This window comes from Peribacillus sp. NPDC096447 (genome assembly GCF_044762725.1).
Lineage (GTDB): Bacteria > Bacillota > Bacilli > Bacillales > DSM-1321 > Peribacillus.
In genome coordinates, this window is the sequence record NZ_JBIWEV010000011.1 from 1 (window position 1) to 57,671 (window position 57,671).

Annotated in this window: 49 protein-coding genes, 9 tRNA genes, 1 rRNA gene and 1 pseudogene (1 of these 60 running past the window's edge); 44 read left to right on the forward strand and 16 right to left on the reverse strand. The window is 41.7% G+C overall.

Annotated features, from left to right (window positions below; genetic code table 11):
* The first annotated feature begins 109 nt into the window (after positions 1 to 109).
* From rrf to rocF, 11 genes are all read left to right on the forward strand, one after another.
* Positions 110 to 225, forward strand: a 5S ribosomal RNA gene (rrf, locus tag ACIQZD_RS23860).
* A 45-nt stretch (positions 226 to 270) separates the two neighbouring features.
* Positions 271 to 345: transfer RNA gene (locus ACIQZD_RS23865), tRNA-Asn, on the forward strand.
* Between the two features lie 3 nt (positions 346 to 348).
* Positions 349 to 421 (forward strand) — tRNA-Thr (locus ACIQZD_RS23870).
* Between the two features lie 31 nt (positions 422 to 452).
* A tRNA-Glu gene (locus tag ACIQZD_RS23875) sits at positions 453 to 527 on the forward strand.
* Between the two features lie 17 nt (positions 528 to 544).
* A tRNA-Val gene (locus ACIQZD_RS23880) sits at positions 545 to 620 on the forward strand.
* Between the two features lie 16 nt (positions 621 to 636).
* Positions 637 to 712: transfer RNA gene (locus tag ACIQZD_RS23885), tRNA-Thr, on the forward strand.
* 18 nt (positions 713 to 730) lie between these two features.
* Positions 731 to 814: transfer RNA gene (locus ACIQZD_RS23890), tRNA-Tyr, on the forward strand.
* 104 nt (positions 815 to 918) lie between these two features.
* A tRNA-Gln gene (locus ACIQZD_RS23895) sits at positions 919 to 993 on the forward strand.
* Positions 994 to 996: 3 nt separating this feature from the next.
* Positions 997 to 1,068, forward strand: a tRNA-Gly gene (locus ACIQZD_RS23900).
* 21 nt (positions 1,069 to 1,089) lie between these two features.
* A tRNA-Ala gene (locus ACIQZD_RS23905) sits at positions 1,090 to 1,165 on the forward strand.
* A 208-nt stretch (positions 1,166 to 1,373) separates the two neighbouring features.
* Positions 1,374 to 2,276 carry an arginase gene (gene rocF, locus ACIQZD_RS23910; protein ID WP_402907009.1) on the forward strand — a complete coding sequence of 301 codons (903 nt, stop codon included), beginning with the start codon at positions 1,374 to 1,376 and terminating at the stop codon, positions 2,274 to 2,276.
* A gap of 137 nt (positions 2,277 to 2,413) precedes the next feature.
* Here the strand turns inward: rocF and ACIQZD_RS23915 are convergent, their stop codons facing one another.
* Positions 2,414 to 2,599 carry a Spo0E family sporulation regulatory protein-aspartic acid phosphatase gene (locus ACIQZD_RS23915; RefSeq protein WP_402907011.1) on the reverse strand — a complete coding sequence of 62 codons (186 nt, stop codon included), beginning with the start codon at positions 2,597 to 2,599 and terminating at the stop codon, positions 2,414 to 2,416.
* A gap of 170 nt (positions 2,600 to 2,769) precedes the next feature.
* Between ACIQZD_RS23915 and sigW the strand changes: the two genes are divergently transcribed.
* From sigW to ACIQZD_RS23950, 7 genes are all read left to right on the forward strand, one after another.
* Complete coding sequence (gene sigW, locus ACIQZD_RS23920) at positions 2,770 to 3,333, forward strand: RNA polymerase sigma factor SigW (RefSeq protein ID WP_402907013.1); 564 nt, start codon at positions 2,770 to 2,772, stop codon at positions 3,331 to 3,333.
* Positions 3,334 to 3,349: 16 nt separating this feature from the next.
* Positions 3,350 to 3,973 (forward strand): anti-sigma factor family protein, encoded by a 624-nt coding sequence (locus ACIQZD_RS23925; RefSeq protein ID WP_402907015.1) that lies wholly within the window; start codon positions 3,350 to 3,352, stop codon positions 3,971 to 3,973.
* Positions 3,974 to 4,192: 219 nt separating this feature from the next.
* Positions 4,193 to 5,017, forward strand: a complete 825-nt coding sequence (gene cdaA / locus ACIQZD_RS23930; RefSeq protein WP_137020543.1) for a diadenylate cyclase CdaA — start codon at positions 4,193 to 4,195, stop codon at positions 5,015 to 5,017.
* Positions 5,010 to 6,374 (forward strand): CdaR family protein, encoded by a 1,365-nt coding sequence (locus ACIQZD_RS23935; protein WP_402907018.1) that lies wholly within the window; start codon positions 5,010 to 5,012, stop codon positions 6,372 to 6,374. Before cdaA ends, ACIQZD_RS23935 begins: the two co-directional genes overlap by 8 nt.
* A gap of 55 nt (positions 6,375 to 6,429) precedes the next feature.
* Positions 6,430 to 7,779, forward strand: coding sequence for a phosphoglucosamine mutase (gene glmM / locus ACIQZD_RS23940; RefSeq protein ID WP_402907020.1), 1,350 nt, complete (start codon positions 6,430 to 6,432; stop codon positions 7,777 to 7,779).
* Between the two features lie 464 nt (positions 7,780 to 8,243).
* Positions 8,244 to 10,046, forward strand: coding sequence for a glutamine--fructose-6-phosphate transaminase (isomerizing) (gene glmS, locus ACIQZD_RS23945; RefSeq protein ID WP_402907022.1), 1,803 nt, complete (start codon positions 8,244 to 8,246; stop codon positions 10,044 to 10,046).
* 323 nt (positions 10,047 to 10,369) lie between these two features.
* Complete coding sequence (locus ACIQZD_RS23950; RefSeq protein ID WP_402907024.1) at positions 10,370 to 10,741, forward strand: iron chaperone; 372 nt, start codon at positions 10,370 to 10,372, stop codon at positions 10,739 to 10,741.
* A gap of 245 nt (positions 10,742 to 10,986) precedes the next feature.
* Here ACIQZD_RS23950 and ACIQZD_RS23955 read toward each other — a convergent pair whose 3' ends face one another.
* The 3 genes and pseudogenes from ACIQZD_RS23955 to ACIQZD_RS23965 all read right to left on the reverse strand — a co-directional run bounded on the left by ACIQZD_RS23955 (position 10,987) and on the right by ACIQZD_RS23965 (position 13,755).
* A complete protein-coding gene (locus ACIQZD_RS23955; protein WP_402907026.1) occupies positions 10,987 to 11,340 on the reverse strand; it encodes a HAMP domain-containing protein in 354 nt (117 codons plus the stop codon).
* A pseudogene (locus ACIQZD_RS23960) lies at positions 11,337 to 11,956 on the reverse strand (winged helix-turn-helix domain-containing protein). The gene ACIQZD_RS23955 and the pseudogene ACIQZD_RS23960 overlap by 4 nt, the downstream one beginning before the upstream one ends.
* A 23-nt stretch (positions 11,957 to 11,979) precedes the next feature.
* The gene (locus ACIQZD_RS23965) at positions 11,980 to 13,755 is read right to left on the reverse strand and encodes an ABC transporter ATP-binding protein (RefSeq protein ID WP_402907028.1); all 1,776 of its coding nucleotides are present in this window, start codon (positions 13,753 to 13,755) and stop codon (positions 11,980 to 11,982) included.
* Between the two features lie 337 nt (positions 13,756 to 14,092).
* Here ACIQZD_RS23965 and ACIQZD_RS23970 point away from each other — a divergent pair, with 337 nt between their 5' ends.
* The 12 genes from ACIQZD_RS23970 to ACIQZD_RS24025 all read left to right on the forward strand — a co-directional run bounded on the left by ACIQZD_RS23970 (position 14,093) and on the right by ACIQZD_RS24025 (position 30,377).
* Positions 14,093 to 15,262 carry an ATP-grasp domain-containing protein gene (locus ACIQZD_RS23970; protein ID WP_402907030.1) on the forward strand — a complete coding sequence of 390 codons (1,170 nt, stop codon included), beginning with the start codon at positions 14,093 to 14,095 and terminating at the stop codon, positions 15,260 to 15,262.
* Positions 15,263 to 15,274: 12 nt separating this feature from the next.
* A complete protein-coding gene (locus tag ACIQZD_RS23975; protein WP_402907032.1) occupies positions 15,275 to 16,969 on the forward strand; it encodes a methyl-accepting chemotaxis protein in 1,695 nt (564 codons plus the stop codon).
* A 321-nt stretch (positions 16,970 to 17,290) separates the two neighbouring features.
* Positions 17,291 to 17,491, forward strand: coding sequence for a cold-shock protein (locus ACIQZD_RS23980; RefSeq protein WP_034304915.1), 201 nt, complete (start codon positions 17,291 to 17,293; stop codon positions 17,489 to 17,491).
* A 486-nt stretch (positions 17,492 to 17,977) separates the two neighbouring features.
* On the forward strand, positions 17,978 to 18,349 hold the full coding sequence (locus tag ACIQZD_RS23985) for an ArsR/SmtB family transcription factor (protein WP_402907034.1): 372 nt from the start codon (positions 17,978 to 17,980) through the stop codon (positions 18,347 to 18,349).
* The gene (locus tag ACIQZD_RS23990) at positions 18,342 to 20,465 is read left to right on the forward strand and encodes a heavy metal translocating P-type ATPase (protein ID WP_402907036.1); all 2,124 of its coding nucleotides are present in this window, start codon (positions 18,342 to 18,344) and stop codon (positions 20,463 to 20,465) included. Before ACIQZD_RS23985 ends, ACIQZD_RS23990 begins: the two co-directional genes overlap by 8 nt.
* Before the next feature lie 283 nt (positions 20,466 to 20,748).
* Positions 20,749 to 22,014 (forward strand): GTPase HflX, encoded by a 1,266-nt coding sequence (gene hflX, locus ACIQZD_RS23995; RefSeq protein WP_402907038.1) that lies wholly within the window; start codon positions 20,749 to 20,751, stop codon positions 22,012 to 22,014.
* A 704-nt stretch (positions 22,015 to 22,718) separates the two neighbouring features.
* Positions 22,719 to 24,077 carry an NAD(P)-dependent oxidoreductase gene (locus ACIQZD_RS24000; protein WP_402907105.1) on the forward strand — a complete coding sequence of 453 codons (1,359 nt, stop codon included), beginning with the start codon at positions 22,719 to 22,721 and terminating at the stop codon, positions 24,075 to 24,077.
* Positions 24,078 to 24,103: 26 nt separating this feature from the next.
* Complete coding sequence (gene preA / locus ACIQZD_RS24005; protein WP_402907040.1) at positions 24,104 to 25,390, forward strand: NAD-dependent dihydropyrimidine dehydrogenase subunit PreA; 1,287 nt, start codon at positions 24,104 to 24,106, stop codon at positions 25,388 to 25,390.
* 14 nt (positions 25,391 to 25,404) lie between these two features.
* Entirely contained in the window at positions 25,405 to 26,823 is a 1,419-nt protein-coding gene (gene hydA, locus ACIQZD_RS24010; RefSeq protein ID WP_402907043.1) for a dihydropyrimidinase, read from the forward strand.
* Positions 26,824 to 26,865: 42 nt separating this feature from the next.
* Entirely contained in the window at positions 26,866 to 28,350 is a 1,485-nt protein-coding gene (locus tag ACIQZD_RS24015; protein WP_402907045.1) for an NCS1 family transporter, read from the forward strand.
* Positions 28,351 to 28,366: 16 nt separating this feature from the next.
* Positions 28,367 to 28,585, forward strand: coding sequence for a hypothetical protein (locus tag ACIQZD_RS24020; protein ID WP_101225679.1), 219 nt, complete (start codon positions 28,367 to 28,369; stop codon positions 28,583 to 28,585).
* 157 nt (positions 28,586 to 28,742) lie between these two features.
* A complete protein-coding gene (locus ACIQZD_RS24025; RefSeq protein WP_402907047.1) occupies positions 28,743 to 30,377 on the forward strand; it encodes a PucR family transcriptional regulator in 1,635 nt (544 codons plus the stop codon).
* 126 nt (positions 30,378 to 30,503) lie between these two features.
* On the opposite strand, the gene yhfH (ACIQZD_RS24030) is transcribed toward ACIQZD_RS24025, so the two are convergent.
* From yhfH (ACIQZD_RS24030) to yhfH (ACIQZD_RS24050), 5 genes are read right to left on the reverse strand one after another with little or no spacing between them, the layout of a single operon-like run.
* Positions 30,504 to 30,644: a protein YhfH gene (yhfH, locus tag ACIQZD_RS24030; protein WP_072274044.1), complete on the reverse strand. Its 141-nt coding sequence runs from the start codon at positions 30,642 to 30,644 to the stop codon at positions 30,504 to 30,506.
* Between the two features lie 28 nt (positions 30,645 to 30,672).
* Positions 30,673 to 30,810 carry a protein YhfH gene (gene yhfH, locus ACIQZD_RS24035; RefSeq protein ID WP_134784280.1) on the reverse strand — a complete coding sequence of 46 codons (138 nt, stop codon included), beginning with the start codon at positions 30,808 to 30,810 and terminating at the stop codon, positions 30,673 to 30,675.
* Between the two features lie 29 nt (positions 30,811 to 30,839).
* A complete protein-coding gene (yhfH, locus tag ACIQZD_RS24040) occupies positions 30,840 to 30,977 on the reverse strand; it encodes a protein YhfH (RefSeq protein ID WP_082196596.1) in 138 nt (45 codons plus the stop codon).
* A gap of 29 nt (positions 30,978 to 31,006) precedes the next feature.
* A complete protein-coding gene (gene yhfH / locus ACIQZD_RS24045) occupies positions 31,007 to 31,144 on the reverse strand; it encodes a protein YhfH (protein ID WP_082162914.1) in 138 nt (45 codons plus the stop codon).
* A gap of 43 nt (positions 31,145 to 31,187) precedes the next feature.
* Positions 31,188 to 31,322, reverse strand: coding sequence for a protein YhfH (yhfH, locus tag ACIQZD_RS24050; RefSeq protein WP_402907050.1), 135 nt, complete (start codon positions 31,320 to 31,322; stop codon positions 31,188 to 31,190).
* Positions 31,323 to 31,802: 480 nt separating this feature from the next.
* Here yhfH (ACIQZD_RS24050) and ACIQZD_RS24055 point away from each other — a divergent pair, with 480 nt between their 5' ends.
* The 10 genes from ACIQZD_RS24055 (at position 31,803) to ACIQZD_RS24100 (ending at position 43,453) form a co-directional block, all read left to right on the forward strand.
* Entirely contained in the window at positions 31,803 to 32,693 is an 891-nt protein-coding gene (locus ACIQZD_RS24055; protein ID WP_402907052.1) for a diacylglycerol/lipid kinase family protein, read from the forward strand.
* A gap of 257 nt (positions 32,694 to 32,950) precedes the next feature.
* Complete coding sequence (locus tag ACIQZD_RS24060; protein ID WP_402907054.1) at positions 32,951 to 34,984, forward strand: Na+/H+ antiporter; 2,034 nt, start codon at positions 32,951 to 32,953, stop codon at positions 34,982 to 34,984.
* Between the two features lie 119 nt (positions 34,985 to 35,103).
* The gene (locus ACIQZD_RS24065) at positions 35,104 to 35,616 is read left to right on the forward strand and encodes a GNAT family N-acetyltransferase (protein WP_402907056.1); all 513 of its coding nucleotides are present in this window, start codon (positions 35,104 to 35,106) and stop codon (positions 35,614 to 35,616) included.
* Between the two features lie 171 nt (positions 35,617 to 35,787).
* Complete coding sequence (locus ACIQZD_RS24070) at positions 35,788 to 37,173, forward strand: protoporphyrinogen oxidase (protein ID WP_402907058.1); 1,386 nt, start codon at positions 35,788 to 35,790, stop codon at positions 37,171 to 37,173.
* 704 nt (positions 37,174 to 37,877) lie between these two features.
* The gene (locus ACIQZD_RS24075; protein ID WP_402907107.1) at positions 37,878 to 38,420 is read left to right on the forward strand and encodes a helix-turn-helix domain-containing protein; all 543 of its coding nucleotides are present in this window, start codon (positions 37,878 to 37,880) and stop codon (positions 38,418 to 38,420) included.
* A 62-nt stretch (positions 38,421 to 38,482) separates the two neighbouring features.
* Positions 38,483 to 39,592 (forward strand): ABC transporter ATP-binding protein, encoded by a 1,110-nt coding sequence (locus ACIQZD_RS24080; RefSeq protein WP_137017540.1) that lies wholly within the window; start codon positions 38,483 to 38,485, stop codon positions 39,590 to 39,592.
* On the forward strand, positions 39,582 to 40,385 hold the full coding sequence (locus tag ACIQZD_RS24085) for an ABC transporter permease (RefSeq protein WP_402907060.1): 804 nt from the start codon (positions 39,582 to 39,584) through the stop codon (positions 40,383 to 40,385). Before ACIQZD_RS24080 ends, ACIQZD_RS24085 begins: the two co-directional genes overlap by 11 nt.
* Position 40,386: 1 nt before the next feature.
* A complete protein-coding gene (locus ACIQZD_RS24090) occupies positions 40,387 to 41,190 on the forward strand; it encodes an ABC transporter permease (RefSeq protein ID WP_402907062.1) in 804 nt (267 codons plus the stop codon).
* A complete protein-coding gene (locus ACIQZD_RS24095; protein ID WP_402907064.1) occupies positions 41,187 to 42,260 on the forward strand; it encodes an ABC transporter substrate-binding protein in 1,074 nt (357 codons plus the stop codon). Before ACIQZD_RS24090 ends, ACIQZD_RS24095 begins: the two co-directional genes overlap by 4 nt.
* Positions 42,261 to 42,562: 302 nt before the next feature.
* Positions 42,563 to 43,453, forward strand: coding sequence for a peptidylprolyl isomerase (locus ACIQZD_RS24100; RefSeq protein ID WP_402907066.1), 891 nt, complete (start codon positions 42,563 to 42,565; stop codon positions 43,451 to 43,453).
* A gap of 96 nt (positions 43,454 to 43,549) precedes the next feature.
* Here ACIQZD_RS24100 and ACIQZD_RS24105 read toward each other — a convergent pair whose 3' ends face one another.
* On the reverse strand, positions 43,550 to 44,110 hold the full coding sequence (locus ACIQZD_RS24105) for a YtxH domain-containing protein (protein WP_402907068.1): 561 nt from the start codon (positions 44,108 to 44,110) through the stop codon (positions 43,550 to 43,552).
* A 169-nt stretch (positions 44,111 to 44,279) separates the two neighbouring features.
* Between ACIQZD_RS24105 and ACIQZD_RS24110 the strand changes: the two genes are divergently transcribed.
* Positions 44,280 to 44,744 carry a MarR family winged helix-turn-helix transcriptional regulator gene (locus ACIQZD_RS24110; protein ID WP_402907070.1) on the forward strand — a complete coding sequence of 155 codons (465 nt, stop codon included), beginning with the start codon at positions 44,280 to 44,282 and terminating at the stop codon, positions 44,742 to 44,744.
* Positions 44,744 to 47,860, forward strand: a complete 3,117-nt coding sequence (locus ACIQZD_RS24115) for an MMPL family transporter (protein ID WP_402907072.1) — start codon at positions 44,744 to 44,746, stop codon at positions 47,858 to 47,860. Before ACIQZD_RS24110 ends, ACIQZD_RS24115 begins: the two co-directional genes overlap by 1 nt.
* A 496-nt stretch (positions 47,861 to 48,356) precedes the next feature.
* On the opposite strand, the gene ACIQZD_RS24120 is transcribed toward ACIQZD_RS24115, so the two are convergent.
* Genes ACIQZD_RS24120 through nagA form a run of 4 tightly spaced genes read right to left on the reverse strand, consistent with a single transcriptional unit; the run spans position 48,357 to position 51,764 of the window.
* On the reverse strand, positions 48,357 to 49,079 hold the full coding sequence (locus ACIQZD_RS24120; RefSeq protein ID WP_402907074.1) for an SIS domain-containing protein: 723 nt from the start codon (positions 49,077 to 49,079) through the stop codon (positions 48,357 to 48,359).
* 34 nt (positions 49,080 to 49,113) lie between these two features.
* Complete coding sequence (locus tag ACIQZD_RS24125; RefSeq protein ID WP_402907076.1) at positions 49,114 to 49,836, reverse strand: GntR family transcriptional regulator; 723 nt, start codon at positions 49,834 to 49,836, stop codon at positions 49,114 to 49,116.
* A gap of 15 nt (positions 49,837 to 49,851) precedes the next feature.
* Positions 49,852 to 50,586 (reverse strand): glucosamine-6-phosphate deaminase, encoded by a 735-nt coding sequence (nagB, locus tag ACIQZD_RS24130; protein ID WP_402907078.1) that lies wholly within the window; start codon positions 50,584 to 50,586, stop codon positions 49,852 to 49,854.
* On the reverse strand, positions 50,586 to 51,764 hold the full coding sequence (gene nagA, locus ACIQZD_RS24135) for an N-acetylglucosamine-6-phosphate deacetylase (protein ID WP_402907080.1): 1,179 nt from the start codon (positions 51,762 to 51,764) through the stop codon (positions 50,586 to 50,588). Before nagA ends, nagB begins: the two co-directional genes overlap by 1 nt.
* Before the next feature lie 301 nt (positions 51,765 to 52,065).
* On the opposite strand from nagA, the gene nagE reads away from it, so the two are divergent.
* On the forward strand, positions 52,066 to 53,976 hold the full coding sequence (gene nagE, locus ACIQZD_RS24140) for an N-acetylglucosamine-specific PTS transporter subunit IIBC (protein ID WP_402907082.1): 1,911 nt from the start codon (positions 52,066 to 52,068) through the stop codon (positions 53,974 to 53,976).
* A 664-nt stretch (positions 53,977 to 54,640) separates the two neighbouring features.
* On the opposite strand, the gene ACIQZD_RS24145 is transcribed toward nagE, so the two are convergent.
* Positions 54,641 to 56,374, reverse strand: coding sequence for an AAA family ATPase (locus ACIQZD_RS24145; RefSeq protein WP_402907084.1), 1,734 nt, complete (start codon positions 56,372 to 56,374; stop codon positions 54,641 to 54,643).
* A 249-nt stretch (positions 56,375 to 56,623) separates the two neighbouring features.
* Between ACIQZD_RS24145 and def the strand changes: the two genes are divergently transcribed.
* Positions 56,624 to 57,202: a peptide deformylase gene (gene def / locus ACIQZD_RS24150; protein ID WP_101225705.1), complete on the forward strand. Its 579-nt coding sequence runs from the start codon at positions 56,624 to 56,626 to the stop codon at positions 57,200 to 57,202.
* A 276-nt stretch (positions 57,203 to 57,478) separates the two neighbouring features.
* Here def and ACIQZD_RS24155 read toward each other — a convergent pair whose 3' ends face one another.
* Positions 57,479 to 57,671, reverse strand: partial view of an MDR family MFS transporter gene (locus ACIQZD_RS24155; RefSeq protein WP_402907086.1) — the 3' end only. It continues 1,322 nt past the right edge of the window; only the last 193 of its 1,515 coding nucleotides appear in the window; its start codon lies off the right edge, out of view; it ends in the stop codon at positions 57,479 to 57,481.

Genomic DNA, 57,671 nt, shown 5'->3' on the forward strand with positions numbered 1-57,671 from the left:
GCTGACTGATACTAATAGATCGAGGACTTAACCAACGCTTTAAAAAAATGAAATACCTTCTTATTATCTAGTTTTGAAGGAATGAAAATTTCTTCAAAAATGAATATAGTCTGGCAATGATGGCGAAGAGGTCACACCCGTTCCCATTCCGAACACGGAAGTTAAGTTCTTCAGCGCCGATGGTAGTTGGGGGTTTCCCCCTGTGAGAGTAGGACGTTGCCAGGCTGTTCATTTAAATCTTTAAATGGGTTTTAGGAAACATTATATTATTCCGCAGTAGCTCAGTGGTAGAGCATTCGGCTGTTAACCGAACGGTCGTAGGTTCGAGTCCTACCTGCGGAGCCATATGCTTCCATAGCTCAGTAGGTAGAGCACTTCCATGGTAAGGAAGAGGTCAGCGGTTCGAATCCGCTTGGGAGCTTCCCAATCTATCTATGAACACAAAACAGTTCGGCCCGTTGGTCAAGCGGTTAAGACACCGCCCTTTCACGGCGGTAACACGGGTTCGAATCCCGTACGGGTCACCATTTTAAATCATTAATCCGGAGGATTAGCTCAGCTGGGAGAGCATCTGCCTTACAAGCAGAGGGTCGGCGGTTCGATCCCGTCATCCTCCACCATTTTAATTCTTTACTTGCCGGTGTAGCTCAACTGGTAGAGCAACTGACTTGTAATCAGTAGGTTGGGGGTTCAAGTCCTCTTGCCGGCACCATTTACAACCATATATTGCGGAGGGGTAGCGAAGTGGCTAAACGCGGCGGACTGTAAATCCGCTCCTTCGGGTTCGGCAGTTCGAATCTGCCCCCCTCCACCATTTTAATAAAATCCTGTGGATCAGTTATATATTCTCTTTATTGGGGAATTATATGATTACCACCTTTTTATTTTGTTGAATATTAATTATTGCATATCATATATTGGGCTATAGCCAAGCGGTAAGGCAACGGATTTTGATTCCGTCATGCGAAGGTTCGATCCCTTCTAGCCCAGCCATTTGCGGAAGTAGTTCAGTGGTAGAATACAACCTTGCCAAGGTTGGGGTCGCGGGTTCGAATCCCGTCTTCCGCTTAATATATTTCATATCCCTTAGGGGCCTTAGCTCAGCTGGGAGAGCGCCTGCCTTGCACGCAGGAGGTCAGCGGTTCGATCCCGCTAGGCTCCACCATCAACTACATACACCAAAACTTACGTCTTAAGCCAAAAATGGTTTAAGACTTTTTTTTGTTTAAGGCATAGTTGGGTATACTAATCGCAAGAAAGATCTTTTTTCACCAAAAACATATGTGATAGGAAAACGTGCATCTTTATACATGGAAATGTCGAGTTGAACCAACCGGCATATACGATATAAAATGGTGGAAAGGGGGAATTGTATGTCTATTCAGAAAATTTCCGTCATCGGGTTGCCTATGGACCTTGGTCAAGCAAGGCGAGGGGTTGATATGGGACCTAGTGCCATTCGCTGCGCAGAGATTGTCGAGCGGCTTGAAAGGTTGAATATAGAAGTAGAGGATTTAGGGGATATAATCGTGGGGCGTCCTGAAAATGCAGATGAGCCTGGGACAAATCTAAAAAACTTACAGCTTGTAGCAAAGGGTAACACCCTGCTTGCCACAAAAGTTGATGAAATAATAGAAGGAGGCTCCTTTCCGCTTGTATTGGGAGGAGACCATTCGATAGCCATAGGTACACTGGCAGGAGTCGCAAAGCACTATGAAAAATTAGGTGTGATTTGGTACGACGCACACGGGGATTTAAATACGGAAGATACTTCACCATCCGGGAATATACACGGTATGCCCCTGGCTGTCAGTATTGGGCTTGGACATCCGGACTTAATCAATATCCATGGTTTTGCTCCAAAAGTGAAACCGGAAAACATCGTAATAATTGGGGCAAGGTCATTGGATGAAGGGGAAAAAGAACTTATCCGTGAGAAAGGGATTAAGGTATTCACGATGCATGAGATCGACCGTTTGGGAATGACACGGGTCATGGAAGAATGCATTGATTACCTAAGGGAAAGAACGGATGGCGTCCACCTTTCATTGGATTTGGATGGAGTTGACCCAGCAGATGCACCCGGAGTGGGGACACCGGTCATTGGTGGTATAAGCTATCGGGAAAGTCATTTGGCTATGGAAATGCTTGCGGAATCCAACTTGATTACATCAGCTGAATTCGTAGAGGTGAATCCCATTTTAGATGAGCGAAATAAGACGGCGATCGTTGCCGTGGCCCTAATGGGTTCGCTATTTGGAGAAAAATTATTATAACTGAAAATTAAAAGAAACAGTAACCGGCTTGTAATGGGTTACTGTTTTTTATATGCTAGAAGACGTAGGTTTATTTTCCAGGGTGTATGTAACAGGAACATAGTTATAGATAGATGGTTGCAATCGTATATCCGTATTCACTTGAGACCACGTCTGTCTGTGAGATCTCCATTTTTAGTTAAATGGATGTATTGGATGATTAAAGAATCCAGTTTGCTGCTAACTTCAACAACCTCATTATCCACCATCGAAGAACGGGAAGCCAAAAACATCATCTTCTGTCTGTATTGTTCAATATGGTCTAAAATTTGTTCAGCAGTCATATAGAATCACTCCCTTGAATTTTACAATTTCTTACTATATAGCCCTGTTTTTTTTTTCTTAAACATAAAATGTAAAACTTTGTTAAAATTAATGTATTAAGTTTTTGAAACCTTTTAGCTTACGATTCGTAGTAATCGTATAGCCGCATGAGCGGGGGTAATACCGGAAAATGGATGCACTCATTAAAGAGAGAATTAATCAAGTATTAAAGGGAGACCATAATGCATTTGGGGAAGTTGTCGAAATTTACAAGGACAAAGTTTTCCAAATATGTTTCAGGATGCTCGGAAACAGGCAAGAAGCAGAAGATTTGGCACAAGAGGCCTTTGTAAGGGCCTACGTGAATATTCGGAGTTTCAATATAACTATGAAATTTTCTACATGGTTATATCGGATTGCGACCAATCTTTGTATTGACCGGCTTCGCAAGAAAAAACCGGACTACTATCTGGATGCAGAGGTGGCAGGAACAGAGGGATTGAATATGTATTCCCAAATTGCATCGGATATGGCGAAACCCGAGGAAGAAGTTGAATCTTTAGAACTGCAGGAAACGATTCAAGTGGAAATAATGAAATTGCCCGAGAAATACCGATCGGTAATCGTATTGAAGTATATTGAAGAGTTATCATTAAAGGAAATCAGTGAAATACTCGATTTGCCGGTCGGTACGGTTAAGACGAGGATACATCGCGGTCGGGAAGCCTTGCGTAAACAACTACGCCATTTATAAAAAGAAGGTGAGAAAAATGAACTGCCATGAGGAAATCATTGAATATATGCATGATTATTTAGATGAGGACATCAAACCGGAGCATAAAGAAGTTTTACGGGAGCACTTGCATAACTGTGCTGAATGCCGGGATTACTTTCATGAAATGAAAAAGGCGGTCGCTCTTGTACAAAGCACTTCCCATATAAAGGCCCCGGATGACTTTACAGCAAAGGTTATGGCTCAATTGCCAAAGGAAACGAAAACAACAGGTGCCAAACGTTGGTTCAAAAGCCATCCCTTCATGACAGCGGCAGCGATGTTCATCATATTGATGACAGGATCTGTTTTTTCCACTTATAATCAGGACGAACATTTTTCAGTATCAAAGCAGCCTAACTTAGTGGTCGATGGTGAAACGGTGATTGTGCCTGAGGGTGAGACAATCAAGGGAAATGTGGTAGTTCAAAATGGTAACATTCAAATAGATGGTGAAGTAGAGGGAGATGTAACAGTCATAAATGGGCATAAATATATGTCTAAAGCAGGGAATGTGACTGGGAGCATCCATGTTATTGACCAAGCTTTTGAGTGGATGTGGTATAAAGTAAAGGACACTGCAACCTCGTTGGTTCCTGCTAAAGAGGAGAAAAAGGAATAAGGAATAGAAGCTGGGAGGGGGCACCGTTTTTCACTTACGGTGACTTCGCTCAGCTTTATTTTTTAAAGTAAAGGGGAATCATTTTTCATGATCCTTTTTTCCTATGTAAATTTCTCACACTAGTTTTTAGATGTATCATTTAAAAAATGGTATACTATTAAGGTTATCGTATAAAGATTGTAATTGGTATTTGGAGTAATACTGACTGGAGGAAACAACATGTCTTTAACCAATTTGACTGTTTGGGACTATGTAGTAAATTTCATTGATATTCTCCTTGTATGGTTTGTGATATATAAATTGTTAACTATTATTCGAGGCACGAAGGCTATTCAGCTGCTAAAAGGAATTTTTGTAATTGTCATTGTAAAAAGCTTAAGCAACCTGTTTGGTTTCAATACACTCGGATGGTTAATGGCACAAGTCATGAATTGGGGAGTATTGGCGATTCTCGTCATTTTTCAACCTGAACTGAGAAGGGCACTTGAACAATTAGGACGCGGGAAGCTCTTTGCAAGGGGCACCGTTCCAGAAGAGAATCAGCAAGAGCGTTTAGTCGAAGAAATCCTAAAGGCGTCCACCTATATGGCAAAAAGGCGTATAGGAGCCTTGATTACGATAGAAAAAGGTACGGAGCTTGGGGATTATGTTGAAACGGGGATCCCCCTAAAATCCTATATTTCTTCAGAACTGCTCATTAATATCTTCATCCCGAATACGCCGCTCCATGATGGCGCAGTTATTTTGCAAAATAACCAGGTGGCGGCTGCAGCCTGCTATTTGCCATTATCAGAGAGTCCATTCATTTCAAAGGAACTTGGCACACGGCATAGGGCAGCCATAGGCATGAGTGAAGTTACGGATAGTCTTACGATTGTCGTTTCAGAAGAAACGGGAGGAATATCCGTCACTAAAAACGGGGAACTTTACCGGGATTTGAATCAAGAATCATTTAAGGCCATGCTTACAAGTGAACTGGTAGTGGAAAACATCAAATCAACTTCCTCAAGCATCTTTAACTGGAGGGGGAAAAAGAATGGATAAATTCACCAATAGCGCTTGGTTTATGAGAATCGTAGCTTTTGCCTTGGCAGCACTTTTGTTCATTTCCATTAACTTTGAGATGGAGTCGGATAAAAAATCGCTTGGTTTATCGACAGCCCCTGAAATCAGTACGGAGACCATCGAAAATGTACCGGTTGAAGTCTACTATGACCGTGAGAATCTAGTGGTGAGCGGAGTGCCGGAGACGGTTGATGTTACGCTTAAGGGAGCAAAAAGCCTCTTGATAAATGCGAAAAACCAAAGGGACTTTAAAGTGTATGTAGACCTTTCTGATCCTGCAATCTCAATGGGGGACAGAACTGTCACATTTAAAATAAGTGAGTTGAATGAAAAGTTAGTGGCGACGATCGATCCGGAATATGCCGAAGTCAACGTTCAGGAACGGGTGACGAAGGAATTCTCCGTTGAAGCCGAGTATAATAGCTCTTTACTTGAAGAGGGGTATACCGCTGGTCAGCCAACAGTCAGCCCGAAAACTGTCAAAATAACGGGTGCTAAAGATGCGATTGAACAAATTTCGTATGTAAAGGCAAACCTTGAAATAAGTAAGGGACTTAGCGAAACGGTGAACGCCAAGGCAACCGTTAAAGCCCTGGACAGGGACTTGAATAAGCTGGATGTCACGATCGAGCCATCTTCAGTTGCCGTTTCCTTAAAAGTGAGCATTCCTTCCAAGACGGTTTCGATAGAACCGAAGCAAACTGGCAAGACAAAGGATGGCATCAGGATCACAAGTATGAGTGTCGACCCAAAAGAGGTCACATTATTCGGTTCGGAATCGGACCTGGAGAAAATAGATGAAATAAATCTTCCTGTAAATATCTCGAAAATCGATGGTGATACAGAACTGGAACTCGATCTTAATAAACCGGAAAGTGTACAAAAAATGTCCTTGGGTAAGGTAAAGGTCAAGATTCGCACCGAGAAAGTTGATGTGGATGAAGAGAGTGCAGAGCCAGTCGTAGAAGAGGAAGAACCTGAAACTGAACAAAAACAAGAAGAGCAAGTAGTCGAAGAAGAAGCAGAAAAAGAAAAAGATGAAACGGCTGCCATTGAGTCTAAAACTTTTAACAATATACAAATTGTGCCTGTGGGCATACAGGATGACCAAGATGCCGAATTGGAATCCGATGTAACTAGCATCACTTTGCTTGGTGAGGCGGATGATTTGAAGAAAATAACTAAAGACGACATTAATCTTACAGTAGATGTGAGTAATTTAGATGAAGGTACGCATGATGTGGATTTGGCGGTATCAGTGCCTGAGGGAATGGAATGGGAACTGGATTCTGAAACGATTTCGGTCACCATCACACAAAAAGACGAAGAGACATGACCTGCTTTAACATCATCATTTAATTCAGTAACGATTCGAAGAAGGAGCGATAAAGATGGGTAAATATTTTGGAACAGACGGAGTAAGGGGTATAGCGAATAGCGAATTAACACCGGAGTTGGCATTTAAACTAGGCCGTTTTGGTGGCTATGTTCTTACTAGAAATACAGAAAAACCCAAAGTGCTGATAGGGCGCGATACTCGTATTTCAGGTGAAATGCTGGAAGGTGCGCTTGTTGCCGGTCTTTTATCCATTGGGGCTGAAGTGATGCGCCTTGGGGTCATTTCGACACCGGGAGTTGCCTATTTAACAAAGGCCTTAAGTGCTGAAGCAGGTGTCATGATATCCGCTTCGCATAATCCGGTAGCGGATAATGGCATTAAATTCTTTGGACCGGATGGGTTTAAGTTATCCGATGATCAAGAAGCGGAAATTGAAGCACTATTAGATATGGAAAAGGATGAACTTCCACGCCCGGTTGGCGGAGATTTAGGCCATTTGAACGATTATTTCGAAGGAGGGCAAAAGTATCTCCAGTACTTGAAACAATCAGTGGATGAAGACTTTACAGGCATTCATGTTGCTCTTGATTGTGCACATGGGGCGACTTCTGCCTTGGCTATGCATCTGTTTGCAGATCTTGATGCAGACATCTCTACAATGGGGGCATCGCCTAATGGCTTGAACATTAATGATAAGGTAGGTTCCACCCACCCTGAAGCACTTGCTGAATTCTTAAAAGAAAAAGGTGCGGATGTTGGACTTGCTTTCGATGGTGACGGAGACCGTGTCATTGCCATAGATGAAAAAGGAAATATAGTGGACGGCGACCAAATCATGTATATCTGTGCGAAATACTTGAAAGAAAATAACCGTCTTAAACAGGGAACAGTGGTTTCTACGATCATGAGCAACCTTGGTTTTTATAAAGGTCTTGAAGAGCATGGCATACAAAGCGCCCAGACGGCAGTGGGGGATCGCTATGTGGTCGAGGAGATGCGAAAAGGCGGCTATAACCTTGGCGGTGAACAATCCGGACATATCATCTTCCTGGACTATAACACGACAGGTGATGGCTTATTGACGGGCTTACAGCTTGTGAACATCATGAGCGATACCCAAAAAACCTTATCGGAGCTTGCTGGCGAGATGAAGAAATATCCACAAACGCTGATCAATGTCAGAGTTACCGATAAACACGCTGTAACCGATAATGAAAAGGTACAGGAAGTCATCGAGGCTGTTGAAGGGGAAATGAACGGAAATGGCCGTATTTTGGTGAGACCATCCGGTACTGAACCGCTAGTCCGTGTTATGGCTGAAGCACCGACAGTTGAGGAATGCACTAATTATGTAGATCGCATCGTCGCAGTTGTAAGAGCGGAAATGGGAATAAACGAATAACCAATCCTATGCATAAAAGGAACGAAATTTCCTTTTATGCATATTTTTATAAAGAAGTTCTTTTTTGCAGGTCTTGGTAATAAAGAATTGACCTATATCCCTTGTTTAAGGTATGATTATCCTGATTTACAACTCATTTTCTTGAAAATGGTTGTTTTAAAAAGGAGGGTAGGCAAGGAGAAACGGATTCACAAAAGCGCCTGAACTAAGTCTGGACGAGAAATGGCTTAGTTGACGAGGAGGAGGTTTATCGAATATCGGCGGATACCTCCCGGCTGAAGTGCACAGCCGCAATAATTCCAATCTTAAAACAGTAGGGCAACTTACTGCACAAAGGGTTGGAAGTGCACAATGGGAAAAGTGCTTTAGGGCATTTCCTTTATAAAAATATATATCAGAGATGAGGGGGCAGGGATGCCCCCGTGCATTCCTGTTCCCTCGAATCGGTTGGAGGAACAGAAATTATGTGTGGAATTGTTGGATATATTGGACTTAACGATGCAAAGGAAATTTTATTAAAAGGTCTTGAAAAACTTGAATATCGCGGTTATGACTCTTCAGGGATTGCTGTGAGAAATGAAGCAGGCGTGACAATCTTTAAGGAAAAGGGAAGAATCGCGGACTTACGAGCAGCCGTGGATGAAAATACTATGGCACATATCGGAATTGGACATACGCGCTGGGCCACCCATGGTGTGCCAAGCCGTGAAAATGCCCATCCTCACCAAAGTAATTCAGGTCGATTGACTTTAGTTCATAATGGGGTCATTGAAAACTATGCGATTCTAAAACGTGAATATTTGAAGGATGTTGCCTTTAAAAGTGACACGGATACGGAAGTCATCGTTCAACTGATAGAGAAGTTCGTGAACGAGGGCATGGAAGTGGAAGAGGCGTTCCGTCAAACACTCACTCTATTAGAGGGTTCATATGCAATTGCCCTATTGGATGCTGAAAATGATGAAACCATCTTAGTCGCAAAAAATAAAAGCCCGCTGCTGATCGGCGTCGGAAAAGACTTTAACGTTGTCGCTTCGGATGCAATGGCGATGTTGCAAGTCACAGATCAATTCCTTGAGTTGATGGATAAGGAAATGGTTATCGTGACAAATGAAAAGGTAACGATCAAGAACCTTTCCAATGAAGAAGTTATGCGTGCTCCATACACTGCTGAACTGGATGCGAGTGATATAGAAAAAGGTACGTATCCTCACTATATGCTCAAGGAAGTCGACGAGCAGCCAGCTGTCATACGTAAAATCATTCAAGCATACCAAAATGAAGAAGGTAAACTTGCAATCGATTATAACATTACTGAAGCCGTAAGTGAGGCTGACCGTATTTATATCATTGCTTGCGGAACCAGCTATCATGCAGGGTTGATTGGTAAGCAATTCATCGAAAAAATGACTGAAATTCCGGTTGAGGTACATGTGGCATCAGAATTCACTTACAATATGCCGTTATTATCGAAAAAACCGTTATTCATCTTCATTTCACAAAGTGGTGAAACTGCAGATAGCCGTGCCGTATTAGTGTCCATCAAAGCGCTTGGTCATAAAGCCCTGACCATCACGAACGTACCTGGCTCCACATTGTCACGTGAAGCGGATTATACGCTCTTGCTGCATGCTGGCCCTGAAATTGCCGTTGCCTCTACAAAGGCCTACACAGCCCAAGTGGCAGTCTTATCAATCTTGGCAAATGTAACTGGCCAATTCCGTAACATGGAGTATGGTTTCGACCTTGTAAAAGAGCTTGGAATCGTTGCGACGGCGATGGAAGCCCTATGTGATTCGAAAGAAGAGATGGAAGACATTGCCCGTGAATATTTGTCCGTAACGAGAAACTGCTTCTTCATCGGCCGTTCCCTTGACTACTATGTCGTGCTTGAAGGGGCCCTTAAGCTGAAGGAAATTTCATACATCCAGGCTGAAGGCTTTGCTGGCGGAGAGCTTAAACATGGAACGATCGCCTTGATTGAAGAAGGTACACCTGTCATAGCACTTGCTACGCAAGCAGGCGTCAACCTAAGCATCCGTGGTAATGTGAAGGAAGTGGTTGCCCGAGGCGCCAACCCTTGCATCATTTCCATGAAGGGGCTTGAAGAAGAGGATGACCGTTTCGTCATCCCAGAAGTGAATGAACTATTAACACCCCTTATCTCTGTTATCCCGCTGCAGCTCATTTCTTACTACGCAGCCTTGCACCGCGAATGTGACGTGGATAAACCGCGTAATCTTGCGAAAAGTGTAACGGTTGAGTAAGTTTGAATGAATGCAATGTAGATTATGAAAAGTTGCGAAGCTTTACCCCTTTGGCTATGATTAGCCAAAGGGGTATTTTTTATGTTTAAAACAACGAGAACCTCTCAAGTTGACAAGTGGATTAGAAGACCGAGGTAATAAGAATCGGTGGCAGTGTAATGCAATCTATCAAATCCATCAGTAGGTAATCATGGCATCCATTAGAGCAATGTTAATGATCTTCCTATGGTGCATTGTTGAAAGAAACCCGTATTGGCATTAAATTTAGGCGATGTTGAAAATGAAGTCTTCATAAAAATTTTTTTAATTTAGGAGAGAATGACATGGAAGTCTTTGCAGAGTTTTTAGCGAATATTGATAACCCGCAACATAGGGAACGAACGGAAGAAGTCTTGGCTTGGGTAACTAAGAAATTTCCAAATCTAATGCCGAAGATTGCGTGGAATCAGCCTATGTTTACCGATCATGACACATATATTATTGGCTTTAGCGTAGCCAAACATCATTTGGCTGTTGCCCCTGAAAAGGCAGGGATCGATCATTTTTCTGATGAAATCGTGCAGGCTGGCTATGATCACACCAAGCAGTTGGTACGTATCAAGTGGGACAGTCCGGTTGATTACTCATTACTTGAGAAAATGATAGAGTTTAATATTTTTGATAAGGAAGACTGTTCAACTTTTTGGCGGAAATAAAAAAAGCGGGTTATTAAGGGTGAGCTGAACCTCTATTAAAGTGCCCATTTGAAACGTATTTTAAAGTAATGGTGTCTCCAATTACTACCATAACAGGTTTAATATTTTTTCTATCTATATTAACTTTTCTATTTATAAAGGTAAGAAAAAATAATCAATTTCAAAGTGAAAAAGTTAAATTCTTTGATGGATATATTATATTGTTGTTTTTGATGTATGTTCTTTTCCTGACAATGAAATAAATGTTAATCAAAGATGGCCATGTGATTGAAGTGGTTAATGATATCCGTCATTTCATTTTTCTTGCCCGTTTTAAAATCCAATTGTACATTATAATCGCCATTTGCTATTTTCCTTAAGGCATCTATGATCTCGAGGTAAATATTTACCCGTTTATTGTGATGGATAGCGCGGATAAGATAACCGATGGATATCATGATTGCGATGCTTATCATGATAGTGACCAGAAACCGAACATAATCGGTTAACCTTAAGGGCAATAGTTCAATGATATAATAACCGGCGGAAAAGCAAATTGAAATAAACGTAACAAAAAACAACGTGCCAAGCATTTGTTTGAAAAATCGATTGCTTCTCATCTCGTTATCTCCAAACGGTAGCCCAAGCCCCAAATCGTTTTAATCCGGAAGGGGAATTCCGATTCTGAAAACCGTTCTCGTACTCTTTTAATATGAACATCGACAGTTCGTTCATCACCTTCATAATCATAGCCCCAAATGTCTTCGATAAGATCTTCCCTGGAAAAAGTTTTTCCAGGATAGCTTGCTAATTTAAACAACAATTCGAATTCTTTTAAGGGAATCGTATATTCCTGTTTTTTGAATGAAATTTCATGTGTGTTGCGATTCATCTTTAATTCACCGATATTTAATGTTTGTGAAATAGTGATTTTATAGCGTTTTAGTAATGCCTTTATTCTCAGAACCAATTCGATCGGTTCAAATGGCTTTACAAGATAATCATCTGCCCCAAGCCCGAAACCTTTTACTTTCTGTGTTGTTTCCCCTTTTGCAGTCAGCATTAAAAGGGGGATATCACTAAATTCCCGTAACTCCTTGCATAATTGCCATCCATCCATGTTAGGCATCATAATCTCCATCTGAGGCTTCATATAAATCGAATCCTTCTTTTCTTAACAACAGGTTTATAAGTTCGCGAATATGTGCATCATCCGACTATCAATATTTTTGTCATCCTTCTTCTTTCCTTTCGGTGAATTAGGCCAGTTCAAGTTTGTGCAACTGCTGTTCAGCAAATTCGCGATATAGTGAATGCGTATTATATAGCTCTTTATGTGTTCCGCTGCCTGTTATTTTCCCTTTTTCAAGGAAGATGATTTGATCTGAACCGATAACGGTCGATAGGCGGTGGGCGATGACTATTGTTGTTCGGCCTTTCATTAAATCATTCAATGCCTGTTGAACCACTTTTTCTGATTTGCTGTCTAGGCTGGAGGTAGCTTCATCAAGCATTAATATTTTAGGGTTTCTTAAAAATGCACGAGCGATCGCGATTCTTTGTCTTTGACCGCCTGATAATTTCATGCCCCTTTCACCAACCTCTGTATCATACCCGTTCGGAAGCTCAGAAATGAACTGATCTGCATACGCCATTTTAGCCACTTGATTTAATTCCCCATCCGTTATATCCCGATCGATGCCATAACAAATATTATCTCGAATTGTACCTGATACAATCGGGCTTTCTTGTGAAACATATCCAATCTGGCTTCTCCATGAAAGCAGTGTGAAATCATTTATGGATTTCCCACCTATGGAAATGGACCCTTGCTGTGGTTTGTAGAAACGCTCGAATAACGAAAAAAGGGTCGTTTTTCCGCTGCCGCTTGGGCCGACAATTGCAGTGACCTTTCCGGCTTCAACGTTAAAGCTTATATCTTTAAGTACCTGTTCTCCATTATTATAACTATAGTTCAGGTTCTCCACGCTGATTGATTGACTTATATTTTGAACTGGCTGCTTCGCATCTTCTTCCTCCACTGAATCCAGAATGGAAATGATGCGCTCTGTTGCACCCGTTGCTTTTTGGAATTGTGTAAAGAAACTGGCTAATTGAGCCATTGGCATGATTATTTGGAAAAGATACATGATGAATGCAACTAGAGCTCCAGCTGTCAGGGCTCCTGAAGAAACGCGCATTCCCCCATAACCTAAAATCAGCACGAGTAATGCCATCATGACAAAACTCATTAGCGGCGCAATCAACGCTTGGATTTTTGCCTCTTTTAATCCGAATTGAAATAATTTATGGATTCCTTTTTTTCCATTTTGATATTCCAAAGCTTCTGCATTCGAAGCTTTAACAAGGCGTATTTCCGTTAGCACCTGCTGAAGGACTGCGGTGAAGCTTGCTGTCTCGTCCTGCATCCCTTTTGAAATTTTATGCATTTTTTTCCCTAATGGCATTAATATCAACACAGAGAGTGGAATTACAGTGAACATCAATAATGTCATTTTCCAATCCAATACGAATAACACGATCATGGAGCCTACGATGGAAATGATTCCAGTAACGAAATTTGAGAGGTGTTCAGAAATTAATCCCTTAACTACAGTTGTATCATTTGTCATTCGGCTGACTGTTTCCCCCGATGGATGTTCATCAAAATAACTCACGGGTAATATGAGTAATTTTTTCCATAGTTGATCGCGGATACCCGCCACTACAGATTGACCGATCCGATTTAATAAATAGATGGAAAATCCACTGGCCAATGCTTGAACAATGATGGCAAGAACGAGAAGTGTGATCCGTTCAGTGCTTAGTGAACTGATTGAAAAATCATTAATTAGATTTTTTGTGAATAAAGGGACTAATAAACCTACACCCGTTGTACCTAGGCTTAATGCTAATGCAATCCCTATCATTAGTTTAGAAGGCTTCGTCTGTTGAACCAACCGAATGAACTGGCGCCATCCTTTTTGATTTTTTGCTTCTGACATATGTAAAATACATCCTTTCTTGATTTTCATTACAGAGAAGTATATAAAGAAGTTATGAATTGAATATGAACTAGTCTTAGTTATTCCACGAAAATTCTGGTGAACCTTTTCTGAATAATAAAGTTGAAAAAATATGGCGGACACTTAAAATAGTGTCGGCTTTTTTTTATGAAGATACAAGAAAATTAAATATTCGATGGTTAACGGTAAGGGAGATGTGTAAGAATCTCAAGACTAGGTCGGATAGGTAAAAAGATATAGTAATAGCTTGATTTTTAATAATAAATACCTATATAAGCTAAAAACTTACCGGTTTTAACCGATTAAATATGGAGATACAAAAAACAGTATAAGTTAGGTGGAAAAAATGATTATTTTGAATGAGTCCATTGTGTCGCCAATTCTTCTAAAGGTGTTAGAGGAAAAGCAAATTCCAGTGCTGGAACAAGGGCAATGGGGAGACAGATTAACATCAGAAAAGCTAAACATTCAAAAGGATACAGAATTTTTCAAGTCCATGGAAATGGACAAAAGAATTCTTACAAACTCTGAAAATGGCATAACATTATTAGGTCATTTTCAACCGAATAGCAATGAATACATTTGGTCAAAGTTATTGAAGGATAAGAGTCAGGTACGAAATTTGACGAAATCTTTATATCCTGATTTCTATTTCCAAGATATTGATTTATCCATTATAAGTGACCTGGATAAAAATCAAATACCGTTTCCGGTAGTTATCAAACCCAATATTGGCTATTCAAGTGTAGGGGTGCACAAAGTCAAGAATGAGCAGGATTGGGATATAGCCGTGAACCAGCTTAAAGCGGATTTACTTCATTCGGATGGATTATATGATTCAGAGGTGATCGGTTCCCAGACCGTTTTAATGGAAGAGTGGATTCAGGGTGAAGAGTATGCCATTGATGGTTATTACAATCAAGATGGTGAACCGGTCATTTTGAATGTCTTTAAGCGACTATTCAAGGATGATTACGATACTTCCGATCGAATTTATTATACTTCGAAGTTGGCCATTAATGAAATCTATCATGATGCACTAAAGTTCATGAGGAATATCCAAACGGTCCTTCCACTTAGGAATTACCCGGTACACTTTGAAATTCGCAAAAAAGGAAACCGGGTGATACCCATCGAAATCAATCCCTTGCGTTTTGCCGGGGCGGGTACAACGGATCTAGGTTACCATGCCTATGGAATGAATATGTATGAACACTATTTTTCAGGAACGAAACCCGATTGGAATCGGATATTGGAAGAGATGGACGATCATATATATAGTTTTTTCTTTGCAGAGGTTCCACTGGAAATCAATCTGGAAGATGTTGCACGTATTGATCATGAAGGACTTCGTCATGAATTCGAACATGTTTTGGAATATAGGCAGCTTCCTTTCCAAAATGACCGGAGCATGGCCATCATCTTTTATAGAAGTGAGGATTTGAATAAAAATCTCCAATTGCTTCATTTGGATTTAATACCATATTTGACTGTAAAACACCTGGTTTTCAACTAAGGGGGCATGGAAATGAGATTTTCAAAGCTGAATCCTAAAAAATCTCTATTGGCAAAACTATTCTTGTTTTATATTATTCCTTTCATACTTTTCGCAGGGGCCATGGGCCTTTGCTTTTCCTATAGTACTAATAAAATGATCAATGAGAATGTCCTTCCGCAATTCGATGAGCGTCTTTCTGAAAATGCCCACAGTTTGGCAGCAAGCCTCAATCCCACTTTGATAAGCAAGGCTTCGGTACGGGGAGAAGAGATTAAGCGGGAGTTGGATGCCTTTGTTAAAGATAAAAAGGGAATCGAATATGTTTATGTTTTGAAGCGGGAGAACGATGCCGACATGATTGTAGCCTTGAACGGCAGCGAGGACTACATGGTGGAATCCCCCTTCACGCCGGAACAGGCAAAATCGATAAATGGAAAAGAAGATGTATTAAGTGAAATATATAAAGATAAGTGGGGTACACACAAGTCATACTTTACGCCAATCGAAGGAACGGATGCGATTGTCGGAATCGATATGGATGCAAAATTCATTGATGAATTGAAAAGCACAATGATATTCTATAATATCTTATTTCTGGCAAGTGCCATTATATTAGGTGTGTTATGCGCCGTTGTCATCGGGAAAAAGATTTCGGGACCCGTCAATGAACTTGTTGGTTACACGAATGAAATGGCAAAAGGGGACTTAAGTAAATCGATTCCCGTTGGTAGACAGGATGAGATTGGCGATCTTTCAAATGGGTTCGAAGATATGAGATTGAGTTTGGCGCATATTATCCAGAATGTCCGTGAACATGCCCAAACGATGAATCAAACGACAGTGTCCATTCAGCAATCCTTTGAAGAGATGGTGGAATCCTATGGCCAGATCGTGACGGGTACAACGGAAGAAGCAAAAGCTTCGGAAGAACGTGCCCATCATATTGACCGAATTTCCAATATGATCAGTGACTTATCGGAGACAATCCGTTTGATGAACTTGCAAACGAATGAAATGAATGAATTTACGATGCATACGAATACACTTGCTGAACAAGGGAGTAAGCAAGTGCAAGATGTAACGAGCCAGATGGATAAAATCATGGAAAACGGCCAAGCGAATAAAGCCAATTTGGTGAGCCTGGAAGAGGATGTAGTGAAGATAAATGAAGTGATTGGTCTAATAAGGGTGATTGCTTCTCAAACGAACCTGCTATCCCTGAATGCTTCAATTGAAGCGGCACGGGCGGGGGATGCGGGCAGAGGGTTTGCCGTAGTTGCTCAAGAGGTGCAAAAATTGGCTGTGCAAACAGATGAATCCATCGATATCATTTCAGAATCCATTATGCGGATTAATGAACAAACAGCCAAAGTCATCCAAAATAATGATGAGAGTTTTCAGGATATATTAAATGGTGTTTCCTTAGTGGAAAACAATGGCGAGATTTTCAATAAGATATTTGATTCCGTAGAGAAGTTGTTGAAAGGCACGGAACAATTAGCCGCCCATTCGAAAAAAATCAATGAGTCTTCGGATGAAAGCCTGGCATCCATTCAGGAAATTGCGGCGATTTCAGAAGAAGGAGTCGCAACAACGGAGCAAATCTCGGCAGCTGCCATTCAACAAAGTAGCATAATGACTGGATTGAAGGAACAAAATCAAGATTTAGCAAATGAATCGGCGATTTTAGAAGAAATGGTAGAGAAGTTCATTACCGAAAAATAAATATTTGATGTAAACATTTACAAAAACCTTTCGTTATAACGAGAGGTTTTTGTTTGGATGAATGCATGTAAGAGTTCATGTGTAATAGATAGAGTCACTTTCGTTACTGCTTATTTTTTCATCGAATTGAGAGAGTATTAAAAATTGCTGGGAAAAAGTTTATCCAAACCATTTGCAATCGCTACCATTTAATGTTATGCTTAGTCTTAATTATTTTTGTTCGGTACTAAGGATACTAAAAGTACTACTTTTCGTTTTCGATGATGACTTAGAGCAAGGATAGTAATACATTGTGCTTAGATGCACTAGGAGGCAACAACAATGGAACAAGGTAAAGTAAAATGGTTTAACGCAGAAAAAGGTTTTGGATTCATCGAACGCGAAAACGGAGACGACGTATTCGTACATTTCTCAGCTATCCAAAGCGAAGGTTTCAAATCTTTAGACGAAGGTCAAGAAGTTACTTTTGAAGTAGAACAAGGTCAACGCGGACCTCAAGCTTCTAACGTTCAAAAAGCATAATTTCAAAAACAAAAAAAGACGGATCCTTGTTATAGGGTCTGTCTTTTTTTGTTTTGTGAAAATACATAACAAAAAACCCTGCTCAACGATAAGCAGGGTAAATGGTACAAGTAAAGTAAAACGCTTAAAAAGGTTTGACTAAGTATATCATAGTTTTTCTAAAAAATACTAAATTAAATATATTATACTTATCAAGGTATCGATAGGTAATTACTGAAATCATTGGATTGAAGGGGCGTAAAGGAATTTATGTCCCTTCTTTTTTTTCGCCTGAATATAGGAAAGAGGACATCTCAGCAAAATTCCAGGGGAGCCACTCTGAAGTGAAACAAAAAAACGATGGCCTACATATAAAGACATATAGGCCACTTTCACTAACTTGGAGGAAGGAAAAAAGATTCCAATACATTCAAATATAGATTTGAATATTCAGGGAATTGTGTTATATTATAATCAAACGAAGATTTGAATGAGAGGTGTGAGAAGATGACGGAACTGAAAGATATATGTGATGTTCACCTGCATGATGAAGTGAAGGTTAATCGCATTCAAGTAGAAATGAGCCAGGTGGATATATCCAGCATGTCGAAGCTGTTTAAAGTTATAGGCGATGAAAATAGGGCGAAGATAGCTTATGCGCTCTGTACGGACGAGGAATTGTGTGTGTGCGATCTGGCCAATATCATTGGTGCTTCGATGGCAACAACGTCACATCATCTTCGGACCCTTTATAAACACGCAATCGTAAAATACCGAAAAGAAGGAAAGTTGGCTTTTTATTCTTTGGATGATCACCATATAAAGCAGTTGATTCTCATTGCGTTAGAACATCAGCAGGAGGTAAGGGTCGATGGCTGAGTCCCCAATGAAAACATATCGTATCCAGGGTCTATCCTGCACGAATTGTGCGGCTAAATTTGAGAACAATGTCCGTGAACTAGAGGGTGTGAAGGATGCCAAAATCAACTTTGGTGCCTCGAAGATTGCGGTACAGGGCAGCGCGACCATTGAAGAGATTGAAAAGGCAGGAGCCTTTGATAACCTGAAGATCCGCGGTGAACAGGAACAGGTAACGCAAAAGGAACCTTTTTGGAAGCAAAAAGAAAATATTAAAGTGGTGTTTTCGGTTTTCCTATTGCTGGTCAGCTGGATATTGGATAATCGATATGCTGATGGAAGCATCATGCCGGTAATCGGTTATGCGGCTGCAATCATAGTTGGAGGATATTCATTATTTGTCAATGGATTGAAAAACCTTGTAAGGCTTCGCTTTGATATGCACACCCTTATGACGGTTGCCATCATCGGAGCGGCAGTGCTTGGTGAATGGGGCGAGGGCGCTACCGTCGTCATTCTATTTGCGATAAGTGAAGCATTGGAAAAATATTCGATGGATAAAGCCCGTAATTCCATCGAATCATTAATGAACATCGCACCTAAAGAAGCATTGATCCTGAGAGGGCATCACGAAATGATGGTAGCTGTTGATGAGATTGAAGTGGGCGACATCATGATCGTTAAACCGGGTCAAAAGCTTGCAATGGATGGCCGGATCATGAAAGGTGCCTCGACACTTAATCAAGCAGCCATTACTGGGGAATCCGAGCCGGTTTTTAAAACGGTTGAGGGTGAAGTGTTTGCCGGAACCTTAAATGGTGAAGGGCTGCTCGAAGTGGAGGTCACGAAGCGAGTCGAGGATACGACGATTGCAAAAATCATCCACCTTGTTGAAGAAGCACAGGCCGAAAAGGCCCCTTCCCAAGCCTTTGTGGATAAATTCGCAAAATTCTATACGCCGGCCATCATGCTCATTGCCTTGGCCATTGCCGTATTACCCCCGATTGTGATGAACGGGGATTGGAGTGAGTGGATTTACCGGGGATTGGCTGTACTGGTTGTCGGCTGTCCTTGTGCTTTGGTCATTTCTACGCCCATCGCCATCGTGACAGCTATCGGAAATGCTGCGAAACATGGTGTGCTGATTAAAGGCGGGGTCCATTTGGAGGAAGCGGGAGCCTTAAAGGCGATCGCGTTTGACAAAACGGGTACTTTAACAAAGGGCGTACCTGAAGTGACTGATTTCAAGGTGTTATCTGATGTGTTGAATGAACAGGACGTGCTGGCTATCGCTGCTGCTTTAGAAAGCAGATCACAGCACCCCCTTGCCACGGCCATTCTTCAAAAGGCGGAAAACCACGATGTGGACTATCATTCTTTATTGGTAGAGGATTTTACTGCGATCACCGGTAAAGGCATAAAAGGGAAAATCAATCAAGAAATCTATTACATTGGTAAGCCCCATCTTTTTGAAGAAGAGCCAGGCATAGTTTTCCCTGATGATGTGCTTAAATTAATCAGCGGCTTTCAAAATACAGGGAAAACGGTGATGGTGCTTGGTGATCAAGAGAAGCTCCTGGCACTGATCGCAGTGTCAGATGAAATAAGGGAAAGCAGTAAGGAAGCGATTCGGAAACTGCATGAATTGGGCATTGAAAAAACGATCATGCTGACTGGCGATAATATCGGAACAGCAAAAGCAATTGGAGCGGCAGCTGGCGTTCATGAGATTGAGGCGGAGCTATTGCCGCAGGATAAATTGACCATGATCAAACGATGGAAACAAAAATATGATCGAGTGGCCATGGTAGGCGATGGTGTCAATGATGCTCCGGCCTTGGCAGCTTCCACGGTAGGAATCGCAATGGGCGGGGCGGGCACAGATACGGCCCTTGAAACTGCCGATATCGCCTTAATGGGTGATGACTTATCGAAGCTGCCTTATACAATCCGCTTAAGCCGCAAAACATTAAAAATCATAAAGCAGAACATCACGTTTTCATTGGTGATTAAAATCCTGGCCTTATTATTGATAGCGCCGGGCTGGTTAACACTTTGGATGGCGATTTTTGCCGACATGGGTGCGACGTTATTAGTGACCTTGAACAGTCTTAGGTTGTTGAAAATAAAAGAATAGAATAATATGGGCTCCCTGGCGCATCTTAAGGTGCACCAGGGAGCTTTTATTTAAGAGCTTTCCAATTGTTTCATGTGAAACTTTGAAAAAAATAATCGGTCCTGTTAAATTTTGTTTAATTTTATTTTTTAGTAAAAGGAGGTCCAATGAAAACACTTTGCTTTGGCAGCAATCGTTATGCAAGCGATGTCTGGTATGCTACAATGTGGCTGGCTTTTAGGCAGCATGATAGGTTTGTTTAAGTATAATATAGGGAGTAAGGTATGTACGGAAGGGAATTGAAATGATGGAATTACAGCAAAGGGCAATCTTGGTTGGAGTTAATCTCAACGGTTCAAAGGATTTTGAGTATTCGATGGAGGAATTGGCCAATTTAACGGAAGCATGTGAGGTAGAGGTTGCAGGGACCATCACACAAAATTTGCATCGGGTGAACTCATCACATTTTATCGGTACCGGGAAGATCGAGGAAGTAAAAAATCTCGTTGAGTATAAAGAAGCTAATGTCGTCATTTTTAATGATCAGCTCTCCCCTTCGCAACTTCGTAATCTGGAGAGGGACATGGATTGCAAGGTGATTGACCGGACAATCTTGATTCTGGACATCTTCGCGCATCGGGCGAAAACGAAGGAAGCACAGCTTCAGGTAGAAGTGGCGAAGCTGCAGTATATGCTCCCGCGTCTCGTAGGTTTGAGGGAGTCATTAGGGCGTCAGAGTGGCGGGGTCGGTACAAACAAGGGTGCGGGTGAAAAGCAGTTAGAGCTTGACCGCAGGAGAATCGAGGAAAATATAAGTGTTTTGAATAAGGAACTGGAAGACCTTGTTGCACACCGGCAAACGCAGAGGAAACAGCGGAAAAAGAATGCCATCCCTGTTGTATCCTTGGTCGGTTATACCAATGCAGGTAAATCTTCGATCATGAATGCTTTGATCGAAATGTTCCATCCAACAGCGGAAAAGCAGGTGTTTGAGAAGGATATGCTGTTTGCTACGCTTGAGACGTCTGTCCGAAACATTCCGCTGCCGGATAATAAGGAATTTTTATTGACTGATACGGTGGGATTTGTGTCTAAATTGCCCCATCATCTCGTGAAAGCATTCCGATCAACACTAGAAGAAGTGGTAGAAGCGGATCTGTTGATCCATGTTGTCGATTTTTCCAATCCAAATCATGAGCAGCAAATAGAGATAACGGATAAGACTTTAAATGAGATAGGCATTAAAGGAATTCCGACGATTTTTGCCTATAATAAAGCGGACCTTACCGATTTGGAAATCCCTAAGGTGAATCGTGACTCTGTATATATGTCAGCAAAAAACAAAGTCGGCATCGAGGAATTGATCGATCAAATTCGCAAGCATATTTTTGTCGACTATACTCACTGTGAAATGCTGATTCCATATGATCAAGGGCAGCTGGTTTCCCATTTCAATGAAAATGGTAACATAATGGAAACTGAATATGAGGCAAACGGATATCGAATAAAGCTTGAGTGCAAGAAAACGGATTATGAGAAATATAAACGATACGTTATTCATCCGGAATGAGCCTGCCTGTTGATAAATTGTTAACGGTTTGTTGATAAGTGGAAAAGTCGATTTCTAGTTGTGGATAACTTTTGTTGAAATGCTTCTATTCCGCAAAAACAAAGAGAATACAGCCATATAATATGTGAATAAGTTGTGGATAAAAGCGAAAAGACCCAGGAAACCTTGAATAGAGTTTCCGGGCTTTTTTTTATGTGGACAAAGTGTTGATAAGTAGGCTTCGGAACAAATCATTCAAATAGTATCAGTAAGTATGATGAAAAGTAAGTTTGAATGTAGAAAAATGACGATGTTTATCACTTATTGTTAGGAAATATAACATGGATATTACATATTGCATATCTAGCAACTGGAAATGCTTTACACTTTGTATAATGTAACTTGCTTTTCAACATTATAAAATAAAGAATACTCAATTTTCTGATTTATCATCAGGTTTTGAGTTTTTAAGATTAGTAGGGGGGGCTTTTTGTGTTAGTAGGAAGCAGGGATCGAGGCGTGACCAGTGAGAGAATGATAGAAAATAATAAACAAAACGAGAGAATTTTAGCTGGGAAATCGCCATGGCTTGTTTGTTGAATAAATTGACGGAAACCATGTTGGCAATGCTTTCAATCGTTTAAATATGAGGACAGTAGAGAGAAATGCATGCAATTCCTCCCTTTTCACAAATAAATGTTTGGAAGGAGAAATAGTGGATGAGTATGACGAGCCCGTTAAAAGGTGGTCTAGAGATTAACTTTCAGGAAGCGGAGAGGGGTTTATCCCCAAGGGAAGCTTTGGAAGAATCGAATCGATGTTTATACTGCTATGATGCCCCATGTATCCAAGCCTGTCCGACCGGAATAGATATTCCAGGTTTTATTAAGAAGATAGCTTCAGGTAATTTTAAAGGGTCGGCCAAGACGATCATGACGGCCAATCCTGTCGGTGCCAGCTGTGCGCGGGTATGTCCGACTGAAGAGTTATGTGAGGGGGCATGTGTCCTGAACCATTCTACAAAGCCAATCATGATTGGCAATCTCCAGCGTTATTCCACAGATTGGGCCATCCAAAATAAACAAGCCCTATTCAAGGCCGGGAAGAAGAATGGCAAAAAAGTTGCCATTGTAGGAAGCGGTCCGGCGGGTTTGTCTGCAGCAAGGGAGTTAGCCTTGCTTGGCTACAGTGTAACCATTTTCGAAGCTGAAAAGAATCCAGGCGGATTAAATACTTACGGGATTGTATCGTTCCGTTTGCCTCAGAGCATTTCTTATTGGGAAGTTGAACAAGTAAAGAGTTTGGATGTTGATATTAAAACGAATACACGGGTCGGCGTGGATGTTTCCGCAAATCAGCTGACTGCCGACTATGATGCGGTCATTTTAGCTATCGGCATGTCCGATGTCCCTAAGCTTGGAATTGAAGGGGAGGATTTGGCTGAAGTTTATGATGCAATCGATTTCGTAAAAGCAACGAAGACAGGGGCAATCACTGATAAATTCATCGGGAAGAAGATGGCGGTAATTGGAGCTGGAAACACGGCGATCGATGCCGCGACCTGTTCTGTACGCCTGGGCGCCGAACAGGTGAGCATTATTTATCGTCGTACCCAAAAGGAAATGACAGCCTATGAATTTGAATATGAGTTTGCCAAACAAGAAGGTGTCGGGTTTCACTGGCTGACTGCGCCCTCCAGGATCCTCTCGGATGAAAGCGGTCAGGTTACGGGCATCGAGTGCGTGAAGATGGTGCTTAGCGAGGCAGGGGAAGATGGGCGGCGCCGTCCAGTCCAAATTCCCGGATCGGAGTTCGTCATACCGGTCGATGGGGTCATTCGTGCTATAGGCCAATCCAGGTATGTAGGATTGATTGAACAGTTCGGCATTAAACATGATGATGGTGTCGTTATATTGGATGGTGATTCCTATAAGACATCGCATGAAAAGATCTTTGCGTGCGGTGACGTGATCTTCGGAAAAGGCCAAGGTGAGGCAATGGTTGTTTCAGCTGCCCAGCAAGGGAAAAAGACAGCCTATGAAATTGACTCGATTTTGATGGGCGAAGCGGTGGATATTGCTTAATAACTATGAAAAATAGGAGGCTTATCATGGCTGATTTATCAATTGATCTTGCAGGTATCAAATCTCCCAATCCTTTTTGGCTTGCTTCAGCACCACCTACTAATTCAGGTTATCAAGTCCAGCGCGCATTTGAAGCTGGCTGGGGAGGAGCTGTTTGGAAGACATTGGGTGATCCCATCCTGAATGTCTCATCACGTTTTGCAGCGGTCAGCTTTAATGGACAGAGAGTTGCCGGGTTCAACAATATAGAATTGATTACGGATCGTCCGCTTGAAGTGAATCTGAAAGAAATATATGAAACGAAGAAAAGGTTCCCTGGTCATGCAATCATTGCATCGGTGATGGTGGAGCCGCAACAGGAAAAGTGGCATGAGATCATCAAGCGTATAGAAGATGTAGGGGTCGATGGTTACGAGTTGAACTTTGGCTGCCCGCACGGTATGGCAGAGCGTGGGATGGGAGCTGCTTCGGGACAGGTTCCTGAACTTGTGGAAAAGCAAACATACTGGGCGAAGGAAGCTGCATCAAAACCCGTCATCGTCAAGCTTACACCGAATATAACCGACATTACGGTTACGGCTGAAGCGGCGGTGCGCGGCGGTGCGGATGCAATAAGCATGATCAATACGATCAACAGCTTGGCAGGAGTGGATATCCATTCATGGAATACGATTCCCCATGTTGGCGGCAAGGGGGCTCATGGAGGGTATTGTGGTCCCGCTGTGAAGCCGATCGCTTTGAATATGGTGGCAGAGTGTGCAAGGAATAATAAGATCAATGTTCCCATTTCCGGAATAGGAGGCATTTCAAATTGGCAGGATACGGTGGAATTTTTATTGATGGGTTCGACTGGAGTGCAAATTTGTACGGCTGCCATGCATCACGGTTTTAGAATAGTAGAAGACTTGATTGATGGACTTTCCAATTACCTTGATGAAAAAGGGATATCCTCCGTGATGGATATTGTCGGTAAGTCCGTACCGCGCTATTCCGACTGGGGGAATTTAGATCTTAATTATAAGGTCGTTGCGCGCATTAATAATGATGTGTGCATTAACTGCAATAAATGCCATATTGCGTGTGAAGATACTTCTCATCAATGTATAGATATGTTAAAGGACACGTCAGGCAGCTCCTTTTTGAGAGTGCGCGAAGAAGATTGCGTAGGCTGTAATCTATGCTCGATCGTCTGTCCGGCCGATGGGGCGATTGATATGATCGAATTGACAAATGAATTACCGCCAATGACGTGGAATGAACGCCAATCGTTCCTTGGGGGCATAAGCAGTGAAAGTGTTGATTTCGTAAAATGATGGAGGGGTCTAATATGAAGAGAATCATTAAAAATGGAACGATTGCAACGGCTGCAGATACGTATCAAGCCGATATATTGATTGAAAATGAGAGGATTGCAATGATTGGCAAGGACCTCCCGGCTGAGGGGGCTGAAATCATTGATGCAAAAGGCGCTTATATTTTTCCGGGGGGCATTGATCCGCATACACATCTTGATATGCCGTTTGGCGGGACAACGACAAAGGATGATTATGAAACGGGTACGATTGCCGCTGCATATGGAGGCACGACAACGATCATCGACTTTTGTTTGACCGAAAAAGGGGTGCCGTTAAAGAATGCGATAGAAACATGGCATCAAAAGGCCAATGGAAAAGCGGCCATAGATTACGGTTTTCATTTAATGATCAGTGAGATTAATGATGATGTATTGGCTGAGCTGCCAAGTATCATCGATAATGAAGGGATTTCTTCCTTTAAAGTGTTCATGGCTTACAAGAATGTTTTTCAAGCTGATGATGCCACGCTATACCGCACTCTGTTGCAAGCGAAGGAACTTGGCGCACTTGTCATGGTTCATGCTGAAAATGGCGATGTCATCGATTATCTTACGAAGCAGGCGCTGGCTGAAGGTAACACCGATCCAATTTACCATGCATTAACAAGACCTCCGGAGCTTGAAGGGGAAGCAACTGGACGGGCTGCCAAACTGACGGAAATGGCAAATGGCCAGCTATATGTCGTTCATGTCACCTGTGAAGATGCGGTTGAAAAGATCACTGAGGCAAGAAATAAAGGGGTGGATATTTGGGGGGAGACTTGTCCGCAATATCTGGTTCTTGACCAATCTTATCTTGAAAAGCCCCATTTCGAGGGATCTAAGTATGTATGGTCCCCGCCGTTAAGGGAGAAGAAAAACCAGGAAGTGCTATGGAATGCTTTGAAAATGGGCCAGCTGCAAACGATCGGCTCCGATCAATGCTCTTTTGATTTTAAGGGACAGAAGGAACTTGGACGTGAGGATTTCACGAAAATACCGAACGGCGGGCCAACGATTGAGGATCGCATGAGTATCCTCTTTTCTGAAGGGGTCATGAAGGAGCGTATTACCTTGAATCAATTCGTCGACATGACCTCTACGCGTGCCGCCAAGCTATTTGGATTATTCCCGAAGAAAGGGACGATAGCAGTAGGTTCGGATGCTGATATTGTCATTTTTGACCCGAAAGTTGAAAGGGCCATTTCTGCAGAAACCCATCACATGGCTGTAGATTATAATGCGTTTGAAGGTATGGAAATTACAGGTGAACCGGTGTCCGTTTTATCGAGAGGTCAATTCGTCATTAAAGACAAACAATTCGTAGGCGAAGCTGGAAAAGGGCAATTCCTGAAACGGGCAAAATATAATGCGGCGCTGAAGCCGGATACAGGGAAAAAGCTTCCAGTCTAACTTCGGTAAGGAGTCTTGCAAATTAAATTAGGGGGATTTTCAATGAGTGAGAAGAAAGATTATTTAAAGTCTCCCGATTTGCTGCCCATACCTCATAGTGAGAAAAACATAAGTGCAGCCGGATTTGGTTTCATTTGGGTGGGCATGGCTGTAGTATTGGCTGCCTTCGCAATCGGTGGGAATGGTGTCCAAAGTTTATCCTTAGGCTGGGTCGTTCTTGCAACGGTCATTGCCTGTGTGGTTCTCGGCTTTTTGATGACAATGACAGGGGATATTGGTGTTGAACATGGAATATCATTCCCAGTTTATATGAGGGCGCCGTTCGGTACGATTGGCACCCACATCCCTTCGGTTGTACGGGGGTTTGTAGCGTCATGCTGGTTCGGCCTCAATACTTACTTTGGAGCCACTGCCATGAATGCTATCTTCACAACCCTTTTTGATTTTGATAATTGGTTTATCTGCTTCCTCATTTTTGCCGTTTTACAATTAGTGAATACGGCAATGGGAATAAAGTCGATAGAACGATTCGCCGACTTGGCGGCGCCCGTCATCATTTTAATTTCCGGCTGGATGTATTTCACTCTATCCGATCAGGCTGTAGCCCAAGGAAGAGATGTATGGTCCTGGATTGAAAGTCCGGTCACTGGCGGGGCTGCCGGCACTGCTTTCATGGTCGTCATTATGGCAAATATGGGATTTTGGGGTACGTTGACTGCAGATATGCCAACGCTTTCCCGCTATATAAAGGCACCAAAAAATGAAAAAAATTGGTTCAAGCGCAATAAGGGGCAAATAATTGGGAATATTATCACCTATCCCATCACTCAGACTTTCATGGTGATTATCGGTGCGGTTTCATATATGGCCGTTTCCAATTATGATCCTGTAGTTGCCATACAGGGATCAGCAAGTGGAATTGCTCTCGGTGTCCTTTTAATCATGATCGTATTTGCTCAATGGTCGACGAATACTACGGCCAACGTCATTCCCGCAGCTACCATTTTCTCGAATGTCATGGGTCCTAAAATGCCATTTTGGGCAGGAGTCGTTGTGGCGGGGGTGATTGGGATAGTGGTTCAGCCATGGAGCCTGTTCGGCATCATCATAGAAGTTTTATTAATAATAGGTGGAATCCTGGCATCCATTGTGGGCATCCTGGTAGCGGATTACTATTTCCTCCGTAAACGGCGAGTAAATGTACAAGAACTCTATGAGAGCGAAGGCCAGTATAAATACTTGAATGGAGTGAATTGGGCAGGAATCATTTCTTGGGTGATTGGAGGAATCGGTGCAACGGTTTTTTCAAATTATTCGTTTATCATTGGCTTTGTTCTCGGTGGTGCAAGTTATTATATATTAGCCAAGTATTGGTGGTTCAAGCAATATGAACAAGCTGAAATCATTGATCCCAGCGATGAGAAATATTTAGGTATTTCCGTCGGCAGGGATTGGAAAATCGAAAAAGGCCCAGGACTTGAGGAAGAGATGGTTTTTACGGCTTCAACCGGCAAGGAGAACGTGTGAAAAAGGGGGAATGGAAATGTCCGAATATCAAGACTATCGCTTAGAAAGGGAACAAATCGATTTTTTACTTGAAAGAGGATATCGAATCACCCGGGTTTCCGAAAGTTTAAGTGGAGCCTTTCTCGATTTTGAACTGATTGAAGGAACGAAGCAGGAATGGAAGCAATTGAACATCAAAACCCCGGAAGGAAGGAAATACTTCTCTACATTGCTTTTCAAAAAAAAATTGAATTGAAATCGTTTTGGACCGGGCCTATTCCTCACGAATGGGTCCTTTTTGTTCGAGTTTTTTGTAGAATTTTGACGTTAGATTTTCTAACAAGTGTCTGGAGATTTAAGGGTTGTCCGTTTATAATAGATTTTAAAGCAGTTTTATAAAAGGATGTGGCTGGATGAATACATCGATTACAATCGAGGAAATTCTAACACGCAAGCATTTTAATCTGACGGATATAATTGCAGGTAGAAGTGGGATAAAGCGTCAAGTGAAGTGGGTCCACTGCATGGAAGTTACCCAAATCAGCCATTTGTTAAATGGAAACGAACTGATACTGACTACCGGTTTAGGGTGGAAAGACTGCGATGACACACTTCTATCCTACTTAAGACAGTTAATAGAATGCGATGCAGCTGGACTCTGTATAGAGATTGGCACCAACACCATGGCAGTGCCGCAATGTGCCATCGATCTCGCAAATGAACGGCAATTCCCTATCATCCTATTTCATGAAGAAGTCCCTTTCGTAGAAATCACGCAGGATATACATTCCCTTATCATCAATAAACAATATCAGATGATCTCCAACTTAGAAAACTACTCACAGCAGTTAAATAAAAATCTCCTCGAAATTGACCATTATGAACCAATTCTAAAATTTCTCCACAGCTATTTAAATGTACAGGTTATTCTTATCTTTAATGAAAATGATATAGCCAGCATTCCAAAAATAAAGAAAAAAGCAACCTATCAAATGGTAGCGGACATATACGAAGAGAAGCGGAAATTGGATAAAACCGTTCTTGGACAGCCGATTCAAGTGCTTGGTGAAAATTATGCTGAATTGCTCATTTGCAGCAACGGCAGAGAGTTGACTGATTTTGATTCACTGATTTTGGATCGAACGGCTACCGCATTGGCACAGCATCTTTTAAGGGAGTTATATATAGAAGAAAAGAAAGCGTCGGAAGAAAGTATATGGCTTACAAATTGGATTGAAGGTGAATATAGTGACGAAGCAATCCGGGAGAGGCTTTCCTATATTGATCCGAAAATGCAGTTGGATGGCGGAATTGTTTGCATTTGCAAACAACACCCAAAGTATAATAAAGGTTCCACAAAATTAGATGGAACCTATTTTAAGATAATGTTTCGAACAATTTTTGAACAGTACGGCTTTCAGATATTTTCCATGGAAGTGCATCAGCATCTTGTTTTTATTTTAGGTGATAATCGTTCATCTGAAGATTGGAAATCAAGGGTTACAAGTGCGGTGGATCGAATCATGAAAATGGATGTAAGCGGGCGTAATCGTATGGGTCTGCTTTCCATTGGGTTTGGTAAACATGTTCAAAGGCTAAGTGAGATTTATAAAAGTTATGAAACGGCCCGTGAAACTTTGCTGCTTCAGGATACGTTACCAGAGGATAACAGAAGCATCTTTTATCAGGACTTACATATGCATCGCATGATTTCGCTCTTAAATAAGCATGGTAATCTGGAGGAAACGGTTTACGAATATTTAGGTCCTGTCATTGAATATGACAAGCAAAACAATGGTGAGTTAATGCCTACCTTAAAGACCTACCTTGCCTGTAACGGTTCTAAACAGGAAACATCAAAACAACTATTCATTGTCCGGCAAACGCTATATCATAGGCTTGAAAAATTGGAGAAACTGCTAGGTTCTGATTTTATGCGTTCAGATAAACGTCTGGGCCTTGAATTCATGATTTTTGCATTGGACTTCTTGCAATACAGCAGCAGGAAGATCAGTGGAAAATATGTAGACAAATATATTGGAAGATAAAAATAAGTAAGACTGAAGGGTGTCCCGGGGACATCCTTTTTTGAATGCAAGGAAAGGGAGGCAGATAACAAGGTTAATGCTGACATCAAAATGGCTTATATAGCATCTTGATGTCAGCATCTTTTATTAATATTCATCTTTTTTGGAAAGGCAGCGGTCACATTCCAAGAGGTAGGATTCAGCTTGTTCAATGATATGGGTCCCGCATTCCGTACATTGTTTAGGCGGCAGTGTCCTGAAGAATTCCAATGGGTTTTTAGTTTGCATGATGATTCCTCCTTATGATTTGGTTTAATCAGTCTTCACGTTTGGAAAGGCAGTGATCACATTCCATCAAGTAGGATTCAGCTTGTTCAGTGATATGGGTTCCGCACTCCGTACATTGTTTAGGCGGCAGTGTCCTGAAGAATTCCAAAGGGTTTTTGGTTTGCATGATGATTCCTCCTTTTTGATTTGGTTTAATCAGTCTTCACGTTTGGAAAGGCAGTGATCACATTCCATTAAGTAGGATTCAGCTTGTTCAGTGATATGGGTTCCGCATTCCGTACATTGTTTAGGCGGCAGTGTCCTGAAGAATTCCAGTGGATTTATAGTTTGCATGATGGTTCCTCCTTTTTGATTTGGTTTAATCAGTCTTCGCGTCTGGAAAGGCAGCGGTCACATTCCATTAAGTAGGATTCAGCATGCTCGATAATATGGTCACCGCACTCGGGGCAATGTTTAGCAGGGATATTGTTAAAAAACTCAATGGACTTTTTCATTTGCATGATGATTTCCTCCTTTTAATGTTAGATATATTTTCCGGTCGCTTTATTCTTCACGTTTGGAAAGGCAGCGATCGCATTCCATCAGATAGGAATCTGAGTGGTCCACATGTGTTTCACCACATTCCGGGCAATGTTTTAATGAATCGATTATGAGTAAATCTGATTGATTTGCTTGCATGTCTCGCTCCCCCCTCTTTATAGTACAGTTTTTATTGTTTGCTTGTTGTTATAATACAGTATATACCCGAATTTGGAAAATGTATAGGTATTTTACAGAAAATTTGAAATTTTTTTCACTGATTGTCTAAAAACCCTATAGGTAAGGGAATTATCCTCTGTTTATTTTTGGATTTTTCTTCACGGCAAGTAGGAAATGGAAGAAATAACGCTTTTTATAAAACGAAAAAACAAAGAGGGAGCGAAACGGACAGACAATTTTCAATCGGTTGTGATAGGCATTAATGTAACAGATGAGAAACAGGAAGATCAGTGATCAATGAATGCCTGTTTCACAGTCGATGTATCATATAAGAGCTTGTTCTAAAATGTCAGCAAAATTCAAGCGGCAGCGATTATGTGTAAGTTCCTGTCTGTGTGGTTTTAATACATCAGTAAAGAGGTAACTTGCTAGTAGAAGTACAATAATGGGAGGTAGCATATGTCGAAAGCGATGATTATCGTAAATCCATCTTCAGGCAAGGAAAAGGCAGGAAAGATTTTACCGAAAGCGGAAAAGGCACTTGGTGAAATTTTTGATGAGGTATGCGTTCGTAAAACGGAAGGAGAGGGGGATGCTACGGGTTTTGCTAAGGAGGCATGTGCAGAAAGGTTCGATGCTGTCATTTCCATGGGTGGGGATGGAACTGTGAACGAGATAGTGAATGGTTTGGGCGAGCAGCAGCATCGGCCTACTTTCGGAATCATTCCACTAGGAACCATCAATGATTTCGCTAGATCTTTGGGAATACCACTGAATCCCAATGCTGCCATCGAGATATTGAAGGATATGCATATTAAGGAATCGGACATAGGGAAGATTAATGACCGTTACTTCATGAATGTGTTGGCAGTAGGGGCAATCGCCGAGGCCACCTATAATGTTACCGTTGAACAAAAAACCCGTCTTGGGTCTTTTGCATATTTCATTGAAGGAGCAAAAGCGATCATTAAAAAGACTCCGTTTCCTTTAACGGTTGAACATGATCAGGGAAAGTGGATGGGCGAGGCTCATTTACTAATTGCAACAATGACTAACTCTGTAGGCGGTTTCGAACAACTTGCACCAGAGGCGGAAGTGAATGATGGAAAGCTGCACACATTCATCATTAAGGATTTATCTCTTCCTCTCATCGTCAAGATCATTCCCAGTTTGATTAGGGGGGAAATCATGGGGAATGACGAAGTTGAATATATTAAAACATCCAAGCTCCGTTTAACTACATCAGAGGAACTTGCAGTCAATATCGATGGAGATGAAGGCATTCTTCTTCCTTTCCAGGCACATGTACTGCACAAACATCTTCGGCTCTTTGTCCCTGGAACTAAATAACTTGTTATGTGGTCATTGTCTTTCTGGGAAAAGCTGATCATGGGTTAGCCAATCAGCTTTTTTTTCTATGCGGTTAGGCTTACTGATGGAGTGATTTGTGATGTTCATCGTGCACAACGTAAGCTCATTCGCTTTTATAAAAGATATCATTATTCAAGGGGATTCCAGGTTAGAATAGTTAATGCATGAATGACTGGGTATAAATATGTTACGCTTATAGTTATGATTATAGATGAGAGAGGAAGTTTGATGTTTGTATGGAGTTTTTTCTTGTTATATTAGCGCTTCTTATATTGATTGGAGTGTCTAATGTAATTAACCATTTTATACCCTTTATACCCGTACCATTAATACAAATAGCACTGGGTGTCATATTGGCACTTTTACCCCTGGGTATGCATGTTGAGATGGAGACGGAATTATTTTTGCTATTATTCATCGCACCCCTATTATTCAATGATGGCAAAAATGTACCACGAACAGCACTATGGAAGTTGAGAGCACCCATTCTGATGCTTGCACTAGGCCTGGTATTCATAACGGTTTGGGCAGGCGGGTATTTAATTAATTGGATGATCCCTTCGATTCCGTTGCCGGCAGCGTTCGCTTTAGCGGCCATTTTGTCACCTACGGATGTAGTGGCAGTAAGCGCTTTGGCGAGTCGGGTCAAGTTACCGAAGAGCATCATGCACCTTCTCGAAGGCGAAGGGCTAATGAATGATGCCTCAGGTTTAGTTGCCTTTAAGTTTGCCGTTGCAGCTACAGTCACTGGTGTTTTCTCCTTAGTCGACGCAACCTTCAGTTTCATATGGATTGCAATTGGTGGGTTTGTAGGTGGAGCGATACTAGCTTTCCTCATTATCAGGCTTCGTGTATTTCTTCGCCGTTTAGGGATGGAAGACGTCACGATGCATATGCTGATCCAAATCCTAACTCCTTTTATTATTTTCCTCGCTGTGGAACATTTCCACCTTTCTGGGATTTTAGCAGTCGTGGCTGGGGGAATTGTCCATGCCATTGAACGAGATCGGGAAATATCACCAACTGTAGAACTTCAAGTCGTTTCAAAGAGTACATGGTCTGTCATTTTATATGTATTGAATGGTCTTGTATTCGTTTTGCTTGGCCTGCAAATCCCAAGCGTTGCGAAAACGATCTTTCAAGATCCAGCCTTCAATAACGGACAAGTGATCCTTTATATCGTGATCATTACACTTTTCCTCTTCGCTTTACGATTCATTTGGCTTACGGCTGCCTGGTCGATTGGCTGGATGACGAAAAAAGCGGGAGCCCAAAAACCAGACTTCAAAGCTGCTGGAATCATTACCATTTCCGGTGTTCGCGGAGCTGTAACGTTAGCGGGTTCGTTCTCGATTCCATATGTGTTGGCGGATGGAAGTCCTTTTCCTGAGCGTTCGTTAATCATTTTCATTGCAGCAGGTGTCATATTGCTGACACTGATTGTTGCGAGTGTATTTCTGCCAATCGTGGCACGGACAGAAGAAGAGGAAGTGGTGGACAAGCAGGCTGACAAAACGAAAGCTGCTGCCATTCACTCACATCAAGCCGCTATTCGGGTGATTGAGTCCCAAATGACAGATGAAAACCGGGAAGCGGCTTTATCGATCATTTCCAGGTACTGTACCAAGATCAATGAACTGTCCTATGTAGAACAGGAGAAAGAACCGGCTGCATTAAGGGAAGAAGAGAAGGATCTTCGCTTCAAGGCCCTTGAAGCAGAGCAAGGATTCCTGGATAAACTTATTAAGGATGAAAAAGTGGACCGGGAGACGGCGTATATATGCAAGGAATACATCCAGCGTATGGAAGGTGCCGTAACAAATCGACTGAAGTTCCGTCTTTTCAGGTCAGTAACTCTGTTCAGAAGAAGTATGCTGAGGGTTTTAAAATTATTTTTCCCTAATAAAAGTGAAATAAGAAAAATCAATCTTGAGAGATTGGAAAAGGTCAGGGATCTTAAAATCAGGATGTATAAAGCTGCCATCCAAGAGATACAAGCCGGAATTACATCCGATAATCATAAGACATCCTCGATGATCATAGACGAGTATAAAGTGTTGATTTTAAAATGCAAACGTGAAAATAGGGGCCGTACCCCGAGTAAAATGGTCGAATATGAAAGAGAGCTGTTCTATAAAGCGATCCAGGCAGAACGGGACGAAGTGCAGGATATGTTTGAAAAACGACAAATCTCCCGTGATGTTGCCAACATACTCCGCCAGCAAATCAATTTACGGGAAGCACTGACAATCAATGAAAATACACACTGATTAACAGAAGGAGCACTGCCGATAAATTCGGCAGTGCTCCTTCCGGTTTGTGAAGGAAATATCGGACGGGGCATCGAATCATTAATGTATCCAATAATTGATGAAAGAGGCTGTACTAAATGGAAAAGGAAATCGAGACCATCACCTTAACGCCTTATTTACCGGAACATCTTCACCAGCTTTCCCAGTTTTTTTTAGCGGATACACAAACCCCATTTTCAGCTTTGCCAGAAGAGTCACTGAAATATTGCCGGGAAGATTGTGACAGGCACCCTATCGTAATATTGGCTGATGGTATCCCAGTTGGCTTTTTCGTTTTACACATTGGCGAAAACATCGCCCCTTTCACCAGCGATAAAAAAGCGATATTACTCCGTGGATTTCTTGTTGATCAAAAGCATCAAGGTAAAGGGGTTGCAATGAAAGCTTTGCGAATCCTTCCGGAATTCGCAAAAGGGATTTTTCCAAACAAGGATTCGATCATTCTGGCAGTGGACGTCATGAACGTGATTGCAAAAACGCTTTATGCAAAAGTGGGGTATCAGGATACAGGGATTCAAAAAGAAGGCAGAAGCGGGTTGATGGAAATAATGGAGTATAGATTAGATAAGATGAACAAGGATATGGAATAAGAAACGACAAATTGGCATGTAGACTTTTCCAAAAGGGGAGGTCTTTTTTTGTCCAATTTGTTACAGGTTTCATTATTAAACCAGTGATTTAGAAGGGCTGCTTTTAATAATCCCGCTGCCTTATGGTACACTTTACTTAATGCAAAATTCGTTAATCGAGGTGTAGTCCTAATGAAAACAGTCGTAGTCGTAGGTGGGGGCATTACCGGTTTATCAACCATGTATTATTTACAAAAAACAGTTAAAGCGAGGAGTCTCTCGGTACGATTGATATTAATAGAAGGAAATGAGGAGCTTGGCGGTAAAATAAGGACTGTGCACGAAGGTCCTTTTAAAATTGAGGCGGGTGCCGATTCGATTGTCGCCAGGAAACAAAATATACAACCATTTCTTAAGGAATTGAATCTGGAGGATCAAGTTGTCTATAATGCGACGGGAAAGTCATTTATCCATACAGACGGGATGCTGAAGGGAATTCCCGAAGATGCCCTATTCGGAATACCAATGAGCCTGGAGTCGCTGGCGAAAAGTGATCTGGTTTCCGCCCAAGGGAAGGTTGACGCCTTAAAGGATTTCTATACAAAAAATGAGACCTTTACGAAAAATGACTCCATCGGTTTATTCCTTGAAAACTTCTTAGGCAAGGAATTGGTGCAAAAGCAGATATCGCCTGTCCTTTCGGGTGTTTACTCAGGGAAATTAAATGAATTGACCATTGCCAAAACACTGCCAGAGATGCTGGATTATAAAAATCAATATGGCAGTATAATACGCGGTCTATCGGAAAATAAGCAGAAATACCAAAGCAAGGGAAATAAGAAGTTCCTTTCGTTTAAAAATGGTTTATCAACGTTGGTTGAACGAATTGAGGAAAGCCTCGATATGGTCGAGGTTTTAAAAGGAGTCCGTGTAGATGAAATTGGAAGAAATGATGAGGGGTATATCATTTCATTGGCAAATGGTGAAACGCTCGAAACGGACTTTATCGTGTTGAGTACACCGCATACAATTGCCCAGAAATTATTGGGAGATCGGGAGTTGGATGAGGACTTCGACGGCTTGATCAATAGTTCGATGATTAGCGTTTATCTTGGATTCGATATCCCAGACAGCATGCTTCCAAAAGACGGGACAGGTTTCATTGCAGGTGATAATAGTGATTTGATCTGCAATGCATGTACATGGACAAGCCGGAAATGGGAGCATACTTCTGAAAACAGTCAGCTTTTGGTAAGGCTTTTTTATAAAAGCTCAAGTCCGGACTATGAACGATTACGGTCCCTTACAAACCAGGAATTGATCTCCGTGGCTTTAAGCGACATTAAAAACAGTCTAAGTATTTCTGGGAATCCAATTACGAGTGAAGTGACGAAATGGCATGAAAATATGCCGAACTACCATATTAAACATCCTCAAATCGTTCAATCCCTGGAGGCGAAAATCTCCGAGAATTATCCGAATGTTTTACTTGCGGGCTGTTCATACAATGGAGTCGGAATCCCGGACTGTATTGCTGATGGGGAAAAGAAAGCACAAGAAATATGTCTGAAGTTGTAAAAGGGGAACTGCCAGGTGGCGGTCTCAGACTGTAGACAAACTCGAGGGAATTGTAAAATTGGAACGTTGATTTCCACTCCAGGCACTCGCTTTCCGCGGGCGGTCCGGGAGCCTCCCCGGCACGCTTGCGCCTGCGGGGTCTCCCCTGGACGAGCTTTATCCGCAGGAGTCTCGTACCTTACGCTCCAATCAACTTTGTTTTACCTTTTAGATAGAACCCTTTTGCCTAGTTTTAAAATTAAGGTGATAAAAATACTTTCTAAACATGATTCTATTTCCGCAAATCGACTTGAAATGATTACTTTAGATCAATTGATGCCATAGAATCGATTTTGTAGTCGCCACGATTGTAACACCAGGTATGATAATGATATCCTAGAGTCTCTTTGAAAACGTGATTAGAAGAGGCCACCAAACATATTTATATACGGAAAGAAGATCATCAAAAAGGTTTGACACGTCACATTAGAATACGTGGAAGAATCACGAGAGGTTACCTATTCTCTATACCTGCTTCATTTCCAATAGTGAATCAGAAAGGACTGCCAGGTGGCAGTCCATTTTTTATGCATGCCGGAAATTCCGTTTGAAGTTTCTGGCATTTCCTGTATAATGATATTCGTAAAATTAAACTGAAAGTTTACTTATATAAAACTTTATCTACTGTGGGTTTACTATAAGTAAACCGATTGAGGGTAAATATGATGCAAATTGGAAAAAAAATAAAGAACCTTCGCTTGAAAAAAGGATTGACCCAGGAAGAATTGGGGGAAAGAACGGATTTAAGCAAAGGATATATTTCACAGTTGGAAAGGGACCTTAGTTCCCCTTCAATTGAAACTCTTTTCAATATTTTAGAAGTGCTTGGCTGCACGCCGAAGCAGTTCTTCGATGAAGAGGATCAGGTCCAAAAAGTAGTGTATGAAGAAGAGGCACAAACGTTTTTCATCGATGAAGAACGCGGGTATCAAATCCAGTGGCTCGTGCCTGAGTCGAATGAGAAGGAAATGGAACCTATACGACTGACTCTCCTGGAAAAGGGGGAGTTCAAACAATTTGAACCATCCTTGTCGGAAACATTCGGATATATATTAAGCGGAAGAGTCATTGTAAAGCTTGGTAAACATACGTATTTCGTCAAGGCAGGGGAATCGATATATTTTCATGCTTCAGATGAACATCAAATCATCAATGATTTTGAAGGTCCTTCCGAGTTATTACTCGTGGTGACGGAATCATACTTATAGAATTCAAAACAAATGCAATCGCTGTAGATTGATGAGTAAGGTAATGGAGAGAGGGAAGAGCTATGGCAAACGGGAATATAATACGCTTCGATCAGGTTACGAAGCAATTCGATGATGATACGGTAGTTCTCGATAATGTTAGTTTTGAAATCGAGAGAGGGAAGTTCTATACGCTCTTGGGTCCTTCCGGATGCGGGAAGACTACGATCCTTCGTTTGATTGCCGGGTTTACGGAAGCCTCCAAAGGTGATATTTACTTTGAAGGAAAAAAGATCAATGATGTGCCAGCCAATAAAAGGCAAGTGAATACGGTGTTTCAAGATTATGCACTTTTTCCGCATTTAAATGTGTTTGAAAATGTAGCATTCGGTCTTCGGATCAAAAAAATGAAAAACTCGGAAGTGGAAATAAAGGTGAAGGAAGCCCTCAGCTTTGTTAATTTGGAGGGTTATGAAAAACGGGAGATCAGGGAAATGTCCGGCGGTCAGCGGCAACGGGTGGCGATTGCCAGGGCGATCGTTAATGAACCGGAAGTCATCCTTCTTGATGAACCGCTATCTGCCCTCGATTTGAAATTGCGTACGGAAATGCAATATGAATTGCGGGAGCTGCAACAGAGGCTTGGAATCACGTTTATCTTCGTCACTCATGACCAAGAGGAAGCATTAGCGATGTCAGATGAGATTTTTGTCCTTAACAAAGGGAAAATTCAGCAAAGCGGGACCCCTACGGATATTTATGATGAACCGCTGAATCGATTCGTTGCTGATTTCATCGGTGAGTCCAATATTGTAAAAGGAAAAATGATTGAAGATTACCTCGTGGAATTCGTCGGCAGACAGTTCGAATGTGTCGACCAAGGATTGAACAGTAATGAGGCTGTCGATATTGTCATCCGCCCGGAAGATTTAGAGATTACTTCCGTCAATCGCGGGAAACTGCAAGTTCGTGTGGACTCACAGCTATTTCGCGGAGTTCATTATGAAATCAGCTGCTATGACCATGATGGAAATGAATGGCTTGTCCAATCAACGAGAAAAGTGGCAGTTGGTGATGAAATAGGTCTGTATTTCGATCCGGAATCTATCCATGTCATGCGATTGGGTGAAACTGAAGAGGAATTCGATAAGCGTCTGGAAGCGTATCATGATGGGGAAAGTCATGAAGAATAAAATATCCCGGAATATTTACTTCATACCCTATGTCTTATGGATTGCTTTATTCGTGATCGCACCCATTTTGTTGATCCTTTACTATTCCTTCTTTGATATTGAAGGCAATCTATCTTTGATTAACTATCAAAAGTTCTTTACGCCAGTATATTTAAAAATGACTTTAAGCTCATTCTGGTATGCGTTCCTGATTACGGGAATATCCCTTTTAGTCGCTTATCCGACAGCATATTTGTTAACGAAAACCAAGCATAAGCAGTTGTGGCTTTTGCTGATTATCGTACCTTCATGGATCAATTTACTTTTGAAGGCTTATGCCTTCATTGGTATCTTTGGCACGTATGGTGTGGCGAATGGTTTTCTGGAGGCGATAGGAATCGGAAAGCAGCAGATTCTCTTTACCGATTTCAGCTTCATATTCGTTTCGGTTTATATTTTCATCCCGTTCATGATCTTACCTATATTCAATGCGCTTGATAAAATGAATCCAACCCTTCTGGATGCGGCCAATGACTTGGGGGCGTCTAGATGGATGACATTCCGCCGAGTCATTTTTCCATTGACGTTGGATGGTGTAAAGACGGGATGCCAGGTAGTCTTCATTCCGGCACTTTCATTGTTCATGCTTACAAGACTGATTGCCGGTAACCGCGTCATTACGCTAGGTACGGCTATCGAGCAGCACTTCCTTGTGACACAGGATTGGGGAATGGGTTCCACAATTGCGGTATTTTTGATTATTATAATGTTCCTGATTATGTTTGTAACGGGTAACCGAAAGCAGGGTGTGTAAATTGGGCTATAAATTATCACCAATATCAAAAGCGTTTCTCGTTTTGATTTTTCTCATACTCTATGCACCGATTTTCTTTTTAGTCTTTTACTCTTTTAACAGCGGTGGAACGATGTATGACTTTAAAGGGTTCACGATGGAGTGGTACAATGAGCTATTCCAAGATACAAGGCTGTTGATCATTGTATTGAATACACTTGTGATTGCTTTATTATCTGCAATGATCGCAACGATCATCGGGGTGATAGGGGCGATTGGAATTCGGTCCTTTACGAGCAGCAAAGCTAAGAATACGGTATTGTCATTGAATAATGTATTGATTGTCAGTCCCGATGTGATCATCGGTGCTTCCTTCCTGATTTTATTCACGATGGCCGGGATCAAGCTTGGATTCTACTCGGTACTGTTGTCGCATATCGCCTTCAGTATCCCGATCGTTGTGCTGCTGGTCCTTCCGAAACTTCAGGAAATGAGCCCTACTTTAATTGATGCGGCACGGGATTTAGGGGCAAGCCGGTGGGATGTATTGACGAAGGTCATCCTTCCATATATCCTACCTGGTATCTTTGCTGGTTTTTTTATGGCATTGACTTATTCACTTGATGATTTTGCGGTTACGTTCTTTGTGACCGGTAATGGCTTCTCCACTCTTTCTGTGGAAATCTATTCATTGGCACGCCGTGGAATTTCATTGAATATCAATGCACTGTCGACACTGCTGTTCGTCGTGACACTGCTGTTGGTTGTCGTTTATTACTTTATAACTCAACGTGTAAGGCAAACGGGAATGGGGGGTAAACGATGAAAAGGCTTGTCCAAATGTTTTTGATCATCTCCCTCGTATCGGCTTTGCTTCTATATGCGACTTCAAGATTGAATTCATCGCAGGGATTTACGAGCAGCAATACGCTTACCATCTATAATTGGGGCGATTACATCGATACCGATCTAATCGAACGTTTTGAAGAAGAGACGGGCATAAAGGTCATTTATGAGACATTTGATTCGAATGAGGCCATGATGACAAAGATCGAACAGGGCGGTACGACTTATGATATTGCCATTCCGTCTGAGTATATGATCGATAAGATGAGGCAAGAAGACTTGCTCGTTCCCTTGGATCATTCCAAGCTTCCGAATTTGAAAAATATCGATGAGCGATTCATCGATCTGCCATTCGATCCGGAGAATAAATATTCCGTGCCGTATTTCTGGGGAACGGTTGGAATTGTTTACAATTCCAAGATGCTCGGTGGAAAGGAAATAACGGCCTGGGCGGATTTATGGGATAAAGATTTAAAAAATGAAATCCTTTTGACGGATGGAGCTAGAGAAGTGATGGGCATGGGCCTGAACTCTTTGAATTATTCATTGAATGATATAGATGAAGAACACCTTCAAGAGGCAAAATCCAAGCTTGATGCCCTCACCCCGAATATTAAAGCGATTGTCGGAGATGAAAGCCGCATGCTATTGGAAGCCCAGGAAGCGGCGATTGGCCTTGTTTGGTCGGGAGTTGCTTCTGAAATCATGGCTGAAAACGAAGATCTCGAATACGTTGTTCCAAAAGAGGGGTCCAATTTATGGTTTGATAATATGGTCATCCCGAAAACAACCAAAAATGTCGATGCGGCTCACCAGTTCATCAACTTCATGCTGGACCCGAAAGTTGCGGCACAGAACGCTGAATATGTAAGTTACTCGACACCTAATAAAGAAGCACTGAAATATATGCCTGAAGAAGTGGTGAAGGATGAACGTTTCTATCCATCGCCGGAACTGACAAAGAAACTGGAAGTGTACGAAAACCTGGGGAAGAAAAACTTAGCCCATTACAACGAACTCTTTCTTGAATTCAAGATGCATCGTAAATAACACAGAAACGAAAAAGCATGGTGTAGGAATTCCCTCCGTACACCATGCTTTTTGGTTTCTGTGTTTCACGAGTATTTGCTCCAAATGAGTAAAAGTCGAATTGCATTCTGTTACCTATATACCAATAGTCGATATAACCGTATAATTTCGTTTTTTGAAATGATCAACCAATGAAATACTCTAAAATATCTGTAGGGATATATGTATATTAGTATAATGATGGGTTAGTGCATATTAAGGAATCTTAAGGATTAATTAATATTTCCAAGCTATCATGATAGAAAAATTAAGGGAGAGTATTCATGAAACTATTAAGAAGCACGAAGGCATATATTTGGGCAGGGAGCATTTTAATCATTGCCGGGATCATGGCATTTGCGATGATTTCATCCACGGATAAGACAATGGCGAGTATCGATGGCGAGAAAATCAATAAGGATGAGCTGTATGACGCGCTTGTTGCGGGATACGGAGCAGATACTTTAGACCTGTTGATTACGAATAAATTGGTTGAATTGGAAGCGAAAAAAGCTGGAATTAAAATTAAGGATGAAGAAATCCAGAAAGAAATCGATGTTATGGTAGAGTCCTATGGTGATGAAAAATCGTTAAAAGAGCAATTGGAAGCAAGCGGTTCTTCAATGGAAGCCTTAAAAAAGGACATCGTGGTTTATCTGCAAACGAAAAAACTGGTAGAACCGAGAATAACCGTGACGGACGAAGAAATCAGTACGTATTTTGAAGATAACAAAGATACATTTGCTCAAGCGGAACAAGTGGAAGCCAGTCATATTTTAGTCGAAGACGAAAAAACGGCTAAAAAGGTTGCGAAAGAAATCGCAGATGGCGGTGATTTCGCTAAATTGGCAGCTGAATATTCCACTGATACCGAAACGGCGGATAACGGTGGAAGCCTAGGGTATTTTGGGAAAGGTGATATGGTGGAAGAGTTTGAAAATGTTGCCTTTGATCTTGATATAAATAAAGTCAGTGATCCAGTTAAAACCGAATATGGGTACCATATCATAAAAGTAACCGGTAAGAAGGAAGCAAAAAAAGCTAATTTAGAAGACAGTAAAGATGTAATTAAAGAAACGCTTCTTTCTGAAAGATTACAAGAGGAATATCCCGTTTGGTTAGCTGAAGTGAAAAAAGACCATGAGATAACGAATAAATTGGAGGGCTCTAACTAAGGTTTGCGGAAAGCGAGTTTCTTGAGCGGAAATCAACATCCAAATTGTACAAGCCATAAAAAAAGCTGAGGCATAACGCCTCAGCTTTTTTATATATTAGAAGTTGGATGAAATGGATTTTTGATTGGATAATCCTGATTTTTTAACGATTTCATCACTCTTTTTTTCACCTTTATCATTATCGGATTTCAATGATTGTGATGGTGTATCTTTCAGCTGTTTACCGGCAACGACCACTTTTGATTTGATGTCTTTCAATTCACTTGTTGCGTCTTTAGCTGTAACAAGGGCATCAGTGGAGATATCCTTTACTTCGGATACTTTACCCACCACGTCCTCATTAACGGTTTCATATAGTGTTTCGACGTCATTGATTGCCTCTTTGATCGTCTCGGTTGCCCCTTTGACTCCTGATACCATCTGTTCTTTCATTTCGCCGGGATTTTCCTTGACCTGTTCAATCATATTCATGGAGTTGTCTTTTAAAAGGACGGCTGAACGCTTTACTTTATTTCTTGTACTGGAGTCAAGCAAGGTCAACGCACCACCAACAAGCCCTCCAATTAGAATCCCTTTTAAGAGTTTGCTATTCTGTTGAGTTTCGATAGTTGATTGATTTTCAATAGTCGATTGATTTTCGATAGTTGATTGAGTCATTTATATTTCCTCCTTTAGAATAGTAGATTGTTTGCTTACTTTGGGTTTTCCCTTATTTACCATAAGTTAAACTGGAAATAATAAACTGTCATGGGATTGACATAATAAATAAAACAATAGTAATCTACATATAGTTAAATGACTGAACTACTTTTTGGGAGGTGCAACGATGACTAATGAAAAAGTTACTGGATTGATTGATCGATATATGAAGGTTTCCTTCTATGTCAATAAGATGGGGGAGCTTTTAATAAAAGATCAGATTTGTGATGTGCTGACGAACGAACAATACTATACTTTACGCTTCATTCAACAACAGCGGTTGTGTACATCGACGGAAATCAGTGATGCCTTTTATATTAATAAGAGTGCCGTCACGTCCAACATCAACAGGCTGGAAGGCAAAGGATTGATAGAACGGGAACAGGACCTGGTTGACCGAAGGGTCTTTCACTTGAAGCTTTCAAAAGAGGGGGAAGCATTGTTACAGGAAACGGAAAATAAGATTCATAAGTTGGTAGAGAGCATCATGACGAAATTCGATTATGAAGAGATCGTTGGATTCCTTGATACATATGAGAAGCTTGCACAAATTTTCATTCAAATGAAGAATGAGGAATGGGAGGAAATATAATGAGGGGGATCATAAAGGGAAGATGGCTGGTCATTATCGCTTGGGTTGCAATTACGGCAGGTTTATTGTTTGCAGCACCGAATATGGCGGACCTTGTCCGGAATAAGGGACAGCTGGATGTACCGGCAGAGTACTCCTCTGGGATGGCCAATGAGCTAATGAAAGAGATCCAGGATAAGGATGAGTCACAAGTGGCCCTCGTATTTCATGGTGATAAGAAGCTGTCTTCCTCGGAATTGAAAGAGATTGAGATAGCGATCCAAAACCTTGAAAAAAATAAAGCAGAGCTTGGCATCAAAGAGGTCATGACCCATTTTAAAGAGCCCTCGCTAAAAGGTCAGTTGGTCTCGGAGAATGAAACAACGGTTTTGACATCCATCACGATGGCCAAGGGGGACCGAGAAGCTAAGGAAGTGATCGATGCCCTTTATAAAGAGCTGGAGCAAGTGGATGTCGAGCATTATTACACAAGCAGCTGGATGATCGATGAAGATCTTAATGCCAATTCCCAAGAAGGGCTGAAGAAAACTGAAGGCATCACGGTTGTCTTCATTCTGGCTGTATTGCTGATAGTCTTCCGTTCAGTGGTGGCACCGATCATTCCGTTGGTAACGGTAGGTTTCACTTATTTATGCTCACAATCCATCGTCTCATTCCTGGTGGATAAATGGGACTTTCCGATTTCGTCCTACACCCAAATATTCCTGGTAGGTATTTTATTTGGAATCGGGACTGATTATTGCATCCTGCTGCTTAGTCGTTTCAAGGAAGAGCTATCGTCACAGGAGTCCTTGCCTGAAGCGATCGTTGAGACTTACCGAACTGCGGGTAAGACAGTCTTCTTCAGTGGGCTGACCGTAATGATTGGTTTTGCGGCAATCGGTTTTTCTACTTTTAAGCTCTATCAATCTGCGGCGGCCGTTGCCATAGGGGTTTTCATTTTAATGATCGCCCTTTATACGATCGTTCCATTTTTCATGGCGGTTCTTGGCAAAAAGCTATTCTGGCCGGCAAAAGGGAAGCTTGAGCATAGTGAAAGTAAACTATGGGGAATTCTCGGTAACTTCTCCATGAACCGCCCATTGTTGGCGCTGATGGTCGTTGCAATCGTCTGTGTTCCCTTTTTGTTTATGTATGACGGGAAGATTTCATATAACTCCCTTGAAGAAGCGGGTGATGATGTTCCTTCCATCATGGCTTTTAATATCATTTCCGATGAATTCGGACCGGGACAATCCATGCCAACACAGATTGTCATAAAGAATGACGAACGCATGGATTCGGAAGAATACGTCGCACTTGCTGAAAAAATCAGCCAGGAAGTCGTCAAGGTGGATGAAGTCGATGTAGTTCGATCCATGACCCGCCCGACAGGTGAACCGATTAAGGATTTATTTGTAGCGAACCAGGCCGAAACTTTGGAAAAGGGAATCGGGGAAGGAAATGAAGGCATTAAACAAATCAGTGATGGATTAAAAACGGCAGGCAGTGAGCTTTTAGATTCAGGACCGCGGCTGAAGCAAGCGACGGACGGAATAGGGGGTCTCATATCCGGGACTAATGAATTAAAGAGCGGCGTAGGCCAGGTGGAGAAGGCGTTAACAAGCATTGAAGCAGGCATTCGCGATGGCTCTTCAGGGACTGTGGATATAAAAAACGGACTGAATGAGGTCAAGGCAAACTTGGAGAAGCTCGCCACCGGAAGCGGACAGCTCCTCGAAGGCTATAAACAATCAGCTAATGGGCTAAGTGAGCTCACAGGTGGATACAAAGAGATTCAAACTAATCTTACGGGCATATCACAAAGCCTTGCTGGTTTAAATCCATCCTTTGAGCAAATGGAAGCCACTCATCCAGAATTACAGGCGGATCAGTCCTATCAAACGATCAAGCAAACCGTGCAAGGGGCACAGGGTGGCTTGGAGCCCATGGCAGCAGGCCTTTCCGAGCTCAATAGGAATCTTGGTTCAGTGTCCGGCGGTTTGAATACGGCGAACGAAAATATGGCCCAAATCGTAAACGGTCAAACCTCTCTCGGGGAGGGCCTGAACCAATTGATTTCAGGTGTTGACACTTTACAAAAAGGTCTAAGCACGATGGCCAATGGTCAGGGGGAAGTCATAAATAATTTGTCAGGATTTAAAGGAGGCCTTACCAGCTTAAGTAATGGGCAGCAAGAACTCCTAAATGGTTTTTCAAGCCTTGGCGGACAACTTACTGATTTGAAAGATGGCTTAAATGAAAGTGCGGATGGTCTGAATGAAGTCCATGATGGACTATCGTCCGCACAGGGTTATTTATCAGGGCTGGCAAAAACGGATAAAACGGTAACAGGCATGTACATTCCCAAAGAAGTAGTCGAAAGCGAAGAATTCGGGGAAGCATTGAACGCGTATTTATCTGAAGACGGTAAAACCATGACCATGGATGTGGTGTTCAAGGCGAATCCATATTCCAATGAAGCAATCGAGCAAATCGATTCGATTGGGGCAACCGTTGAAAGAGTAACGAAAGATACAAAGCTAGAAAATGCGCAAGTGGCGATAGGGGGAATCACAAGTACACATCATGACTTGGGCATGATGTCTGAGGAGGATTTCTCACGGACGGTCGTTTTGATGCTGTCGGGTATCGCAATCATTCTCTTTTTCATGCTGCGATCCCTGGTCATGCCGGTCTATTTGATTGTGTCGCTCGTTTTGACTTATTATACAGCGGCAGCCATTACCGAGTTGATTTTTGTTAATATTCTCGGTTACGCCGGCATCGGCTGGGCAGTTCCTTTCTTTGCTTTCGTCATCTTGATTGCTCTTGGCATTGACTATAGCATTTTCTTGATGGATCGCTTTAACGAATGGAAAGATAAGCCGGTCAAGGAAGCGATGTTACTGTCCATGAGAAAAATGGGAACGGTGATCATCTCGGCGGCTGTCATTCTGGGCGGAACCTTTGCTGCCATGATGCCAGCAGGAGTTTTATCGCTCTTGGAGATAGCCACTTTAATATTGGTGGGGCTTGCTTTATATGCGTTTGTCATATTGCCATTGTTTATTCCGGTTATGGTTGCGACGTTCGGAAATGCGAATTGGTGGCCGTTTTTAAAAAATAAGGAATAAAGTGAAGTACCCTTAAACTAAAGAAGGCATCCGCATGGATGCCTTCAGTTTTTCGACTGAATGGGGCTTCTTGAATGGATGGAACCTCCCTAGATCGAATAAATTTGCGACACTTCACTCCAAATAACTCCGCTAGAGGCTTGGCAGACAGTTGGTGAAAAGGGAGCGAATTTAATGAGTGGTCCGCAAAATAAATGCTCCGGAGTGCAAATAATGAGGTGAAGGTTGAATAAATTGATGAACGGTCGAATAAAGTGTGGGGCAGGTCGAATAAAATCGTGAATGGTCGAATATAGTGCAGGGTAGGTCGAATAAAATCGCGAACGGTCGAAAAAAAAGCTCCGTTGACGAATAACTGGGCTCCGGCGTAATCAACTAAACATATTCAAATAAAAAAACTGCAGACAAACTTGCTTTTCCTCGAGTTTGTCTACAGTAAGAAGGCATCCGCATGGATGCCTTCTTTAATTATGTACTCCTTTTTGGCTAAATCGATTCATAATTGGGGGATTCTTGTTTTATATTTCGCGATGATCTTTTGATTGTGTTCATCTGCCCCTTCGATATTACTGCTTAGGAATACGGGAGGGGACTCCCCTGATTCAATAATCGTTTGGATGACTTGCGTGAAAATCATATTGAGGAGAACGGCCCCGACCACGGTCGATCCAGAACCAAAAGGTATATTATTTGATTTCAGTAATGTGTCACCTTTGGCAATATGATTGTCTATGACCAAATCAACGACATCGTGGAGATAATGCTTCTGTTTATGCCGTGAAGGACAACTTTTTGCATACTCCGGTGATGTTAGTCCAATGACGAAGGCTCCTTTTTCTTTTGCGATAGTGGCGACATCTATGGGAACGGGATTTACGCCGGATGATGAAATGACGATACAGACATCACCAGGACGGATATCCTCATCATGCATGAATTTCTCTGATAGGTCATTTTGCCGTTCAAGTTGGGATGATCTTGAAGCACCCTTAAAAAGCATCAAATCTTCAACGAAAATAGGACGAATTGCGGCTAACCCACCTGCCCGGTAGAATACCTCTTCGGTCAAAATATGAGAGTGTCCGCTTCCGAATAGATGGATGATTCCATCTGACATCACTGCTTTTGCGATATGTTCCACAGATTCCTTAATTGATTGCTTTTCCTGTTGTTCCACAATTGTGAGTAAAGCCTGCACTTCTTCAAAGTATGAGTTCATATATGTGACACCCTCCGATTGAAAATATTCAATTTTATCTGCTTATTTTGATACTGAACTTGTACCTGTCCGCACGATAAGCCGATTTAACATATTCAAGGGGAGTTCCATCTATTAGGAACGTATGCCTTTGAATGAATAATATGGGTGAGTGCTTTGGAATCGCTAGATGGGTGACTTCTGATTCAGAAGCAATCGATGATTCCAACGTTTGTGTAGCATAGTCTATTTTAAGTTTAACGTAGTTCTCCACATATTGGTAAAGAGAAAGGTTAATGATTTCTTCCGTTAATCCTTTAATTAAATTGGCAGACATGTACACGGTCTCAAGCGCCATTGGAACATCATCAGCCAACCGAATGCGTTTTATTTCATAAACGGGAGCATAAAGGGAAATATGCAATTCACTGGCAATCTTCTTATCAGCCGGAATGATTTCAAAGCTCAGCAGCTTACTGCTTGGATTCAATCCCCTGGCTTTCATGTCCTCGGTAAAACTGGTCAACCCATTGAGCTGCTGCTCCAACTTCTTATCGGCGACAAAGGTTCCCCTTCCTTTTTGACGGTATAAGTATCCGTCATTCACCAAATTATTTATGGCTTGCCGGACGGTCATCCGGCTAATTCCGAATTGCTCGGCATATTCACGTTCAGATGGAAGGGCATCGTGCGCTTGGAACTCACCGTTTTCTATTTGCCTTTTTATTTGTTCTTCGATTTGAAAATAAATCGGAAGAGGTGAGTTTTTATCAATCATCGACTTTCGCTCCTTTTAGGGTATTATCACTCCGGATAACGCTTTTTGGTCTGCGATAATTGTAACATTATTATGTTTTTTTAGGATAGATGCAGGGAATTCCTCTGAAATGTCACCGTGTATCAATTTCTTCAGTGTTTCGGCTTTTTCTTCACCAGATATCAGCAGCAGAATTTCTTTGCTTTTCATGATTGTTGAAATGCCCATCGTAACGGCATGTGTAGGAACTTCGTCTATAGAATCGAAATAACGTGCATTCGCTTGACGCGTGGAATCTTCGAGTGTCACGACATGTGTACCGGATATGAAGGAAGTTCCAGGTTCATTAAAACCAATATGGCCATTTTGCCCAATGCCAAGTATCTGAAGATCAATCCCTCCCGCGGAATCAATCACTTCATCATAGCGTTTACATTCTCCGTTGGTGTCATCTGCTGTGCCGTTTGGCAGGTGAGTGCGCTCTTTATTTATATTGATGTGATTGAATAAGGAGTCATCCATATAATAATGGTAGCTGTTTGGATCATTTGGTTTTAAGCCGATATACTCGTCAAGATTAAAAGACGTTACATTTTCGTAAGAAGTATGATTACGCACGTGATCTTCAATCAAATTATCGTACATTCCTTTAGGGGTACCGCCTGTTGCAAGGCCCAATTTGATATTTGGATTTCCTTTGACTTTTCCAATCACTATTTCTGCGGCTGTCCGGCTCATTTCCATGTAGTCCTGCACTTGTATGATATTCATTATACATTCTCCTTTTTAAAAGCTAAATTTCCTCTGCAGAACGTCATTTCAACGTCCAAGCGGTCATTCAATATTACAAGATCGGCGTCTTTGCCGACCTGAATGCTTCCTTTTCTGTCAAAAATCCGAAGTTGTTTGGCAGGGTTTTCCGCCGTCATTTTTATAATGTCAGTCATGGAACAATCGGTATATTCCATTGTGTTCTTGATGGCATCGTTCATTTTCAATATACTGCCGGCTAGTGTACCATCTGAAAGCGTTGCTTTCGTTTCGTTAACATACACAGGCTGACCACCTAAATCATAGGTGCCCTTTTCAAGCCATTTGGCACGAAGCGAATCCGTTATCAAGATCATTCGTTCGCTGGTAATTTGGTTATATGCCAGCTTGATCATTTCCGGCCTGCAGTGAATGCCGTCAGCAATAAGTTCAACATATAGCTCGTCTCGAAGATAAGCAGCTCCCAAAACACCAGGTTCACGGTGATGGAGTCCCCGCATCCCATTATAAAGATGTGTAACGTGGGTAGTCCCTGCTTGGATTGCTTCATCGATTTGGTCATATGTTGCATCTGAATGCCCAATGGAAGCGACGACGCCAGTTGCCTTTAAGTGAGCGGCAAGATCTAATCCGTTCGGTTGTTCAGGGGCAAGCGTTACAAGCTTGATTTGATTTTCGGCCATTTCCTGCCACCTTTTAAATAGAGTGACATTAGGGTCAACGATATGCTCTTCAGGCTGTGCTCCTTTACGGACCGGTGAAATGAAAGGACCTTCTAAATGGATTCCAATTATTTCAGCGTGTTCTTGAGATTGATTTTCGATATATTTACCAGCATTAAGAAGTGCTGATTCAATGGCTTCGGTAGATTGAGTCATTGTAGTGGCCAGAAAGCTGGTGGTTCCTTCTTTGGGAAGAGTCTCTGCCATTGTGGATAATGCTTCATGTGTGGCATCCATTGCATCGGAATTGGATGCTCCGTGAATGTGGATGTCGATCGCACCGGGAATTACCTGATAATCCGGTGAAAGAGTAATTACCTTGGCATCATCGTCCTGTTTGTATTGGCTGACTGGACCAACTTCGGCAATTTTTCCATCCGCGACTTTAATATATCCATTTTTGTATGTTTCCTTTTCGCTATGAACTATTAGATTATTAATAATGAATGTTTTCATACATAATCTCCTTTATGAAAGTAAAACTTAATGAATGAAGTCTCATATATTTTGCACTCATTTTATCGTTTTTATTAAAAGTTGTCTAGACCAGTTGAGGTGTATCAGGAATAAAAAAGCTTTTTTTGCTTAATTTTCGAAGAATATAGTATATTTTTAAGTAAATTGGTATAGACATCTATATATTTTCTGTGCTAGTATAAGCCAAAGAAAAGTTATTATATTGATAAAATGAAAACGCTTTATACGTCTTTTCGTTCTGCTGAATCAAAAGAAGTTAGGAACAAGGGAGATGAATTCGATGTTAAATTTTTTACAAAAGATTGGTAAGGCTTTAATGTTACCGATTGCTGTTTTGCCAGCAGCGGCTTTATTGCTTCGTTTAGGGCAACCGGATTTACTTAATATTCCATTTATGGCTGCCTCGGGACAAGCTATTTTTGATAATCTTGCCATATTGTTCGCTTTAGGTATAGCGATTGGATTATCCAAAGATGGAAGCGGTGCTGCGGCATTGGCAGGTCTTGTTGGTTACTTTGTTTTAACGAATGGTACACAAGCGATTAATAAAGATATCAACATGGCTGTTTTAGGCGGTATTATATCCGGTATAGTTGCTGCTCTTCTATATAATAGATACTCTGACATAAGACTCCCTGAATGGCTTGGATTCTTTTCAGGGAAACGATTCGTCCCGATCATCACTTCACTTGCGATGATTATACTTGCGGCAATATTCGGTTTTGTTTGGCCGCCGATTCAAGATGTAATCAATAGTGTTGGAGACTGGATTACAGGTGCAGGGGCATTGGGTGCCGGCGTATTCGGCGTATTGAATCGCTTATTGCTTCCAGTAGGACTGCATCATGTCTTGAATAGTATGGTTTGGTTCGTCTTTGGTGATTACAATGGAGCGACAGGTGATATAAATCGTTTCTTCGCAGGGGACCCGACTGCAGGGCCCTTCATGACCGGCTTTTTCCCGATCATGATGTTCGGTCTTCCAGCTGCGGCATTAGCGATGATTGCAGCTGCTAAGAAAGAGAAACGTAAATTGGTGACGGGGATGCTTGTTGGGTTAGCTTTCACTTCTTTCCTTACAGGAATCACTGAACCAATTGAATTTCTGTTCATGTTCATCGCACCGGTGTTATATGTAATACATGCCCTTTTAACCGGGGTCTCTCTGGCACTTGCTGTTATATTGGATATCCATCATGGTTTTGGATTCTCCGCAGGAGCGATTGATTATTTCCTGAACTTTGGTATTGCGCAAAAACCGCTATGGTTAATACCGATTGGCCTAGTATACGCGGCAGTTTACTTCGTGATTTTCTATTTTGTCATCAAGATCATGGATTTAAAAACACCTGGCCGTGAAGACGATGAGGAAGAAGTGGAAGAAGAAACTATTGTAAAAACAGGGGACAAATATACCGATATGGGATCGCTTTTCATTCAAGATCTTGGCGGTAAAGAGAATATAAAGCTAATTGATAACTGTGCAACACGCTTGCGTTTACAAGTGGCCGATTCAGGAAATGTGAATGAAGCAGCCTTAAAACGGCATGGTGCGCGCGGTGTCATGAAGTTGAATAAATCGAGTGTGCAGGTCATTGTTGGAACGAATGTTGAATTCGTTGCAAATGCAATGAAACAACTTGTCAAGAATGGCGCCGACCCAAGCCAAGTGAAAGCAGTTCCATCTGCACAAGTGGCAGAGGATATAGTAGAGGAAAACCAAGCTTTGGGTGCAAATGACTTTGTCCTTCCAATTGAAGGAACCGTTTTACCGATAGAACAAGTTCCCGATCAAGTGTTTGCAATGAAAATGATGGGGGATGGCTTTGCTATCGAGCCAGTCAACGGAAAACTAGTATCCCCAATTGATGGGGAAGTGCTAAGTATCTTCCCGACAAATCATGCATTGGGATTGAAAATGGATAATGGTCTGGAAATTCTGATCCATGTTGGTTTAGATACAGTTAAATTAAATGGAGAAGGGTTTACATCTCTTGTGCAAGAAGGTCAAAGAATAACAAAAGGAACACCTCTTTTGGAAATTGATTTAGATTTCATAAAACGGAATGCCCCATCAACGGTCACTCCTATTATATTCACTAACTTACCTGAAGGAACGGCAGTGAAATTGCAAAAGTCAGGGATCCAGAAACAAAATACACCAGATATCATCCAGTTGGAAAAACTATAAATTTGTAAAAAAAGGGGTGTCGATTTGTCGACATCCCTTTTTTTAATTGGGTGAAACGGCTTCTTTATATACTTCATGCTGTGGTAAATTGTCATAACCAAAACAAACGGGTGCCCCAATAGCAGGGTATAAATAGAGTTAAAATTTGCCCATTTATATGAATTTCATCAGTTTTGCCATCCCAGCCTTATTTGCAGCAGTAGCGATAAGTTTCATTCAGGATAAATACAACAGTTCCGGGAGCTCTTTTAATGGGGAGTTCCAACAACGATACGAAAAGTTAGATTGATAGAAGGCTAATGTTAGTTAGCATAATACGGAGGATATATAATGGCCAATTTCGTTTGCCAGATATGTGGTCGTGGATTTAAAAGTTATAATGAAAATGCTAAATACTGTTCGCAACCTGTAAAGGGACAGCCTACATAAAATATGAATTAAAGAAATATGGAAAATGCGGGAAGAAGTACAAACCAAGAAAGGCAAATAGCAAATATTGTTCTTTGGATTTCAGCAGCAAGGGCAGGAAAAACCGTAAAGGATCTGGTTAATTTCCCAGCATTCATTTCTGCTTTGCGGTTCACTACCACATATGAAAAAAAGAGCCTGTTTTATTGCAAACAGGCTCTAAATATTAGGTCTTAAGACTTAGCGGAAAAGAGTATTATGCATTCGAGCATATGCTGGTTATTTCCGCTGCATCAACGATACGCTGAACTTCAGATCCCTCAAGTGTCTCTTTTTTCAATAACTCTTCAACAAGCTCTTCATACTGTAGGCGATTCGAGTCAATCAACATTTCCGTTTCAGAAATCGCTTTCGTGAATAATTCCTGCATCTTTTGCTCCTTCTCGCCTTTATTAAAGGTGAGGGTAAATCCATCTTGAAGCATTCCGGTATCGACCATTTGCTCAAGTAGATGTTTCGCCTGCTGCACATCTCCGCCTACACCGATGCTATGTTCTCCTAAATACATTCTTTCCGCCACGCCGCCTGCTAAGATCATTTTGACTTGATCAAGCAATTCACTGGCTGTTGCCAGATGGAGTTCTTTTGGTATTGGCGCTACATACCCAAGGGCTTCCCCACGCGGAATGATGGTCGCCTTTCGAACGGAACCGGGCTTTGTCAAAGCTGCAATCAGGGCATGTCCACTTTCATGGATGGCTACGCGCCGTTTCGTATCCACATCATTCAAGGTACGTGATGTCGCTCCGAGTATCGTGCGGTCAATGGCGTAATCAAGATCCTGTTTACGAATCATATCCTGTTCATTCCTCAGGGCATGACGTGATGCAGTATCGAACAGGGAGCTTAAGTCAGCACCGGAGAAACCGGATGTACTTTCAGCCAACTCATCCAGGGAAGCAAGGACATCTGTCGCCAGACGCTTACCCTTCGTATGGATATTGATGATTTCCTTTCTTCCTTGTGTATCCGGAAGTGGAACTTGGAAAGAGAAATCGATCCTGCCCGGACGTAGAAATGCCTCATCGAGCATATCTTTCCGGTTGGTCGCTGCAATGAATAAAATCCCTTCATTTGGATGGCCTCCATCCAATTGCACAAGCAGTTCAGTTAACGTTTTTTCGCCTTCTTCCCCGCCATGAGCTTTCCTTTTACCAGCCAACGCGTCGACTTCATCGATGAAAATGACAGCTGGCGATTGCTTACGTGCATTTTGGAAAAGGCTGCGGACACGGGCTGCACCGACTCCAACAAACATTTCGTTGAAGGCTGAACCGCTCGTTGAGAAGAAGTTTGCACCAAGCTCTTTTGCGATTGCCTGTGCAAGCAAGGTTTTCCCCGTTCCAGGGGGGCCGTATAATAAAATGCCTTGAGGCGGCTTAATTCCAATTTTAGCTGAACGTTCAGGTTCCTTTAGTGTAGTGAGTGTCTGTAGGATCTCCTGTTTGATTTCGGATTGCAAACCGCCTACATCATCCAAAGTTATCTCTGGCAGGGGCTTTGGGGTGGAAAGGCTTTGTTTTTTACTGCCGATCCGCAATCCGCCCTTTGATTTTTTCTGTATAATGACAGCGGTTGTGACGAGAGCCGCCATTAATCCGCCTAAAATCCATAATGCTGATTTATTAGTTGATGAAAAAGAATATTGAACGTTATAAGTTTCGACAAGTTTATTGATCATTTGACTGTTGGGAGGAATACTGGAAACGTATTCTCCATCTGGCGTGGAGATGTGAAGAGTGCCATTTCTTTTTTCTTCAATGGTGACAAGGGCTCCATTTTGGGCTTTAATCGTCTTTTCCACCGAGGAAAAAGGAATGACCATATCCTTTGACTGAGTAACAACATACCAACTGATTCCAGAAATTATCACAATGAGAGCCGTCAGGAACGGCAGCAATTTCGAAACTAATTTAGAGTTCGAGTTCAATTTTTCATCTCCTTTAAGTATATATATTCAGTATAAAATTTTTAAACATGTAATCTATAGGTCTTTATGCCTTAAATTAAAGGTAAATAATGTTAAAGTCAAGAAATGATAGTTATTAAGAAAGTTTAAAGAGTCCGGAATTTAGAAATATTTAATCTAACCGGCATATTAGACTTTTTAAATGCGAAATGCTAAAGTGAAATGGTCTAAGTCATGAAAAAATAAAATGGTAGAAGAGTGTGAAGTTCTATGAGTAAATTTATAAAAGACTATATGATTACGATGAAGGATATCGTTAGAGAAGGTGATCCCATTCTGCGTCAGGTAACGGATGAAGTCAGCCTGCCGATTTCGGATGAAGATCGTGAAACGTTGGAATGCATGATGCAATACCTGAAAAACAGCCAGGACCCAAAACTCCAAAAGAAGTACAACTTACGTGAAGGAGTTGGGTTGTCTGCAAATCAGATAGGCTTGAATAAACGCATGTTCGTCATGTATTTTCCCGACGAAAAAGGGAAGCTGTTTGAATATGCCCTTGTGAATCCGAAGATCATCAGCCATTCGGCCACAATGATCTATTTACCGCAAAGTGAAGGCTGCCTTTCCGTCGACCGTGACATTAAGGGGTATGTACCTCGTTATGAACGGGTTAAAATCAAAGCCTTGGACGGTAATGGTGAGGAAATAGAGATGCGGCTGAAGGGCTTTGCTGCAATCGTGTTTCAACATGAGTTAGATCATTTAAACGGGATGATGTTTTATGACCGGATCAACACCGAAAACCCTTTCAAGCTTCCGGAAAACGTGGAAGTGAAAAGTCTGTAAGGCAAAAGGCAAAGCGACTTGCTTTGCCTTTTTACTGTTTTATGGCTGCGGAAGCATATCCTCTTCCATATGCTTTTGCAGATGTTTGGCCCAGTTTCTGTCAGCTTAGCTAAGAGTTTGGATAATGGCCCCTAATATAAGAAATGCCTCGTTAAACTGTCTCCAAAACATACGTCCATCAAACTTCTCACCTCGGTATGATCTTTCGGTAACCTCACTTCCTATATAGAAGGGAGATGAAAAAACAAAAAGCGCTGCAAATGCAGCGCTTTTTGTTTATTGCAATGATTCCTTTTTTGAAGGTGTTTCCACTCTTGTATTTCCCATGAAGAAAACAGTGATTGCAGCAAGACCGATCGGAATGAGAGCCAAGGTGAATATCAATGAAATCGAATCGGACATCGCATGAACGATTTTATCCAAGATAAAGTCCGGAATCTCGGCACGTGCGTCCGATTGGAAGAGCTGT

Bases quoted from the DNA above. Each gene is read 5' to 3' on its own strand.
- rocF (WP_402907009.1), top strand. From the start codon at position 1,374: ATGTCTATTCAGAAAATTTCCGTCATCGGGTTGCCTATGGACCTTGGT.
- ACIQZD_RS23915 (WP_402907011.1), bottom strand. From the start codon at position 2,599: ATGACTGCTGAACAAATTTTAGACCATATTGAACAATACAGACAGAAG.
- sigW (WP_402907013.1), top strand. From the start codon at position 2,770: ATGGATGCACTCATTAAAGAGAGAATTAATCAAGTATTAAAGGGAGAC.
- ACIQZD_RS23925 (WP_402907015.1), top strand. From the start codon at position 3,350: ATGAACTGCCATGAGGAAATCATTGAATATATGCATGATTATTTAGAT.
- cdaA (WP_137020543.1), top strand. From the start codon at position 4,193: ATGTCTTTAACCAATTTGACTGTTTGGGACTATGTAGTAAATTTCATT.
- ACIQZD_RS23935 (WP_402907018.1), top strand. From the start codon at position 5,010: ATGGATAAATTCACCAATAGCGCTTGGTTTATGAGAATCGTAGCTTTT.
- glmM (WP_402907020.1), top strand. From the start codon at position 6,430: ATGGGTAAATATTTTGGAACAGACGGAGTAAGGGGTATAGCGAATAGC.
- glmS (WP_402907022.1), top strand. From the start codon at position 8,244: ATGTGTGGAATTGTTGGATATATTGGACTTAACGATGCAAAGGAAATT.
- ACIQZD_RS23950 (WP_402907024.1), top strand. From the start codon at position 10,370: ATGGAAGTCTTTGCAGAGTTTTTAGCGAATATTGATAACCCGCAACAT.
- ACIQZD_RS23955 (WP_402907026.1), bottom strand. From the start codon at position 11,340: ATGAGAAGCAATCGATTTTTCAAACAAATGCTTGGCACGTTGTTTTTT.
- ACIQZD_RS23965 (WP_402907028.1), bottom strand. From the start codon at position 13,755: ATGAAAATCAAGAAAGGATGTATTTTACATATGTCAGAAGCAAAAAAT.
- ACIQZD_RS23970 (WP_402907030.1), top strand. From the start codon at position 14,093: ATGATTATTTTGAATGAGTCCATTGTGTCGCCAATTCTTCTAAAGGTG.
- ACIQZD_RS23975 (WP_402907032.1), top strand. From the start codon at position 15,275: ATGAGATTTTCAAAGCTGAATCCTAAAAAATCTCTATTGGCAAAACTA.
- ACIQZD_RS23980 (WP_034304915.1), top strand. From the start codon at position 17,291: ATGGAACAAGGTAAAGTAAAATGGTTTAACGCAGAAAAAGGTTTTGGA.
- ACIQZD_RS23985 (WP_402907034.1), top strand. From the start codon at position 17,978: ATGACGGAACTGAAAGATATATGTGATGTTCACCTGCATGATGAAGTG.
- ACIQZD_RS23990 (WP_402907036.1), top strand. From the start codon at position 18,342: ATGGCTGAGTCCCCAATGAAAACATATCGTATCCAGGGTCTATCCTGC.
- hflX (WP_402907038.1), top strand. From the start codon at position 20,749: ATGATGGAATTACAGCAAAGGGCAATCTTGGTTGGAGTTAATCTCAAC.
- ACIQZD_RS24000 (WP_402907105.1), top strand. From the start codon at position 22,719: ATGACGAGCCCGTTAAAAGGTGGTCTAGAGATTAACTTTCAGGAAGCG.
- preA (WP_402907040.1), top strand. From the start codon at position 24,104: ATGGCTGATTTATCAATTGATCTTGCAGGTATCAAATCTCCCAATCCT.
- hydA (WP_402907043.1), top strand. From the start codon at position 25,405: ATGAAGAGAATCATTAAAAATGGAACGATTGCAACGGCTGCAGATACG.
- ACIQZD_RS24015 (WP_402907045.1), top strand. From the start codon at position 26,866: ATGAGTGAGAAGAAAGATTATTTAAAGTCTCCCGATTTGCTGCCCATA.
- ACIQZD_RS24020 (WP_101225679.1), top strand. From the start codon at position 28,367: ATGTCCGAATATCAAGACTATCGCTTAGAAAGGGAACAAATCGATTTT.
- ACIQZD_RS24025 (WP_402907047.1), top strand. From the start codon at position 28,743: ATGAATACATCGATTACAATCGAGGAAATTCTAACACGCAAGCATTTT.
- yhfH (WP_072274044.1), bottom strand. From the start codon at position 30,644: ATGCAAACTAAAAACCCATTGGAATTCTTCAGGACACTGCCGCCTAAA.
- yhfH (WP_134784280.1), bottom strand. From the start codon at position 30,810: ATGCAAACCAAAAACCCTTTGGAATTCTTCAGGACACTGCCGCCTAAA.
- yhfH (WP_082196596.1), bottom strand. From the start codon at position 30,977: ATGCAAACTATAAATCCACTGGAATTCTTCAGGACACTGCCGCCTAAA.
- yhfH (WP_082162914.1), bottom strand. From the start codon at position 31,144: ATGCAAATGAAAAAGTCCATTGAGTTTTTTAACAATATCCCTGCTAAA.
- yhfH (WP_402907050.1), bottom strand. From the start codon at position 31,322: ATGCAAGCAAATCAATCAGATTTACTCATAATCGATTCATTAAAACAT.
- ACIQZD_RS24055 (WP_402907052.1), top strand. From the start codon at position 31,803: ATGTCGAAAGCGATGATTATCGTAAATCCATCTTCAGGCAAGGAAAAG.
- ACIQZD_RS24060 (WP_402907054.1), top strand. From the start codon at position 32,951: ATGGAGTTTTTTCTTGTTATATTAGCGCTTCTTATATTGATTGGAGTG.
- ACIQZD_RS24065 (WP_402907056.1), top strand. From the start codon at position 35,104: ATGGAAAAGGAAATCGAGACCATCACCTTAACGCCTTATTTACCGGAA.
- ACIQZD_RS24070 (WP_402907058.1), top strand. From the start codon at position 35,788: ATGAAAACAGTCGTAGTCGTAGGTGGGGGCATTACCGGTTTATCAACC.
- ACIQZD_RS24075 (WP_402907107.1), top strand. From the start codon at position 37,878: ATGCAAATTGGAAAAAAAATAAAGAACCTTCGCTTGAAAAAAGGATTG.
- ACIQZD_RS24080 (WP_137017540.1), top strand. From the start codon at position 38,483: ATGGCAAACGGGAATATAATACGCTTCGATCAGGTTACGAAGCAATTC.
- ACIQZD_RS24085 (WP_402907060.1), top strand. From the start codon at position 39,582: ATGAAGAATAAAATATCCCGGAATATTTACTTCATACCCTATGTCTTA.
- ACIQZD_RS24095 (WP_402907064.1), top strand. From the start codon at position 41,187: ATGAAAAGGCTTGTCCAAATGTTTTTGATCATCTCCCTCGTATCGGCT.
- ACIQZD_RS24100 (WP_402907066.1), top strand. From the start codon at position 42,563: ATGAAACTATTAAGAAGCACGAAGGCATATATTTGGGCAGGGAGCATT.
- ACIQZD_RS24105 (WP_402907068.1), bottom strand. From the start codon at position 44,110: ATGACTCAATCAACTATCGAAAATCAATCGACTATTGAAAATCAATCA.
- ACIQZD_RS24110 (WP_402907070.1), top strand. From the start codon at position 44,280: ATGACTAATGAAAAAGTTACTGGATTGATTGATCGATATATGAAGGTT.
- ACIQZD_RS24115 (WP_402907072.1), top strand. From the start codon at position 44,744: ATGAGGGGGATCATAAAGGGAAGATGGCTGGTCATTATCGCTTGGGTT.
- ACIQZD_RS24120 (WP_402907074.1), bottom strand. From the start codon at position 49,079: ATGAACTCATACTTTGAAGAAGTGCAGGCTTTACTCACAATTGTGGAA.
- ACIQZD_RS24125 (WP_402907076.1), bottom strand. From the start codon at position 49,836: ATGATTGATAAAAACTCACCTCTTCCGATTTATTTTCAAATCGAAGAA.
- nagB (WP_402907078.1), bottom strand. From the start codon at position 50,586: ATGAATATCATACAAGTGCAGGACTACATGGAAATGAGCCGGACAGCC.
- nagA (WP_402907080.1), bottom strand. From the start codon at position 51,764: ATGAAAACATTCATTATTAATAATCTAATAGTTCATAGCGAAAAGGAA.
- nagE (WP_402907082.1), top strand. From the start codon at position 52,066: ATGTTAAATTTTTTACAAAAGATTGGTAAGGCTTTAATGTTACCGATT.
- def (WP_101225705.1), top strand. From the start codon at position 56,624: ATGAGTAAATTTATAAAAGACTATATGATTACGATGAAGGATATCGTT.